At 57.9% G+C, this 50,583-nt stretch carries 37 protein-coding genes, 1 tRNA gene and 4 pseudogenes (1 of these 42 cut by a window edge); 21 read left to right on the top strand and 21 right to left on the bottom strand.

Annotated features, from left to right (window positions below; translation table 11 throughout):
* Window positions 1-150 (top strand): annotated as a pseudogene (locus B7444_RS16310) (IS481 family transposase); the annotation flags it as partial.
* 133 nt (window positions 151-283) lie between these two features.
* Here B7444_RS16310 and B7444_RS03185 read toward each other — a convergent pair.
* Both B7444_RS03185 and B7444_RS03180 read right to left on the bottom strand, forming a co-directional pair.
* Window positions 284-1,054 (bottom strand): annotated as a pseudogene (locus B7444_RS03185) (transposase); the annotation flags it as partial.
* A gap of 16 nt (window positions 1,055-1,070) precedes the next feature.
* Window positions 1,071-1,842, bottom strand: a pseudogene (locus B7444_RS03180) (IS5 family transposase).
* A gap of 313 nt (window positions 1,843-2,155) precedes the next feature.
* Here B7444_RS03180 and B7444_RS03175 point away from each other — a divergent pair.
* On the top strand, window positions 2,156-3,865 hold the full coding sequence (locus B7444_RS03175) for a hypothetical protein (RefSeq protein WP_007283397.1): 1,710 nt from the start codon (window positions 2,156-2,158) through the stop codon (window positions 3,863-3,865).
* Between the two features lie 12 nt (window positions 3,866-3,877).
* A complete protein-coding gene (locus tag B7444_RS03170) occupies window positions 3,878-4,156 on the top strand; it encodes a hypothetical protein (RefSeq protein WP_007283398.1) in 279 nt (92 codons plus the stop codon).
* Here the strand turns inward: B7444_RS03170 and B7444_RS16720 are convergent.
* The 3 genes and pseudogenes from B7444_RS16720 to dksA form a co-directional block, all read right to left on the bottom strand.
* Window positions 4,146-4,605, bottom strand: a pseudogene (locus tag B7444_RS16720) (transposase). The gene B7444_RS03170 and the pseudogene B7444_RS16720 sit on opposite strands and share 11 nt — an antisense overlap.
* A 706-nt stretch (window positions 4,606-5,311) precedes the next feature.
* Window positions 5,312-5,386: transfer RNA gene (locus tag B7444_RS03165), tRNA-Thr, on the bottom strand.
* 54 nt (window positions 5,387-5,440) lie between these two features.
* A complete protein-coding gene (dksA, locus tag B7444_RS03160) occupies window positions 5,441-5,854 on the bottom strand; it encodes an RNA polymerase-binding protein DksA (protein ID WP_029495790.1) in 414 nt (137 codons plus the stop codon).
* Between the two features lie 230 nt (window positions 5,855-6,084).
* Here dksA and B7444_RS03155 point away from each other — a divergent pair, with 230 nt between their 5' ends.
* The 3 genes from B7444_RS03155 to B7444_RS03145 are packed head-to-tail and all read left to right on the top strand — an operon-like array spanning window position 6,085 to window position 7,915.
* Entirely contained in the window at window positions 6,085-7,215 is a 1,131-nt protein-coding gene (locus B7444_RS03155) for a flagellar basal body P-ring protein FlgI (RefSeq protein WP_007283400.1), read from the top strand.
* Window positions 7,215-7,514: a rod-binding protein gene (locus B7444_RS03150; protein WP_016738166.1), complete on the top strand. Its 300-nt coding sequence runs from the start codon at window positions 7,215-7,217 to the stop codon at window positions 7,512-7,514. Before B7444_RS03155 ends, B7444_RS03150 begins: the two co-directional genes overlap by 1 nt.
* Window positions 7,511-7,915 carry a flagellar protein FlgN gene (locus B7444_RS03145; RefSeq protein WP_007283402.1) on the top strand — a complete coding sequence of 135 codons (405 nt, stop codon included), beginning with the start codon at window positions 7,511-7,513 and terminating at the stop codon, window positions 7,913-7,915. The genes B7444_RS03150 and B7444_RS03145 overlap by 4 nt, the downstream gene beginning before the upstream one ends.
* A gap of 12 nt (window positions 7,916-7,927) precedes the next feature.
* Here the strand turns inward: B7444_RS03145 and B7444_RS03140 are convergent, their stop codons facing one another.
* Complete coding sequence (locus B7444_RS03140) at window positions 7,928-9,220, bottom strand: hemolysin family protein (RefSeq protein ID WP_007283403.1); 1,293 nt, start codon at window positions 9,218-9,220, stop codon at window positions 7,928-7,930.
* Window positions 9,221-9,362: 142 nt separating this feature from the next.
* Window positions 9,363-10,559: an adenosyl-hopene transferase HpnH gene (gene hpnH, locus B7444_RS03135; protein WP_035729350.1), complete on the bottom strand. Its 1,197-nt coding sequence runs from the start codon at window positions 10,557-10,559 to the stop codon at window positions 9,363-9,365.
* 303 nt (window positions 10,560-10,862) lie between these two features.
* Between hpnH and B7444_RS03130 the strand changes: the two genes are divergently transcribed.
* From B7444_RS03130 to B7444_RS03110, 5 genes are all read left to right on the top strand, one after another.
* Window positions 10,863-11,516: an ABC transporter substrate-binding protein gene (locus B7444_RS03130; protein WP_007283406.1), complete on the top strand. Its 654-nt coding sequence runs from the start codon at window positions 10,863-10,865 to the stop codon at window positions 11,514-11,516.
* A 58-nt stretch (window positions 11,517-11,574) separates the two neighbouring features.
* Window positions 11,575-12,789, top strand: coding sequence for a bacteriohopanetetrol glucosamine biosynthesis glycosyltransferase HpnI (hpnI, locus tag B7444_RS03125; RefSeq protein ID WP_007283407.1), 1,215 nt, complete (start codon window positions 11,575-11,577; stop codon window positions 12,787-12,789).
* A complete protein-coding gene (gene hpnJ / locus B7444_RS03120; RefSeq protein ID WP_007283408.1) occupies window positions 12,786-14,210 on the top strand; it encodes a hopanoid biosynthesis associated radical SAM protein HpnJ in 1,425 nt (474 codons plus the stop codon). Before hpnI ends, hpnJ begins: the two co-directional genes overlap by 4 nt.
* Window positions 14,211-14,306: 96 nt before the next feature.
* Complete coding sequence (gene hpnK / locus B7444_RS03115) at window positions 14,307-15,131, top strand: hopanoid biosynthesis-associated protein HpnK (RefSeq protein ID WP_007283409.1); 825 nt, start codon at window positions 14,307-14,309, stop codon at window positions 15,129-15,131.
* A 100-nt stretch (window positions 15,132-15,231) separates the two neighbouring features.
* Window positions 15,232-16,044, top strand: coding sequence for a c-type cytochrome (locus tag B7444_RS03110; RefSeq protein WP_007283410.1), 813 nt, complete (start codon window positions 15,232-15,234; stop codon window positions 16,042-16,044).
* A gap of 54 nt (window positions 16,045-16,098) precedes the next feature.
* Here the strand turns inward: B7444_RS03110 and B7444_RS03105 are convergent, their stop codons facing one another.
* Window positions 16,099-17,079: an adenosine kinase gene (locus tag B7444_RS03105; protein ID WP_007283411.1), complete on the bottom strand. Its 981-nt coding sequence runs from the start codon at window positions 17,077-17,079 to the stop codon at window positions 16,099-16,101.
* Window positions 17,080-17,373: 294 nt separating this feature from the next.
* Here B7444_RS03105 and B7444_RS03095 point away from each other — a divergent pair, with 294 nt between their 5' ends.
* From B7444_RS03095 to B7444_RS17420, 5 genes are all read left to right on the top strand, one after another.
* On the top strand, window positions 17,374-18,057 hold the full coding sequence (locus tag B7444_RS03095; RefSeq protein ID WP_224777863.1) for a bactofilin family protein: 684 nt from the start codon (window positions 17,374-17,376) through the stop codon (window positions 18,055-18,057).
* Between the two features lie 304 nt (window positions 18,058-18,361).
* A complete protein-coding gene (locus B7444_RS03090) occupies window positions 18,362-21,535 on the top strand; it encodes an efflux RND transporter permease subunit (RefSeq protein ID WP_007283414.1) in 3,174 nt (1,057 codons plus the stop codon).
* Window positions 21,535-22,713 carry an efflux RND transporter periplasmic adaptor subunit gene (locus B7444_RS03085; protein WP_007283415.1) on the top strand — a complete coding sequence of 393 codons (1,179 nt, stop codon included), beginning with the start codon at window positions 21,535-21,537 and terminating at the stop codon, window positions 22,711-22,713. Before B7444_RS03090 ends, B7444_RS03085 begins: the two co-directional genes overlap by 1 nt.
* On the top strand, window positions 22,713-24,344 hold the full coding sequence (locus tag B7444_RS03080; RefSeq protein ID WP_007283416.1) for an efflux transporter outer membrane subunit: 1,632 nt from the start codon (window positions 22,713-22,715) through the stop codon (window positions 24,342-24,344). The genes B7444_RS03085 and B7444_RS03080 overlap by 1 nt, the downstream gene beginning before the upstream one ends.
* Before the next feature lie 215 nt (window positions 24,345-24,559).
* Window positions 24,560-24,901 carry an energy transducer TonB gene (locus B7444_RS17420; protein ID WP_081603779.1) on the top strand — a complete coding sequence of 114 codons (342 nt, stop codon included), beginning with the start codon at window positions 24,560-24,562 and terminating at the stop codon, window positions 24,899-24,901.
* Window positions 24,902-24,959: 58 nt separating this feature from the next.
* Here the strand turns inward: B7444_RS17420 and B7444_RS03070 are convergent, their stop codons facing one another.
* From B7444_RS03070 to tsaE, 6 genes are all read right to left on the bottom strand, one after another.
* Window positions 24,960-25,604 (bottom strand): GcrA family cell cycle regulator, encoded by a 645-nt coding sequence (locus B7444_RS03070; protein WP_186810569.1) that lies wholly within the window; start codon window positions 25,602-25,604, stop codon window positions 24,960-24,962.
* A gap of 135 nt (window positions 25,605-25,739) precedes the next feature.
* Window positions 25,740-26,942 (bottom strand): ribonuclease D, encoded by a 1,203-nt coding sequence (gene rnd / locus B7444_RS03065; protein ID WP_007283420.1) that lies wholly within the window; start codon window positions 26,940-26,942, stop codon window positions 25,740-25,742.
* Between the two features lie 86 nt (window positions 26,943-27,028).
* On the bottom strand, window positions 27,029-27,355 hold the full coding sequence (gene trxA, locus B7444_RS03060; RefSeq protein ID WP_007283421.1) for a thioredoxin TrxA: 327 nt from the start codon (window positions 27,353-27,355) through the stop codon (window positions 27,029-27,031).
* Window positions 27,356-27,438: 83 nt separating this feature from the next.
* Window positions 27,439-30,996 carry a double-strand break repair helicase AddA gene (gene addA, locus B7444_RS03055; protein ID WP_007283422.1) on the bottom strand — a complete coding sequence of 1,186 codons (3,558 nt, stop codon included), beginning with the start codon at window positions 30,994-30,996 and terminating at the stop codon, window positions 27,439-27,441.
* Window positions 30,993-34,028, bottom strand: a complete 3,036-nt coding sequence (gene addB, locus B7444_RS03050) for a double-strand break repair protein AddB (RefSeq protein ID WP_007283423.1) — start codon at window positions 34,026-34,028, stop codon at window positions 30,993-30,995. Before addB ends, addA begins: the two co-directional genes overlap by 4 nt.
* Window positions 34,025-34,474: a tRNA (adenosine(37)-N6)-threonylcarbamoyltransferase complex ATPase subunit type 1 TsaE gene (gene tsaE / locus B7444_RS03045; RefSeq protein ID WP_007283424.1), complete on the bottom strand. Its 450-nt coding sequence runs from the start codon at window positions 34,472-34,474 to the stop codon at window positions 34,025-34,027. Before tsaE ends, addB begins: the two co-directional genes overlap by 4 nt.
* A gap of 241 nt (window positions 34,475-34,715) precedes the next feature.
* On the opposite strand from tsaE, the gene B7444_RS03040 reads away from it, so the two are divergent.
* Window positions 34,716-39,965, top strand: coding sequence for a Hint domain-containing protein (locus tag B7444_RS03040; protein ID WP_035729355.1), 5,250 nt, complete (start codon window positions 34,716-34,718; stop codon window positions 39,963-39,965).
* Here the strand turns inward: B7444_RS03040 and B7444_RS03035 are convergent.
* Window positions 39,962-41,038, bottom strand: a complete 1,077-nt coding sequence (locus B7444_RS03035; RefSeq protein ID WP_007283427.1) for a glycosyltransferase family 4 protein — start codon at window positions 41,036-41,038, stop codon at window positions 39,962-39,964. The two genes, B7444_RS03040 and B7444_RS03035, sit on opposite strands and share 4 nt — an antisense overlap.
* A 46-nt stretch (window positions 41,039-41,084) precedes the next feature.
* Between B7444_RS03035 and B7444_RS03030 the strand changes: the two genes are divergently transcribed.
* Window positions 41,085-42,107 (top strand): NAD(P)/FAD-dependent oxidoreductase, encoded by a 1,023-nt coding sequence (locus tag B7444_RS03030; RefSeq protein WP_007283428.1) that lies wholly within the window; start codon window positions 41,085-41,087, stop codon window positions 42,105-42,107.
* Between the two features lie 96 nt (window positions 42,108-42,203).
* Window positions 42,204-43,457: a D-amino acid dehydrogenase gene (locus B7444_RS03025; RefSeq protein WP_007283429.1), complete on the top strand. Its 1,254-nt coding sequence runs from the start codon at window positions 42,204-42,206 to the stop codon at window positions 43,455-43,457.
* Window positions 43,458-43,846: 389 nt separating this feature from the next.
* Here the strand turns inward: B7444_RS03025 and B7444_RS03020 are convergent, their stop codons facing one another.
* Both B7444_RS03020 and typA read right to left on the bottom strand, forming a co-directional pair.
* Entirely contained in the window at window positions 43,847-44,122 is a 276-nt protein-coding gene (locus B7444_RS03020; protein WP_029495789.1) for a hypothetical protein, read from the bottom strand.
* A gap of 277 nt (window positions 44,123-44,399) precedes the next feature.
* Complete coding sequence (gene typA / locus B7444_RS03015; RefSeq protein ID WP_029495788.1) at window positions 44,400-46,220, bottom strand: translational GTPase TypA; 1,821 nt, start codon at window positions 46,218-46,220, stop codon at window positions 44,400-44,402.
* 170 nt (window positions 46,221-46,390) lie between these two features.
* Between typA and queF the strand changes: the two genes are divergently transcribed.
* Together queF and B7444_RS03005 are read left to right on the top strand one after the other, a co-directional pair.
* Window positions 46,391-46,879, top strand: a complete 489-nt coding sequence (gene queF, locus B7444_RS03010) for a preQ(1) synthase (RefSeq protein ID WP_007283432.1) — start codon at window positions 46,391-46,393, stop codon at window positions 46,877-46,879.
* 3 nt (window positions 46,880-46,882) lie between these two features.
* Window positions 46,883-47,698: an aminoglycoside N(3)-acetyltransferase gene (locus B7444_RS03005; RefSeq protein WP_007283433.1), complete on the top strand. Its 816-nt coding sequence runs from the start codon at window positions 46,883-46,885 to the stop codon at window positions 47,696-47,698.
* Here the strand turns inward: B7444_RS03005 and B7444_RS03000 are convergent.
* The 4 genes in view from B7444_RS03000 to B7444_RS02985 are tightly spaced (at most 10 nt apart) and all read right to left on the bottom strand, a layout consistent with a single transcriptional unit that may run on beyond the window.
* Window positions 47,688-49,244 carry a PepSY-associated TM helix domain-containing protein gene (locus B7444_RS03000; RefSeq protein WP_007283434.1) on the bottom strand — a complete coding sequence of 519 codons (1,557 nt, stop codon included), beginning with the start codon at window positions 49,242-49,244 and terminating at the stop codon, window positions 47,688-47,690. The genes B7444_RS03005 and B7444_RS03000 overlap by 11 nt on opposite strands.
* Window positions 49,241-49,549, bottom strand: a complete 309-nt coding sequence (locus B7444_RS02995) for a hypothetical protein (RefSeq protein ID WP_007283435.1) — start codon at window positions 49,547-49,549, stop codon at window positions 49,241-49,243. Before B7444_RS02995 ends, B7444_RS03000 begins: the two co-directional genes overlap by 4 nt.
* Window positions 49,546-49,815: a hypothetical protein gene (locus tag B7444_RS02990; protein ID WP_035729358.1), complete on the bottom strand. Its 270-nt coding sequence runs from the start codon at window positions 49,813-49,815 to the stop codon at window positions 49,546-49,548. The genes B7444_RS02995 and B7444_RS02990 overlap by 4 nt, the downstream gene beginning before the upstream one ends.
* A 10-nt stretch (window positions 49,816-49,825) precedes the next feature.
* Window positions 49,826-50,583, bottom strand: partial view of a TonB-dependent siderophore receptor gene (locus B7444_RS02985; protein WP_231502805.1) — the 3' portion only. Its footprint extends 1,459 nt past the window's final position; only the last 758 of its 2,217 coding nucleotides appear in the window; its start codon lies beyond the right edge, outside the window; the stop codon is at window positions 49,826-49,828.

The raw sequence follows: 50,583 nt of genomic DNA, 5'->3' as shown, positions 1-50,583 counted from the left end.
CTGTCACCTGTCGATACTGTCCGCCAGAGGCTTGAACACAACGGCGGTTTGGCAAACCCCCGCTACAAACCTGCTGACAACAACGAATTGCTGCCTAAAGTCGACGAAATCCTCCATTATGCCAATGAGGTCTCACAACCAGACAGTTAGAAGTGCTTCACGTGAAGGGATCGAAGAACCATTGATTGATATTCCTTGCTCCAGATTTTGAGCCTTTGGCGTGCTGATTGATGGTTGTTGTGATGATGGCGTTCGCTATGCGTTTGATCGCAGATCTGGAGCTCTCATCCGCAAGATTGCTGCGGTCGAGCAGCCCTTCTCTCAATCGCGCACTGTCGCTGGCGGCGGCATCCGTCGTCTTCCATTTCCGGATCAGCCTGAACTTCCGGTCGATGGAAATATGGGATTTGTAGCCAAAGAGCGGGATGGCGAGATCCGTCGTGGGGATCGTTCCGTCATCCTGACGCTTTGCCTTCGTAAACTTCAGTGTCCAGCATGCATGACGGTCATTGTGGAACCGTTCGGACGGTTTGTATTGCCAGTCCTGCGGGATCCGTCCCTCTCGAAGATCCGCTTTCTTGGCGTTGGTATTACGCTGCTTTGGAGCAGCCACCAGTGTAGCGTCCAGGATCTGGCCTGACATCGGCAGATAACCGGCGTTCCGCAGGATCGCGTCAAAGCAATTGAACAGACCATCAATCGTACCAGCCTGGGTCAGGCGTTCACGGAACAGCCACACCGTTTTGGCATCTGGTACACGGTCAGAAAGACCCAGACCAAGGAAACGCATAAAAGACAGGCGATCGTTGATCAGGCACTCCGTCCGTTCGTCGGACAGATTATTCAGCGTCTGGATCACCAGGATCCTGAACATCAACACCGGATCAAACGGGGGACGACCGCCTTTGCTGCCGTCTGAATAGGCTAGTGCCTTGTCCTGATCAGGGCGGAACACCTCAAAATCCACAGTCCGGGAAAACGCCTCAAGTTGATCGCCAAGCCCGCTCAGGCGAGCCAGACGCTCTTCAACATCAAAGAAACCCGGCTGCTTCATGACCCATTAGGGCCTGTTAGGCCTTGAAATAGTCTGCAGCAGCAGCGATGAGAAGGAAGGACGCAGCCGTCTTCTCATATCGGGTTGCGACAGTCCGCCATTCCTTGAGCCTTGCCCACAGGTTTTCGACCAGATGCCGGTGTCTGTAAGCCCAATGTGGACAGGCGACTTCTGGATCATTCTTCCTTGGTAGAATGACAGGGCGAGATCCGCGGTTCCAGAGATCTTCACGGAATTTGTGCGAGGCATATCCGCGATCACAGACGACGTAGGTCGGTGGGTGTGGCAGCGCGTCGAGCACAGGCCATAGGCACACGGCAGTTCATGTGCCTGACCGGGCGACAGCGTGAAGGACAGTGCCCGCCATGACTACCCGCAGCTACGCAGACCCTGGTGCCAGGTCCTCCACGTGAGCGGCCAAGCGCCTCACGATCCCTGAGGCATCCTCTGTATCCCCCTTTTTTAGCTGCCCCGGCCGCCTTGTGATAGGCACGGATCGTCGTGCCATCGAGAAAGACCATGCCGAGAGCCTGATCCCTGCCTTTGGCCTTTTCAAAGAGGCGCTGCCACACACCGAGTTTCGACCAGCGAATGAACAACTGTGCGGCAATCCACCAGGGGCCAAACTCCGGTGGCAGGGCGCGCCATTTCGCGTCGTTCTGATGGCGCCAGAAAATCGCGGAGATCGTCCGTCGAAGGTTCTTCAATGGGGTTTTCCCCTTCGGACGGACTTCCTCGATCAAAGGCTCCCATACAGACCAGGCCTGATCAGAAAAGACAGACTGCATCATGCTCATCATAAACAGCTATGCAGTCCGTTCTGTCATTCAAGACCTAACAGGGACTAGAATAAAATTCAGGAACATTTTTTTGGGAGGGGAGCGACTGGACCTATACATGGCAGGTTAACAATTCCGGCCTTCACAGTCTTTCAACACAAATTCGGGGAGCCCTTTGCGAACTGGGGCGCGACAGTCATTCAATGCGAACTTCTGTCCCGCAAGCCCGCTCATACAATACTGACATTCAATTACGGTTCGAGAAGCGGGACCGGTATTTTGGGAGGCTTCATCCTTGGTGTCGATGCAATTAGTTAAGAGAATGCCGTGGCTTTTCTTCGGACTCATCATTTTCAGTTTTACCTGCGCATTGCTGCGGACTGCCCATGCACAGAGCACGGTCGTTAATTTTGCCGATGGTAAAACGCTTTCTGCTTCCCAGCTCAACGCCCTCCAGCTGGCTAAAATCGATGCAGCCAATGGAAAGGGCAGGAATCTGGCTCTGACGGGCGCGACGCTGGACGGAACGTCCATGATTGTCGATCAGACGGCATCAGCTGTTGTGACGGCCATCAAGTCGCTTAATACGGCGATGGGTGTTCCGGCGAATAACCTGTCCACGCTGAGGCCGGAATATGGCGCTGTCACACGCTCCCAGCAGGAGCGTAACCAGGACACGTTCAGCCTGCTGGATTTCTGCTCGATCATGAATGTGAACGGTTCGACCGATAATACAGCCTGTTACCAGAATGCCATTTATGCGGTGTGCGATGGCGCGGCAGGTGCTGCCCCGTTCCGCTCTGGCGGAGAACTGTTTGTTCCTGCCGGGGCGATCGTGCTCTCCCAGGTGAACATCCCCTGCAATGGCGTCCATATCCGCAACGCTGGCAATGGTAACGTCAACTCAGGCAATCTCGACTATCGAGGAACCGTGTATGTCTCGACACCGGGCAATACGGGCACGATGTTCAAATACACTTCTGCCAGCGCTGATTATGGGACCGGGTTCAGCTTCGACCATGCGGGCATTGATGCGTCGAACATGGCGGCTGGTGGCACGATCTTCGATATCTCCTGGACCCAGCATTCGATGATCGGGGACGTCTCCATCCTCAACCCGTACAATATCTTCAAGGAAGAGGGAGGAGCGGCCAACCTGGTCGAAGACATGGTCGTTCTGGGCTTGCGGGGAACCGGCTTCGAGTTCTGGGGGGATGCTTCAAACTGCGGGACAAACAATCCTTCAGTTTCCCTCGCGTCCTGCAATAAGCGGGCGGATCTCCTGCGGTTGAGCCGCGTGAACATGAATGGCGCAGCGGGTCATGTGGCACGTTGTGTCTGGTGGCACGACTTTGCCCAAAGTCTCCAGCTGTCGAATACAATCTGCGAGAGCGCGGCGATCGGCCTTCAGGTCGATTGTGCCAAATCACAGGGCAATAACGGTGAGGCATGCCCGGCTTTCGGGCGGTTCTACGATCCCGAGTTCGAGGACTGCATGCTATGCATGAAGATTTCTGACGCACAGGATCTGGAAGGCCATGGCGGCTACATGCTGGGTCAGGGCACCGCTTCGACCAACGTGGTGCAGGTGGTCAATACGAATTTTGGCGCTCCCGCCACGGCTTCAGCCAAGGGGTCCTATGCAGAAGCGTTCCGTTGGATCGGGGGACGCTTCGGCAACTCTGGTGGGCCTGTCATGTCCATCGGGGTTTCAGAATTTGTCCTCACAGGAGGCCACTATTTCAGTGCCAGTCTGTCCGCGAAAGATGCTGCATCTGCGCTTCCCACCATTGATGTGACGGGAGTTGGCAGCACGGTAACGCCTCTTCGTGGAATTATTTCGGACAGCATCCTGTGTGTGGCGTCAGGCCAGCAGCCACTGTCGATCTATCAGGGTGGCATTAGGCTGGGGAGCGGCGTTGGGCATGTGCATGTCCATGACAACGAAACATCCAGTTGCCTGATGTCTGTCCTGGATCAGTCCGTCGCCAGTGGTGGGACGTCCACCAATTCGCTTCACGATAACGGTTGAGGTTTTTACTCGATGCAGCTGATTATTGCTGACGGCACCGTCGCGAAAGCCAATCGCGACATAATGCCCGCCACAGGAACTCCTGGGTGGGCGACTGACGGAAACCCCGCTGCGGGGGTTCCGGCGACAGACAACAACGCCTGTCATTACAATATGATGATGGCTGAGATTGTGCAGGTTATCACCGATGCAGGGATAGCCCTTGATGCTTCGGATTGGACCCAGTTGTCTCAGGCCATTCGCAATTCCCCTACATTCAACCAATCTCTAGGCTCAGAGCTCATTTTTTGAGGTAGAAGATGAAGCATGCGGCGATGTGGATTGCAGCCATGAAGGTGTGAGCGCACCGGTCGTATGTGGTCACAACACGTCGCCAGTCTTTTCAGCTTTGCAAACATGTTTTCGATCAGACAGCGCTTCTTATACAGATACCAGTTGTAAGACAGCTTTGATCCCCGGTTTTTGTTCGGAGGAATACAGGCTGCGATGTCGCGTTCTGCAAGCAACAACCTGATCCGGTCAAAGACGCCCGGACGACTTCACCGAATAAAGCGGTTGTATAAGGTCTCGTGCGGATCATACGCTTTCGAGGCATCTTTCCACTAAACCCGTTACGGATCACACAAACAATTCCACTCAGAACCCGTCTGTCGTCTAGATGTGATACACCATGTGTCAGAAGAAAATACGGGCCTGATCGGATCGATCTGGCGCTCAGAAAGCAAAAGCACGTTATGCAAAGGCTCACCCTTCATGGATAACCTTGTCAATCACAACGCAGCGCTCAGTTCAATAAGTTAATAGGCCCTGAACCTAAGACAGCCCGTCACGATTCAATGTCGCAGGAGTCGGACACACTCGCTTCTTGTCTGTGATAAGGGAAGTGACGGTCTTTACACTTCGTTCATAGGTGACGAATTGAACGTCCCTGCCTGGTCCTGTGACCCAGTAATCTGAACGCCGTGAGAGATAGGCATCCATTGTCCTGCTGGAAATGAAGTTTGGATTGTGAGCGCAAAGAACGCATCAACATATCATGTGAGGATAGCTGTGGTCTGTGTTGCTAAACTTTTTAGGCATTATGCCTTGAGCGACATACGCTTCCATATGAAGAATGTAGTCTTGGATGATACGTGAGAGAGGTTTCACCCGAACGTTCAGACCACTCTCAGCTTTCAGAAGGAATTCATAATAGAATCTCTAAGCAAGCTTTCCCGCTTCCTGCCGATCTCTCGTACCTAAAGATGTTCAGATTTGTCCCTAATCGGGAATCGAACTGACCAGTTAGCAGAGCAATTCTATTTGAACATATTATTATGTGTGCAGAAATTACGCTAGAAATATGCTTATCCAAGCGGAAAAGCCTTGTTTTCTGCCCCTATTCTAGCACTAAGTTAGGGGTAAGTGAGATAAGCTAAATCTTAAGTCTCTAAAAAAAAGGAAAAATGGTGCTGCTGGCGAGGATTGAACTCGCGACCTCTCCCTTACCAAGGGAGTGCTCTACCACTGAGCTACAGCAGCATTCCGTTGCCTTGGCGCGCTTCGTATCCTCTAAGCGCGCCAAGTGCAACCCCCTTAATCGTCGCGATGTACCTTTTCCATGCGCTCATGGCGTTCCTGCGCATCGATGGAAAGCGTGGCAATCGGGCGTGCTTCCAGACGCTTGAGACCGATAGGCTCACCCGTTTCTTCGCAGAAACCGTAGCTTCCGTCCTCAACGCGCTGAAGAGCCATATTGATCTTGGCGATCAGCTTGCGGGCGCGGTCACGGGTTCGCAGCTCGAAAGCGCGATCCGTTTCGACACTCGCGCGGTCGGTAATGTCAGATTCATGAATACCACCTTCTGAAAGGCTGGCGAGCGTGCCGTCGGCCTCTTTCAGCAGGTCAGCACGCCAGCGCAGAAGCTTCTGCCTGAAGTACTCCACCTGGAGGGGGTTCATGAATTCTTCTTCGTCGGAAGGGGTATAATCCGGCGGCAGCGTAATCATGCGCATCCAATCCCTGCTAGTCCGCCAACGTCCGATCGATAGCCGCAGGCGATAACGCGCGGCTTATAGCCATCACAAGCCGTTTCGCCAACCCCGAAGATCCTTTTCGAATTCTGCGCCAAGGGCAGAATTCCGCGCCTGTGTTAGGTGTTTCTTTACGATAGCGCGTCATCCTGAGCGGCGAAGGCTCTTTGTTACAGCCCTACCCGTCAGGATTTCACTGAATTTTCATGTCTGTCCTACCGCTTCGTTTCCCCCATCTTTGGCGCCCGACTGCGCTTTTTTGCGCGTTGATCCTGTTCGTACCCACCCTGACGCTGGCCGCAACGGTCCGCATCAAGGACATTACGGACATGGAAGGCGTACGAACCAATCAGCTGATTGGTTATGGCCTGGTAGTCGGTCTCAACGGCACTGGAGACAGGCTGACAAATTCGATTTTCACACGAGAGACTCTGATTTCCATGCTCAACCGTCTGGGCGTGAACATCCGGGATCAGGAGACCCAGCTCCAGACTCATGACGTGGCAGCGGTCATGGTGACAGCGGATCTGCCTGCTTTTGCGCATGGCGGAAACCGTATTGACGTTACGGTGTCCGCAGCCGGCGATTCCTCTTCCCTAACGGGCGGCACCCTTCTCGTGACCCCTCTCATGGCGGCAGATGGAGAAGTTTACGCGGTTGCACAGGGCAGTCTGGCCACCAATGCTTTCAGTACACGGGGAGCAGCAGCCTCCATCACACGCAATGTCCCGACTAGCGGCCACATTGCCAATGGTGCTGTTGTGGAACGCGAAGTGCCGTTCGACCTCAGCCATCGACACAACCTTCATCTCAGTCTGCGCAATCCTGACCTGACGACTGCCAGCAGAATGGCCGCTGTAATCAATCGTACGCTGGGACCAATTGCGGTCGTGCAGGATCCGCGAACCGTACTTCTGGATCTTAGTACGCAAGACCCTGTTCCGACGCTTTCACGCATTGGGGACCTCCTGGTAACGCCGGACAACCCTGCAAAAGTCATTGTGGATGAGGCGAGTGGAACCATCATCATGGGAGCGGACGTGCGCATCAGCACCGTCGCCGTGGCACAGGGTAATCTGACCGTTCAAATCACGGAGACGCCTCAGGTTTCACAACCCGGACCGTTCTCCAATGGGCAGACCGCCGTGGTTCCACGAACGAACGTGAAGGTTGATACGGGAAAGAATAATCACCTGGCTGTCATGGCCGGAGGAACCACCTTGAGAGAACTGGTCTCAGGCCTGAATGCTCTGGGGGTCGGGCCACGTGACATGATCAGCATTCTGCAGGCCATCAAGGCTGATGGCGCCCTGCAGGCAGAACTGGAAATGCGCTGATGACCGCTTCATCTATCAATGCCGCCCCACAAGGCTACGCTTTACACAACAAGGCACCTGACGCCGCAAAAACAATGAAAGCGGCCCAGGACTTCGAATCCATGACCATCAATCAGATGCTCCAGCCCATGTTCCAGACAGACGATGACAGTCAGGACATGTTCAGCGGAGGAGCCGGCGAAAAACAGTTCCGCCCCATGATGGTGGAGCAGATTGCCAAGCAGATGGAAAACAACGGAGGTATTGGCCTGACGGACGCCATCAATCGTCAGATGCTGGCCATGCAGGAGCAGAAATGACCATGCTCATCATTTCGGCAATGGAGAACCTTGTTGCCATTCTGAAGATGGAAAACGCAGCCCTGTCACAAGGCCGTATCCCTGAAGCGCTATCCCTCACACCAGACAAACAGACTGCGGCTTCGGAATTGGAAAAAGCTATTGAAGCTGCTTCCACTCAGGACATGTGCGTGTTTGCAGATACGTCCATTTCTCCCGAACACCGCACTCTTCTGGAAACGATGCTGGACCTCAGCAAACAGAATGGTGAGCTGCTACAGCGCGCTATCAAGACACAGAAGCGTCTCATTGAGCTTCTGACAGATCCGCTGCCATCCGAAGCGCCGCAAAGTTACGGCAGCTTGGGAGGCTATGCGGAGGATACCAGCAAACGTCAGGCGCTCTTCGTCAGTCGCGCCTGACAACAGGGGAAATCAGTCTTCTGCAAGAACCTGACGACTGACCTTGACCTTCGCGACACGGCGCCGTTCCATGTCCATGACTTCAAACAGCCATCCTTCAAAGGCCACCTTGTCGCCTCTGGCTGGAACACGCCTCAGCAGTGCAAGGATCACACCGCCAAGGGTATGGTAACTGCCGCCGCCCGGAAGTTCCGGCAGGTCCAGCCGGGATCGCAGTTCATCGGCTGGCATGAAGCCGTCAAACACATATTCATCGCTGCCTTCAGCTGCCTGAAGTTCAAATGAACTGGATTCCGTCTTTTCCTCACCGACGATGGCTTCGAACACGTCTGACGGGGTGACGATGCCCTCGAAAGATCCATATTCGTCCAGGACGAACGTAATGCCAAGGTTTACGCCCCGCATGCGTTCAATCATGTCCTGAGCGCTCAGACTGTCGGGAATGACCGGAGGCTCGCGCAACGCGGCTTCGATGGATACGGGCATACCCAGAAGCAGGCGATCCATGATGTCCTTGGCAAGGATGACACCTACAGGATGATCGACATCCCCTTCACACACCACGATCCGGGCATAGGAGGACTGCCTGAGCTTACGCACCAGTGTTTCCTGATCGGCATGGCGATCAACCCAGAACAGTTCGTTGCGAGGCGTCATGATGGCGCGAACGGGACGGTCAGCCAGCCGGAGCAGGCGCTCGATCATGGCCTGCTCGTCTGTTTCCAGCACGCCTGCACGGGCACCTTCCGCCAGAACGGCACGCAGTTCTTCTTCTGTCACGGCAGCGCGCGTCAGAGGGCCAACGCGCAAAAAGCGCAAAACCAGCGAGGAGGTGCCGCTCAGCAACCAGACAACGGGCTGGGCCACACGCGCCACCACAACCAGAAGCCATGACAGACGAGAAGCGATCAATTCGGGCTGCTGAAGAGCAATCTGCTTCGGGACAAGTTCGCCGAAGACCAGCATGGCAAACGTAATAGTCGCCACAACCAGCACGATCGACAGTTCACCCGCAAAAGGGTGGAGGGCGGGGACGGTTGCAATCCATTCCCGAATATTGGCTTCGATCTGGCTACCGCCGAATGTTCCTTCCAAAATCGAGACCAGCGTCATGCCAATCTGAACCGTTGGAAGGAAAGCATGCGGATCATCCGCAAGCCGTAAGGCCGCTGGCGCGCCGCGCACGCCCTGTTTGGCAAGGACTTCCAGCCGAGGGCGCTTGGCTGAAATAAGCGCCAGCTCACCCATGGCAAAAACAGCGTTCAGGAGAATAAGCAGGCAAATAACAAAAATCGGGGTCAACATGGTCCGGCCAGAGTAATGAGAGCCTGATGATAGTCAGGACTGACGCCGGACACCATGATATTCACGCCGCCAGAGGACGAGATGTAAAAAAACCGGCCTTAAAGGCCGGTTTCTCTGTCTGTCTCAATCAGAAAACGCTGATTTAGTCAGCGGCATCTGCAGCGACTGGAACCGAATTGGCTGCTGCACGACCATTAACGCGCACACGCGGTCCACGGGCGGGTTTGCCACTCGTCGAGATCTTTTCCATCTGCTGAGCCACCTGCGCTTCATAGCCGTATTCGGCAGGACGCTGATTGGCGAGCGAGATTTCCGAGACCATCGGCTTTTCGGTTTCCGGTCCGAACAGCGCAACCTTGGCGATGTGCCAAGGACGACGAACGGCATCCATCACGGCAGTGGATTCGTAACCGGAGTGAACCATGCAGTCAGCGCATTTCTCATATGCGCCAGTGCCATACTTTTCCCACTCGGTATCGTCCATCAGCTCCTTGAAGGTCTTGGCATAGCCTTCACCCAGCAGATAGCAGGGACGCTGCCAGCCAAACACCGTACGGAGGGGCTTACCCCAAGGCGTGCAGTGATAGTTCTCGTTACCGGCCAGGAAGTTCAGGAAAAGCGGCGACTGCGTGAAGCGCCACTTCTTGCCCTTACCGAGACGGAAGACGTCACGGAAAAGCTGCTTGGTTTTCTGACGGTTCAGGAAGTGAGCCTGATCCGGAGCACGCTCGTAAGCATAGCCCGGAGCCGTCATGATGCCGTCGACGCCCAGCGCCATGACTTCATCAAAGAACGCAGCCAGACGCTCAGGCACCGCGCCGTCAAAGACGGTGCAGTTGATGGAAACGCGGAAGCCACGGGCCTTGGCAGCCCGGATTGCTGCCGTCGCCTTCTCGAACACGCCGTCCTGACAGACGGACGAGTCATGCATCAGTTTGTCGCCGTCCAGATGCACGTCCCAGGAGAAGAAGTGGGAGGGCTCGTAATCATCGAGCTTCTTCTCAAGGAGAAGGCCATTTGTGCAGAGATAGACGTACTTCTTCCGCGCAATCAGACCCTTGATGATCTGCGGCATTTCCTTGTGCAGAAGGGGCTCACCGCCTGCCACGGCAATGACTGGAGCACCGGCTTCCGTATCGGCATCCAGGCATTCCTGGAGGCTCATGCGCTGGTTCAGGATCTGTGCCGGGTAGTCGATCTTACCGCAGCCGGCGCACGCAAGGTTGCAGCGGAACAGCGGTTCGAGCATCAGGACCAGCGGATATCGCTTGCGGCCCGTGAGGTGCTGCTTGACAACGTACCGTCCGACTCGGACAGCCTGCATCAAAGGAACGGCCATTATAATCCTCTGGTTCTGGCCTCCGGGATAATGCGCCATGACGGCGCGCCGGGGGCCTTACACATCTGAATGAGGCCCGTGCGGCCTTGGCAATGTCGGTCTGGGGTAACCGGCACCGGAAGGGCGCGTCGGACTCTTGGTTGACTGGCTATAGCCTCATTGCCATGTGGGCCTCAATGTCATTGGTTGCAATTGTATGTAGTGATGTGGCCATTCGACCACAGAACGATCTATGCATCTGGCTGTTGTTACCGTGCAGCAGGAGCATGACCTCTTGCACAAAACGTCTCAGAGGACGAAAGCATGACCATGAATTCCCGATTTGCCCAGACAGCGACTCTGTCACTTCTCACGGCCTGCCTGCTTGCAGGCGCCCCTGTGACAGCAGCCCACGCTCAGACTGCCGCGGCAGAAGCCCAGAACTCCGCTTCTTCCATTGCTCCAATCCAGGGTCTTTATGACGCGCTGAAATCTGCTCAGACGAGCGGGAAAACAGCTCAGCAACGTGCAACAATGATCGCGCCAGCCGTTGATCGTGCGTTTGACCTTGAGGCAATTCTACGTCGCTCGGTAGGCGTTCGCTACAACAGTCTGAGCCCGGATGACCGTACCCGCCTTCTTGGCTCCTTCCGGCAGTTCACAATTGCGCGATATGCTTCTTCGTTCAAACCAGGCAGCAACGCCGTCTTCACGATCAAGCCTCAGACACGCACGAACCCGACGGGTGGTCAGATTGTAGATACGACCATTGGCGGCGGCGCAGATAGTGGCACACCCATTGACTACATCATGACAAACGGCGCATCCGGCTGGCGCATTACCGACATCCTGCTCGACGCTCATATCAGTCAGGTTGCGGCCCAGCGCGCAGATTTCGGCGGTGCACTCTCCAAGGGCGGTGCAAGCGGTCTTGCGGATCTGCTCGACCGGAAAACGACACAGTTCCTGCATGATTGAGCCCTGTGCGGCAGGAACACTCTTCCTTCCTGACGTGAAGGGGAGATAAAAGACCGCCGTGCCTTCTCCTCTCTCCATTGCCGCCGGCTTCTGTAGCCTTGTTTCAATAGCCGGCAACATACAGGCCCTGACAGGCGCAATGCTCCTTGCGCGTTTCCGTAACCGGGAGCGCCGGGAGGACGAGGCTGTCCGCCTGTCTGACAGGCGCTGGCCCTCGGTCACGGTTCTTAAACCCCTCCATGGTAACGAACCGCTGCTGAAAGAGGCTCTGGAGAGCGTCTTTCAGCAGGATTATCCGAATTTCCAGATTGTTTTCGGGGTTCATGATGCGGCAGACACGGCGCTTACCGTCGTAAAGAGCCTGCATCAGCGCTACCCGCATGTTCCAGTCAGTATCATCATCAACGCTGCGGAACATGGGCCAAACCGAAAAATCAGCAATCTCATCAATATGTACGATGAAGCGCAGCATGATGTTCTGGTCATTTCAGACTCTGACATTCATTGCGCTCCGACGTATCTGAAGCACGTTGTCACCAGCCTTGAGGCGCCGGAAACGGGTCTTGTGACGACTCTTTATGCTGGGCGCACGGCAGGAGGAACACTGGTTCAGCAACTCGGCGCCTGCCAGATCAATCACAATTTCCTGCCGGGTGTGATGATGTCACGCCTGTTGGGCCGTCAGGATTGCCTTGGTGCCACCATGGCCCTGACACGTGAGACCCTGACCGAAATTGGCGGCTTTGAAGCTCTGGTCGATCACGTGGCGGACGATGCCGAACTTGGTCAGCTTGTCCGTCAACGCGGCCAGGGCATCGCCATTGCTCCATCCCTCACCCATACAACCGTTGGCGAACACACCCTCAGCGAGTTGCTCTCCCACGAGTTGCGCTGGGGCAGAACCGTCAAGAATGTTGAACCCGTCGGCTATGGCCTGTCTTCTATTCAGCTTCCGCTGTTCTGGGCCGTCACAGCCGTACTCTTTCGTCCCAATACATGGTGGACCTGGCTACTGCTTGGACTGACATGGGTTATTCGGGCCCTTGGCAGCCGTATTATCGACCGCGCGACGGAGTGTCCTTTACCCGCCGCAATCCCTCTTCTGGTGCTCCGTGACTGGCTTTCCGCAGCCATCATGGTGGGCAGTGCAAGAGGGTCACGCGTTGCATGGCGCGGCAGAACGGTCCATATCGCCCGTAGAAAACGTAAATCTACGGCGTGCGCCGCAGCGTTCCAGTCTGGCGCCACCACCCACAGGAGTGTCCGATCATGATGAGAACCCTTTTTCTCCAGCCTCCTTCCTTCGACGGCTTCGATGGTGGTGCTGGCTCCCGTTATCAGGCCAAGCGTGAAATCAAGTCTTTCTGGTTTCCGACCTGGCTGGCCCAGCCGGCAGCTCTGGTGCCCGGCTCCCGCCTGATTGACGCCCCGCCGGCCAAGATGGGCATGGACCCGATCCTGGAGGATGTGAAGAATCGTGACCTCGTGGTCATGCACACCTCCACGCCGTCCTTCGCATCGGACGTCCGCGTCGCGCAGATGATCAAGGATGCCAACCCGAAGATCATGATCGGCATGGTCGGCGCCAAGGTCGCCGTGCAGCCGGAAGAGAGCATGAAGCAGGGTGGCCCGATCGACTTCGTCGCCCGCAATGAGTTCGATTTCACGATCAAGGAAATCGCTGAAGGCAAGCCGCTTGCAGAAGTGGACGGCATCACCTGGCGCAACGCTGAGGGTGAGATCATCGCGAACAAGGACCGCGCGATGATCGAGGACATGGACAGCCTTCCGTTCGTAACGGAAGTCTACAAGCGTGACCTGAACATCAACGACTACTTCATTGGCTACCTGAAGCACCCGTACATTTCCATCTACACGGGCCGTGGCTGCAAATCCCGCTGCACGTTCTGCCTGTGGCCGCAGACGGTTGGCGGCCATCGCTACCGCACGCGCAGCCCGGAGCATGTTGCTGCCGAGATCCGTCTCGCCAAGCAATACTTCCCGGAAGTGCAGGAATTCATGTTCGATGATGACACCTTCACGGACGACCTGCCCCGCGCCGAAGCCATTGCCCGTGAGATGGGCAAGCTGGGCGTCACCTGGTCCTGCAATGCCAAGGCGAACGTTCCTTACGAGACCCTGAAGGTCATGAAGGAAAACGGCCTGCGTCTGCTTCTCGTGGGCTATGAGAGTGGCAATCAGCAGATCCTTCACAACATCAAGAAGGGCATGCGCGTCGAAGTCGCCAAGGAATTCACGAAGAACTGCCACAAGCTGGGCATCAAGATCCACGGCACGTTCATTGTTGGTCTGCCGGGCGAGACGAAGGAAACCATTCAGGAGACCATCGCCTTCGCCAAGGAAATCAACCCGCACACGCTACAGGTTTCCCTGGCGGCTCCGTATCCCGGCACTGCGCTGCACAAGCAGGCAACCGAGAATGGCTGGCTGAACGTCGATGCAGCCGAGCTGATTGACGAGAACGGTGTGCAGATCGCTCCCCTGCACTACCCGCATCTGTCGCACACGGAAATCTTCGAGAGCGTCGAGGAGTTCTACCGGAAGTTCTATTTCCGCGGCTCCAAGATCGCTTCCATTCTGAACGAGATGATCCGCAGCCCGCAGATGATGAAGCGCCGTCTGCGCGAGGGCGTGGAATTCTTCCAGTTCCTCAAGGACCGTCACGCGGCCTGAGACCGTCCCTGACGGCCTCGTCTTCTCGAAAGGGGCATGGCTTGACGGCCATGCCCCTTTTTTCATGATCTTTGCCCCCTGTTTCGGAACTTCATCATGATCCGTCGCGCCATTATTTCCGCCGATGATTTCGGCATGAGCCTGGAAGTCAACGAAGCTATCGAGGCCGCCCATCGCAAGGGTATTCTTTCAACGGCAAGCCTGATGGTGGCCGGAGATGCAGCGGCGGATGCTATTCGACGCGCGAAAAACATGCCTGATCTGCGGGTGGGGCTGCATGTTGTGGCAATCGAAGGAAAGTCCGTACTCGACCTTCCGGCCATCACGGATGAACAGGGCTGGTTTGGCCGCAACCAGCTTCGGCTGGGCGTTGAATATTTCTTCAGCCCTCATGCCCGAAGCGCCATCCGCCGTGAAATTGAAGCGCAGTACCGCGTCTTTGCTCGTACAGGCCTTCTGCTGGATCATGCAAATGCCCACAAGCATATGCATCTCCACCCCACTGTAGGGCGCTTCCTGATCGAGTCAGGCCTGTGTCACGGCCTTAAAGCCATCCGCTCACCTTTTGAACCTCCTGAACCTGTGGATGCAAAAGACAGCTTCGGTGATCGTGCCCTGCGTCGCTGGATCGGGGTCCTTCGTCATCAGATTCACAAAGCAGGCCTCAAAACCAATGACTGGTGCTTCGGACTGCGGTGGTCTGGCCATATGACTCCTGATCGTATCCGTTCCCTGATTCCGAAACTGCCGGATGGGGTTAGCGAGATCTATTTCCATCCCGCCACAGCCCAAAACGCCATGATGCACCGCTTTATGCCGACCTATGATCAGGAGGGAGAACTGGCAGCCCTCCTTGATTCTGGGGTTCGCGATGCTTTCACACGCGAAAACATCAGCCGGATCGGCTGGTCGGATCTTTAAGGCGTCGGACTGCACTCTTTTTTGCTGTTTACGCGTCACGTTGCGGTATCATTATGATAACAGCGAGATAAACCTCTGAACGGGCGGGAGATTTTGAAGCGTGAAGGCAAAAATGAACGGACGACAGCGTTTCGGCCGGCTGCTTGTTCTCGCAGGTCTGATGGCTTCACCCGCTTTGGCTGATCCAACCCTGGTCCTTAGCGTCAAGGATGGCGACACCGTTCACAAGTTCAGCGTCGAAGAGCTTCTGCACCGTCCTGAAATCCAGAGGCTCGACCTCTCACACATCAAGCAGCCTCTCGGGCCGGACGTCCCCGCGATACCGCTTTCAGCCCTGATCCATCAGGATGATGCGCTGGCTTTTCAGGCCACAGATCTCTTTACGGCGGAAATTCCCCGAAGTGTTTTTGAGCAGGCCCGCAAGCATCACGTCACGGCATGGATCGCAATTGAAGACAAGGAATGGCCAAAACGCCATCCGCACGGGCACGATCTTGGACCTTTTGCATTGGTCTGGACGGGAGACGACGTCGGCATCATCAAACAGGAACAATGGGTTGACCAGCTTGCCGCCATTTCCCCGTCATCCAGCAATGAACTGCCCGTCGGGACCAGTTCCGCCGCGGCACAGGGGCAGGTTGTCTTCGCAGAAAACTGCCTGCCCTGCCATCAGTTGATGGGCGTCGGTGAAGGCACAATGGGGCCGGATCTTGGCCGCCCGATTCCGGTCACGGAGTATATTACGCCCAAGGGATTACGCGCCATTGTTCGCAACCCAAAGCAGGTGCGGAAATGGCCGAGCGAACATATGGAAGCGTTTCCGGAAAGCGCAATTTCGGAAACCGAGCTGGATGCGCTCTGGACTTATCTTCAGGAAGTCGGCCAATCAGAATTGGCCCAGAAACATCTCTGAAGCGCAGGGCTATGAGATGATCCGGGAAAGTTAGTTCCCGGATCCAGCTCCGCTTCAGGCGCGCAGAGCGAAGTCTTCCTGCGGACGGGCACCGAAATGGGTGATGATAGCACCAGCTGCCTGATTACCAAGCTTTGCGCACGTCACAAGGTCATGCTTCTTGCTCAGACCCGCGAGAAAGCCAGCCGCGAAGGCATCGCCCGCGCCGGTCGAATCCACTACCTTGACCGGGGTTGTCGGGACATCGTGACGCTCGCCCTTGCTGATGACGACAGCGCCCTTTTCGCTGCGCGTGACGACAGCGAGCTGGGTTTCTGCAGAAACCTGACGCAGGGCTTCTTCGAAATCCGTCGTTTCATACAGAGCCAGCAATTCGGCTTCGTTGGCAAAAAGAATGTCGACGTGACCGGCAACGAGACCACGGAAAGCGGCATGATGGCGCCCAACGCAGAACGTGTCTGACAGGGTCAGAGCCACCTGACGGCCTGCTTTGCGTGCCAGTGTGGCAGCATGTTCGAAAGCAGCCTGGGCGTGTGGCTTGTCGTACAGATAGCCTTCCATGTACGTGATGGCGGCGTCCGTCACCGTGTCTTCGTGAACGTCTGCCGGTGTGAATTCCGTGCATGCCCCGAGATAGGTGAACATGGTGCGCTGCCCGTCAGGCGTTACGAGCACAATACACCGCGCTGTCGGGATCTCTTCGGACGCAGCCAGTGGCTGGGACGGGAATGTCAGCCCCTGATCGCGAATATCCTGGGCAAAATGCGTTCCGGCCTGATCTTCGGCAACCTTGCCGAGATAAGACACCTTTGCGCCCATACGCGCGGCAACCACGGCGGTATTGGCACCAGAACCACCACCGGCCACGCGTTCGACGGCAATACGGTTTTCAATGTCCTGCGCCGTTGCCGCATCAATGAGGATCATGCTGCCGGGGGTGGCGCCAAGATCGGCAATGACAGACGGGTCAACGGAGGCAAGAACATCGACAATCGCGTTGCCGATGCAGAGTAGATCGTGCTTGGGGGCGGACATTAAGGCTCCAGAGTTCACAAAAAGGCAGAAAATCGTTCAAGACGCCATCTGCGCCATTAAATCAACACGATCATAGGGGCCCTCTTAGGGCACGCCAACACCCCGGACGGACTCCCTCTGCTGTTGAGCCCATGTCAGATTATGACATTTAGCCGAAAGCGCGGGTTGTCCGTCCGGGGCGTGACCGTGTAAGCCTTGTCAGAGGCCGCGCCTGACCGCATCTGCTTCTGCAGGGCTGCCAGCGGGCGACCGAGACAGAGTCATTGTTCTTTCCAGATCCGTAGCGGGGTTTCCTTGTTCAGAAGACGCAAACCGGAAGAAGACGCAAAGCCTGCCGAGACCAATAAGCTCGCCGGGCAGCCCATCTTTCCCAGCCGGCCGGATGCTTCCAGCCAGACCACTCCTGCGTCCGGATCCGGAACCGCCAGCTCCCAGCCCAACCAGCAGAAGGACCCCGCATCTATGGGTCGTACCCCTTTCCCGGCGCCGCCATCCCCGAACAATCTGCCGGGCGCAACGCCGGCAATTGCGCCCCGTCCGGGTGCAGCAGGTGTGCCAGGTGCTCCGCGCCAGACGGGGCCGGATCGTCGCACGCTGGTCGTTGGCCGTGGCATCAGCGTTCAGGGTTCGGTTCAGGATGCCGAGCGTCTGGTCGTTGAAGGGACTGTCGAGTCCAGCATGATCCAGGCGGCTGAAGTCGTCGTTGCACAGGGCGGTGTTTTCCGCGGTGCGATCGAAGTCGAAGATGCGGAAGTGGCGGGTACGATTGACGGCACCCTGACCGTCAATGGCAGTCTCACGATCCGTGGCAGCGGCCGTCTTATCGGCAAGGCCAAGTGCCGTCGCCTGCAGGTTGAAGACGGTGGCCAGATCACCGGTCAGCTCGAAATGATCACGGACGGTGTTGCACCGCGTTCCCCTATTGTGGAACCGGCAAAGACGGCTCCGGAAGTGACAGAGGAAAAGGCTGAAGGCTGATCCTTCTTCCGCTTTTTTCTGACAGTTCTGAAAACCCGCTCCTCTTCACCGAGGGGCGGGTTTTTTTTCATAATAGATGCGATGAAAATCAGTACAAATCCGATGGAACCAGATTGAGATTATAATAAATTCCATTTTATTAAATATAAATTCATTACAATATGCATAGAATTTACCAGAACAAACAACAGATTAAATCTTCATTTAATTAAATGTCTGTATTAAATGAGAGTTTAAATCCAGCTCTGCAACATAGTGTGTATATCGGCGCATCTACCTAAACCGCATTAGGACGCGCCAACCAATGAATGCCATTGTTGTCACCGCGCTAAGACGACCTTTAACGTTCGTCGTCCTGTCGATTCTGATTGTGATGCTTGGCATCCTCTCAATCCTCAGGACGCCAACAGACGTATTCCCCAACATCAAAATTCCGGTCGTCGCAGCGGTCTGGACCTATCCAGGTCTTCTGCCACAGGAATTTGCTGGTCGTATTACTTACAATTTCGAACTGGCCGTCACAACGACAGTCCAGAACATCGAGCATATGGAGTCCAACTCCTATTATGGTCGTTCGATTGTAGATATTTACTTCCAGCCCGGCACGCCCATCGGGGACGCCGAAGCGGAAGTGACAGCAATTTCCCAGACGGTGCTCCTTGGCATGCCACCGATGGTGCCAGCGCCTATGATTATGGCTCTGAACCCGTCCCAGGTGCCGGTCATTGCCCTTCAGATCACATCTGAAAAACAGACTCCTTCAGATCTGTTCAAACTCGGCGTGATTACGGTGCGTCCATTGCTCGCAACGGTTCCGGGCGCCGTCGTGGCTCACCCGAATGGCGGCATGGACAGCTTTGTCATGGTGTCCATGAACCAGGCGGAACTGCGGGCTCATCATCTTGCCGCGGCGGACGTTCAGGCTGCCCTGCGCAAACAGAACATCGTTCTACCCGCTGGTGACCAGAAGATTGATGCGACCGACTGGATGGTGCAGACCAACGCCGCCCCCCAGAGCATGGAAGACATCGCCAATATCCCCGTCAAACGGGTTGGCAATGCGGTCATCTATGTGCGGGACGTCGCGGACGTCTATCGTGGTGGTCACCCTCAGACGAACCTGGTGCTGGTGAAGGGCCGTCAGGCCGTGGAAGTCATTACCCAGAAGGGAGGCACGGCCTCCACTCTGGATGTTGTGGCCGCGACCAAGGCGCTCCTCCCGCGCCTGCGCAAGATCCTGCCTCCTGATGTGCATGTCTCGATCCTCGAAGACGCCTCCGTGATGGTGAAAGACCAGATCAAGGACGTCGTGCAGGAAATGATCACCGCCGCGTTCCTGACAGGTATCGTAGTCCTGCTGTTCCTTGGCTCCTGGCGCTCGACCGTCATTATCGCCACCTCCATCCCACTGGCCATTCTCTGCGCGCTGATCGGGCTAGGATGGGCGGGTCAGTCCATCAACGTGATGACGCTGGGTGGCCTCGCACTTGCTGTCGGTATTCTTGTGGATGACGCCACCGTCATGATCGAGAACATCGATACCCATCTTGAAATGGGCAAGGATCTGGAACTCGCCATCATTGATGCGGCTAACCAGATCGTCATCCCGACCTTCGTTTCCACAACCTGCATCTGCATTGTCTGGCTGCCGCTCTTCGAGCTGGACGGCGTATCGGGCTACCTGTTTATGCCCATGGCAGAAGCCATCATTTTCGCGATGATCGCGTCCTTCATCCTGTCCCGTACGCTCGTGCCGACCATGGCCAAGTATCTTCTGGCAGGGCAGGTTCATCATGGCGCGCATGGTGAGACCGATCATGGTCATCCGGAACCCAAAGGCTTCTTCGGACGGTTTCAGGCAGGTTTCGAAGCCCGCTTCAATCGCTTCCGTGATGGCTATGGCACGCTTCTGGAACGCTGCATCGGTCGCCGTACGGCATTCGTTGGCGTCTTCCTGCTGATTTCGATTGCCTCAACCGGGCTGTATGCCTTCGCGGGCCGGGACTTCTTCCCTGAAGTCAAATCCGGAACCCTTCAGATGCACATGCGTGCCCCTCTGGGCACGCGTATCGAAGTAGCCGGCCGTATTGCAGCCCTTGTAGATGATCGCATCCACGAGGACCTGCCCGGCAAGGTTGAAAGCATCATTTCTGATTGCGGGCTGCCGGAAGGTCCCCATAACCAGGCATTCATGCCGACACCAAGCGTCGGCACGCAGGACTGCGATCTGACGATTGCCCTGAAGAATGACGCCTCCCCTGTCTGGGACTACCGCAAGCTGCTCCGCAAGGATCTGTCACAGCGTTTCCCCGGAACGGTCTTCACATTCCAGCCTGCTGACCTGACCCAGAAAATTCTGAGCTTCGGGTCTTCCGCCCCGATCGACGTTCAGATCTCTGGTCCGGACGCCATGCAGAACTACGACTATGCGCGCCACGTCATCAGCAAGATCCGTCAGGTTCCGGGTGCTGCGGATGTGACCATCCAGCAGACCATGTCCACGCCAACACTGATGGTGAACGGTAATCGTACCTTCGGTCAGGCGACGGGCGTGACGGAACAGGACATCGCCCAGAACGAACTTTACACTCTGTCAGGCTCAGCCGTTGTTGATCCGCAGTTCTGGCTGGACCCGGAAGACAACGTCACCTTCCCACTGAACCTCTACACCTCACAGGATCAGATGACGCATCTGAGCGATCTGCTGACCATTCCTGTCGACAAGGGTGAAGGTAATCCCGAAAACATCGACCCCCAGCTTCTCGGCGCTGTCGCAGACGTGGTGGCTGCTGGCACACCGGGCGAAGTGTCTCACTACAACTCCATGTCCGAGATGGACATCTATGTGAACGTCGAAGGCACGGACATGGGCTCCGTTCTGGATGGCGTGAAAAAAGTTCTGGCTGACGACGCACACAACGTTCCGCGCTCGGCTGAAATCGACGTCCACGGGCAGGCCACCACCATGCATGGTGCCTATTCGCAGCTGGTCTTCGGCCTCTGCGTCTCCGTGGTGCTGATCTATCTTCTGATCGTCGTGAACTTTCAGTCCTGGCTTGATCCGTTCATCATCATCACGGCTCTGCCGGGTGCTCTGGGCGGTATTGCCTGGGCACTGTTCCTGACGGGCACGCGCCTGTCGGTTCCGGCCCTCACGGGCGCCATCATGTGTATGGGGACGGCCACCGCCAACTCCATCCTCGTGGTCTCGTTCGCCCGCGAACGTCTCGAAATCCATGGTGATGCCCTCAAGGCAGCGCTGGAAGCTGGCTTTGGCCGTATCCGTCCAGTGCTCATGACGGCCCTCGCCATGATTGTCGGCATGATCCCGATGGCGGTCTCGAACTCCACGAACGCACCGCTTGGCAAAGCCGTCATCGGCGGCCTGCTGGTCGCAACGATCTCGACCCTCCTCTTTGTCCCCTGCGTTTACGCCATCCTCCACAACCGTTCCTCGCGTCAGAAGGAAACTGTCTAATGGCCAGCTCTCCGAAAATCTTCGCCATTGCGGGAAGCTGCGTTCTCGCGCTTTACGTGGGCTTCATCGTTGTTGAAAAAACCCATGCGGCAACGGAACTGAAAGCGGACACCGAAGCCGGCGCGATCCCGAATGTTGCAGTCATCACTCCCAAGCAGTCTCCGGAAAAGGTTGCCCTGACGCTGCCCGGAACGATTGACGCCTGGTATCAGGCGCCGATCTACCCGCAGGTCTCCGGCTACGTGAAAATGTGGTACAAGGACTACGGCGCGCATGTGAAAGCCGGTGACGCTCTGGCCGAGATCAATGCCCCCGCCCTTGATGCACAGTATGCGCAGGCCAAGGCCGATCTGGACTCCGTGATGGCGAAGTATCACCTCGCCACCGTCACGGCAGAGCGCTGGCGCGCCATGGGACGGTCCCAGTCTGTCTCGGGGCAGTCCGTCTCGGTTTCCAATGCAAACGAACAGTCTGCGCATGCAGAAGTGGATGCCGCACAGCGTAACGTCGATCACTTTGAAGCTCTTGAGAAGTTCAAGACCATCGTTGCACCGTTCGATGGCGTCGTAACGGCCCGTAACATTAACGTCGGCGATTACGTCAACAACGGTGGTGGCGGACTGAACTCGACGGGTAGTGCTTCCGAACTCTTCACCGTCGCGGATGTGCAGAAGCTGCGACTGTTCGTCTCCGTGCCGGAAACCTTCTCCTATGTTCTGCAACCTGATCTGACGGCGACCATTAGCGTCCCGCAGTATCGTGGCCGCACGTTCGAAGCCAAGTATCTGACCACGTCCCGCGGGTTCGACCCCAACACCCGTACAGCCGTTGCCGAGTTCACGCTTGAGAACAAGGATGAGGTCCTGTGGCCCGGTACCTTCGCCTCCGCAGCCCTGAAATCTCACAACGAAGACGCACATCTGTACGAGATCCCGACCAGTGCGCTCGTTTTCCAGGAAAAGGGCATGCAGGTCGCTGTCGTGGATGAGAGCAGCCGTGTGCATTACCGGAACGTGACGGTCGGCCGCATGGCAGACACCTCGACCGAAATCCAGACAGGCATTTCCCCAACCGACCGCATCATCTCCAACCCGCCAGCCGACGTGCTGGAAGGCGATAAGGTGAGTGTCGTGGACGGTCAGCGCGGCTACAACCAGTCCGGCTTTGGAAAAGACTGATGATGAACCCTATTCTTCGTCGCGTCTCGCTTGCTTGCGGTTCAGCCCTGTCTCTGCTGGGGCTCTCCGCCTGCGATCTGGCACCGACTTACAAGGCTCCCAACTTTGTTGTTCCGGCAAGCTGGCAGGGTCAGGCCCCGTTCGCTGTCGCAACGCCCGCTGACACAGTTCTCCCGGAAAACTGGTGGACCATGCTGCATGACCCACTTCTGAATGAACTGGAAGACCGGGCGACAGCAGACAACGGCGACATTCAGGCTGCGGCCGAACGCTTCATTCAGGCACGGTCGCTCGTTGCGGCCGCACGCTCCGAGTTGCTTCCGCACGCCAGCATGGAAGCAGGTGCATCAGACAACAAGCAGTCCGCTGACCGCCTGTTTCGCAATGGTGCCACCCTCACCCAGACCGAAGAGGACTACGGCGGGTTAGTCTCATGGGAGCCGGATTTCTGGTCGTCCATCCGGAACCGCGTGCGGTCCCAGAAGCAGTTTGCCCAGCAGCGTGCAGCGGACTTCGCCATGGCACGCCTGAGCACACAGGCCGAACTGGCGCGCGATTATATTGAATTGCGCGGTTATGACGCACAGGACGCGATCTACGAGCAGTCCATTTCCTTCTACAAACGCGCCGTCACCATTACGGAAAATCAGGTTCAGAATCAGGCCGCACCCCGTCTGGATCTGGCCCGAGCACAGGCGCAGCTTTACACGACACAGGCCGCACAGCTGGATATTCAGGCGGCCCGTCAGGTCACGGAACACGCGATTGCGGTTCTGACCAACTCGTCTCCGTCTGCGTTCCATATTCCACAGGTTCAGACATTCAGCTTCATCCAGCCCAGCATTCCGGCTTCTGTTCCGTCTGAGCTGCTCCAGCGTCGCCCGGATATTGCCTCGGCTGAACGTGAAATGGCGCAGGCCAACCGGGAAATTGGCATCGCGCGGGCGGCTTTCTATCCACATATTGCTCTGAAGCTGGGAGGCGGTTTCGCAGCGAACGGCTTTGATCTTGCCAATCTGGCCAACTCGCTCTGGACCTATGGCGCAAGTCTGGACATGCCTCTCTTTGATGGCGGCCTGCGTCGCGCCGAGCTTCAGCGCACATGGTCGGCTTATCGTGAAACGCGGGACGAATACCGCATGAAGGTTCTGTCGGCATTCCGCGAAGTGGAAGACGGACTGTCCCGCACGGAGCGTCTGTCCAAGGAAAATGCGGCTCTTGAGCAAGCCGTCAAAGCCAATCTGGACACCCAGAACATGACCATGACGCTCTATCAGGGAGGTGTTGGCACCTATCTGGAGGCTATTTTCAGTCAGGAAAACACGCTGGAAAGCCGGATTCATCAGGTTGAAATCGCAACGCGTCTCTACAAGGCGGATGTTGATCTGATCCGCAGTCTTGGTGGCGGATGGTCAACACTCAACCTTCCGACGATGGATCAAACCCTGTCGGTTGAGCCGCTGCAATATGACAATCTTCACCATCCCAAGCCGGTTGGCGACGTCAATGCGTCCCAGCATCCAGAGCAATTCGAAAACCTGAACATCTCTGCGCCGGATACCCCTGCGCTGGGTCACGGTAACACGCTCCCGGCATTGCCCATGGGAAGTCTTTCCAACACTTCTCACTAGTCCCTGCAAAGGCCGGCTCTTCAGAAGCCGGTCTTTTTTATGGGTATGTAATCCCAGAGCACAAAAAGCTTTTTATTTAGTAACATTAAGTCACATTTAGGCCCAATACATGCGAAGTGTGAGGGGAAATGGATCTACCGCTACAGAAGCCTGATACAGAACCTGCACCTCTTCCCAAGGAAGAGGCCAGCAATTCAGGCTAACTTGGTCCACTCCTGTTCTGCATCTGCCTGATACAGTGTCTCAGCCTCGCCTGGTATCTTCCAGACAGGTCGCATCAGACCCGGCCCGCTTCCGTAAATCATTTCCTGACGTCCAATCCGCAATACCCTGCCCGTCTTCTGAAACAACAGCTTGAGGATAACGTTTCAGTTCACTGCGACATTGATGCTGAGGGACATGCACACAGTTGCCATGTCACGCAGGGACATTACATGGAGTTTAATCAGACGGCCCTGCTGTATGCGGAACGCGACATTTATCATCCCGCTCTGCAGAACGGTAAAGCCGTACCCAGCCCAGATTTTAGATTGCACATCAATTTCATAATAGAGTGATCAGGAATACCCTCCTGATTCATAAAAAAAGCCGCCCTGACCGGGCGGCTTTTTTTGTTCAATCCCGGCGATCCCGGATCTTCACGTAAGCAATGGCGGCATGTTCCGCACAATAGGGTTTTCCGGGCAGCGGTGTTGCCCCACAGAAATGGAATCCCGGTGTTCCCGGATCACCGATCGGCCAGCAGCAGGATGGACCACGACGGGCGGGACGATCGATGCTGGCTGTAAACCGTGGTGGGGGAGCAGGACGAACCGGCGGTGGAACGCGAGGCTCTGGAGCAACAGGCGCCACACGCGCAGGAGAGTCCACTTTTGCAGCGACTGGACGTGGCGGCGGAGACGCCATGATACTTTCCAGAGCGGGCGACGGCTTGGCTGGTGCAGGCTTTGGGGCGTCAGTCTTGGCTGCAGCGGGCTTTGCTTCAGTCTTTTCAGCCAGAAGATCTGCAGAGGCCTCGGCCTTGGGCGCCGCGGGCTTGCGGGTTGGGGGCTTGCGACGGGGCGTTTCCGTAGAAGGTGTTTCTCCGTCCTTCACCTTGCGGTTGCGGATCGGAGACGGGCGCGGCGGCAGTCCCAGACGATGGGCTTTGCCAACAACAGCATTCTTCGTGATGGAAAGCTGGCGGCCGATTTCAGCGGTCGAAAGTCCCTGACTCCACAGCTCCCGAAGTCTGGCGATCGTCTCGTCCGTCCAGTCCATATACCGGTTCCTCTGTCCCGCATCCGGGCCTGTCTGGCCCACTATCCTGTTGCCCTGCCCGCCCCTGATCACAGGGTCGGGATAATCTGGGTGACGTTCCTTACCAGAAAGTCATTCAAACGTCGAAGGCGCTTATTATGCTTCGACGGGCTCACCTTCTGGTGCAACCCGCTGAAGTTCAACACAGCCTTTTACAACGGCCAGTGCAATCTCACCACGGACCAGCGCCTGCGCATCCAGCCCGAAAACTTCCCGACGCCACCCTTTGAGCGCACCGACTTCCGTTTCACCCAGTGCAATCCGGTCCAGGTCATCGGAGGATGCCACGAGGCGGGGTGCCACCTTGTGCTGTTCACACTTGGCCGTTTGAAGAACCCGGAGCAGTGCCACCAATGCAGCAGAAGGGCGTCCCTTGTCTGATTTGGAAGGTGGTTTTGGCAGGTCTGCGTCCGGGAGGCTCTCGCCGATACGGACGGCTTCCAGAAGACCCTGCCCCATCTTGCCTTCCGCAAAACCGCGGGTCACGCCCCGAACGCGGGCCAGCGCCTCGATGCTGTTCGGCTTGATGGCAGCAATTTCGAGCAGACTTTCGTCCCGAATCACGCGCTGACGGGGAATATCGGCGTTCTGTGCTTCCTGCTCACGCCATGCCACGATCTCCCGCAGGATACCAAGCATCCTGCGATTATTCGTGCGGGCCTTGAGCTTTTCCCAGAGGCGGCGCGGGTCAGGGCGGAAAGTCTCTTCAGATGTCAGAACAGCCTGCTCTGCGTCAGCCCAGCGCAGACGACCTTCGTCCTCAAGCTGCTGGCGAAGAGCAAGATAGACCGTCCGCAGATGCGTCACGTCTGCTGCTGCGTAGGCAATCTGCGCCTTCGTCAGAGGACGGGCTGACCAGTCACTGAAACGATGGGCCTTGTCGATAGCCTGCCCCGTGATGGCACCTACCAGACTGTCATAGCCGACCTGATCGCCAAATCCGGCCACCATCGCTGCAACCTGCGTATCGAACAGGGACTGCGGAAGCCGGTCGAAAATATGAAGGAAGATTTCAAGGTCCTGCCGTGCGGCATGGAACACCTTGATGCATCCGGGCTCATCGAGAAGTTCGCCCAATGGAGCCAGATCAATGCCCGGCGCCAGCGTATCAATCACGGCGACGTCTTCTTCGCCAGCAAGCTGTACGAGGCAGAGTTCGGGCCAATAAGTCTTTTCCCGAACGAATTCCGTATCGATGGTAACGAACGGCTCCTGCTTCAACTTATTGCAAAGCCGTGCAACCTCCTCGCTGGAGGTCACGATGACGGGGGACGGGAAATCAGAGGCTTTCGGACGCATGGCCCGATCCTACACAAAGGAATCGCCTCTGACCACGCCCCCACTGCCCTCGAATGCAGGGCAGTGGGTAGCGCGTAGCCGTCAGATCAGATGGATTTTTCGATCCAGGCCTTGAGCTGGCTCTTCGGCATCGCACCCATCTGCTGCGCAACCGGCTTGCCGTCCTTGAAGACGATCAGCGTCGGGATGCTGCGGACGCCATACTGCGTCGGGGCTTCCGGGTTGGAGTCGATGTTGACCTTGGCGACCTTCAGGCGGCCCTGATACTCAGCGCCAATTTCCTCGAGCGCCGGAGCAATCATCTTGCACGGACCGCACCATTCTGCCCAGAAATCGACCAGAACCGGGCCGTCAGACTTCAGGACGTCTGTTTCAAAGCTGCTATCCGTAACGGCAACCGTATTTGCGCTCATGGACGTGTTCCTTGTGATGAAACGTGTTTCTGTAAACCGATATCGGCTTCTCTGCTCAGGACTGCAAGAGCCTGCCCGTTAAATCAAGACTCCTGCAGTACGCGATCCAGAAGCCCATCCGGAAGAACCATAACGGACGGTCCCTCCGTCCAGACCAGTGAACAGTGAATGGCAAAATCGGGATGCAGTTGCTGGAGAACGGCCCGATAAGCCGCCATCTGCCTCACATAGGCCACGGGCGTCCGCTCGACCCGAATCGGGGGAGTACGGTTCGTTTTGTAGTCGCAGATCCAGATTTCTCCGTCCCCGATCCACAGACGATCCACCTGCCCCAAGACCACGCGCCCGTCACTGATGCCGGAAATCGGCTGCTCTGCACGGCTGCCTGCCTGAAACAGGGGCGCGAGATCTGGATGGTGCAGGACGCCCATGACCTGATCCGTTAGACGCCCGACCTCGTTCTCTGTCAGCCCAAGTGCAGGTCTGGAAAGCCAGCGCGTTGCGAGCGCCAGCCGGTCTTCGGAGGGCGTTTCTGGCAGAAGCTGGAGTAGGCGATGGATCATCGTGCCTCGCCGCATGGCCTGTTCCCGGACGGGCTTTGGCCTGCCAGCCAGAAGTTCCAGCGGAGAGCGGGCTGCGGGCACTTCGCCAAACTCTGCGCCATCCGGCCGACTTGGGGCCAGAGGCCGGGTCATGGCGTCTTCTGTGGGTGCGACTTCCGCGCGCCAGTCAGGCGCACGTCCTAGCCAGACCGGCAAGTCCAGCATGGGCGCGACGATCTGCGGCGCGGCATCGGGCGCGGGGGCCACGCTCCGCTCTTCTTCCAGAACCAGACGGTCTCCGTCCCAACCAAGTCCCAGCGGTTCGGATCGCGTATTGACGAGCGTTTCGAACCCGGCCTGACACTGACGATACCAGCTTGTGTCTTCCGGCTGACGTTTCGTGGAGGCTCCGCAGATCACCAGCCAGTCACTGGCGCGCGTCAGGGCCACGTAGAGCAGACGGTTGTTTTCCGCCCGTGCCTTCTCCGCATCCCGGGCAGACAAAGCCGTCGTAACATCCGTGCCAGCATCTTTCTTCGGCACCCAGATCGGAAGATCCAGCCCGGCGGCTTCTTCCCACAGGAAGTCTCCACTGGCTGGCGCACGGGACAACGTATCCGGCATCACGACCAGACGAGCCTGCAAACCCTTGGACCCATGCACGGTCATGACGCGGACAGCCCCGGTTTCGCTTTCCGCTTCACGCTTACTGGTGATTTCGCTGGCTTCCAGCCAATGCAGAAAACCCTGAAGCGAAGGGGGGTGCAGTCCTTCGTAGCGCAAGGCTGCGGTCAGGAGTTCGTCCACTGGTTCAGCCGCTTCCGGCCCGAGACGACGCAGAAGTCGTGTGCGCCCACCATACGGGCCAAGAGCTTCGGCCAGCAGGCGGTACGGCGTGGCATAATCCACCCGTGCATAAAGCGCAGACAGCATGGTCCATGCCGCCTGCCATTCCGCACGCTCCCGATGACGTTCCCGCAGGACAGTCCAGAGCGGCTGACCTTTCGGGCCAAGGGCGTGGGCGCGACCATCTTTTGTCGCCAGCGCCATCAGGGAAACATCGCTTAGCCCACCGAGGGGTGAGGTCAGAACTGCCGCCAGCGTCAGATCGTCCTGTGGCAAAAGCAGTGCGGCACAGAGCGTCATGAGGTCGCGCACGGCCACCTGCTGCGTCAGACCAACACGCACCAGTGTCGCCACCGGCACATTCCGCGATTTCAGGGCCCGGATCAAAGACCGCAGGAAGGATGAACGGCGCGGCACGAGAATCAGAACATCGCCCGCTTTCAACGGCGCCTGCCCCGGTTGCGGCGAACGACCAATCTGCTGATCGATCCACCCGGCGAGCGCCTCCGCCAGACGCTGCGGCGCACTGCGCTGGCCGGTATTGGTTTTCGGAGCCTGCCAGGGCGTCAGACCTTCATCATCGTCCTCGCCTTCCAGCACCGGAACGAGCGGCCAGAGTTCAACGCGCCCACCCTGCCCCGGACGCGCGGACACATGGGGAAGAAGTGTCTCCTGCCCCTGCTCCAGCAGGCCATGTGCGGCATTTGGCTGGGAAAAGACCGCATCTACGAAAGACAGAACGGGTGTGACGGAGCGGAACGAAACGTTCAGATCCGGGTCACGCCACGGCAGGCCCGCATTCTGAACGCGGCGCGCAAACTCGGCTCTCCAGCTATGAAACTGTTCAGGATCAGCACCCTGAAATCCGTAAATGGACTGTTTGTAGTCGCCGACCGCGAACACGGTGCGGGGTCTCGGTCCCTGCTCCCATGCGCCCTCACCGGAAAAGAACTCGGATGTCAGAGCCCCGGCGATTTCCCACTGAAGACCGGAATTGTCCTGCACCTCATCCAGCAGCAGATGGTCGATACCGCCATCCAGTTTATAGAGCACCCACGCTGCCCCCGGATCTTCCAGCAGGTTCCGCGTTTCCTGAATGAGATCATTGTAATCCACCAGTCCACGCGCGGCCTTGCCCTCGCGGAAGCTGGACAGCATCGGTGCAGCAAGAGACAAAAGCGCGCGATTCAGTAAGAGAAGCACGGCGCGCTTGATGCTCTCTGTCAGATCGAGAAGGCGCTGGCCTTCCTCTTCCAGCAGCGGCACGATTTCAGGAACAGCGTCCTGTGCTTTCTTGCTGATGATGCGGTTCATCTGCCGCACGGTGCCCTTGTCCGTCAGCAGACATTTGCTCCAGACGGGGGCCGAACGGTCTTCAATCTGTGTCCCGAGCCACAGAAGCATCTGCTCCACAGTTGGTTTCGCAGCGGCCGTGACAACGCCGAGCGCCGCCTGAAGTCCGGCCCGCAATTCCGCTTCCTTGCGAGGCTGACAGACCAACCCTTCCAGATCAGACGCCGCCTCCTGCCCGGCTTTCAGGGCTGCCTGATAGGCGCTCAGCACAGCGTCCGGCAGGATCTGCCAACGATCCAGCAGGGGACGGACGCGACTTTCTTCCATATTCAGAGCGCGGATCCGCTGGAAGAACCTGTCGATCCCGATGGTCCCCGCCACTTCCGCCACGATTTTCGGAGCCTTGGCGAGTTCATCTTCCATGGCTTCCCGCAAAGCCAGCGTCGTGTCCGTGTCTTCCATCAAGGTGAAATGCGGATCGACCGAGGCTTCAAGTGGAAAACGCCGCAGTAGAGACTGACAGAATGCGTGAATCGTCTCGATCCGCAGACCGCCCGGCAGGTCCAGAACCTTCAGGAACAGCGCACGGGCCGCACGGCGTGTCTCATCCGTATTGGGGACACGTAATTTCTCAAGTTCTCGGCCCAGACGCTCATCCGGGAGCGACACCCATTCGCCAAGCCGGGCCTGGAGACGATTGGCCATCTCGGCGGCGGCGGCCTTAGTGTAGGTCAGGCACAGGATGCGGGAGGGGTTTGCCCCTTCGGCCAACATAATCGACCCATCATCCGCTTCCACTTCAAGCGGCAGCATCAAACGCAGAAGGCGATCAATCAGCAGCTTCGTCTTGCCCGATCCTGCGGACGCAGACACGAACACGGACGCCATCGGATCAGAGGCAGCAAGCTGCGTGCGATCGGCTTCAGCAATAACGTCAGCGCGGTTGCGGGTCTCGCTCATGAGTCGTCTCCTTCCGCATAGGCCGCGCGCCATTCATCCACCCGTGCCAATTGGGCGTAGTCCGTGTAGCGTGGCACATGCCCGGCCCAGGGCTGGGAGCGATAAGGCTGCTCGGGCTGGTCATACTCATCAATGAGGCCACGCAGTTTTTCCATGGCCTCACCAATCAGGGCAGCCGCATCAAGGCTGGACTTCCGGCTTGGGACTTCGCTTTCTTTCCCCGGATCATCGCCGCCTGTCAGATGCCAGTACAGAAGCTGTTTCGTCTCAGCCGCCGGAACGCCTTCGAAAGCGCCCTTAGCCAGCAGTGCCCCTTCCAGAACAAGCTGAATGGACCACCCACCTTCCACCGCCTTGCCGGTGGGCGGGGAGCCGGTTTTGTAATCGAAGATCGTCGCCTTGCCGTCTTCATCAACATCAATGCGGTCCGCCCTACCGCGCAGTTCGAACGGTGCACGTGCAGCTTCGATCCTGAAGGACGCAGACACTTCCATATGCCGCGCGATGGCGTGTTCCTGTTCCCGACGGCTCCGCTCCTGTATGGCGACCCAGTCTGCAATACGCTCCAGCCTTGGGCTCCACCAACTGACCAGCGCAGGTCGCATATTGGCCTTGGCCAGTTCTTCCGCGAAGGCGCGCTTCAGGGATGCGGCCACATTCTGCGGCCAGCGATCCGGATAGTCTTTGAGAACCCGATCCATGGCCTCATGCACAATCATGCCGAAATCCGCGTGTTCTGCACCTTCTTCAAGCGGCTTAAGCGCCTTCAGCTTCAGAACATGCTTGGCGTAAATGGCATACGGGTCCTGCATCCACGTCTCGATCTCCGTGATGCTCAGACGACGCGGCCGGAGTGCCACAGGAGGCCTTGGCTCTGGGGGAGCCACGGTTTCTGCACCATCCAGCGGCTGATCCATGGCCTTTTGCCATTCGAGCGCGGGATGCACAGGTAGCTTCTGCCCGCGGCCACCCAGGAATGCTTCCATTCGCACCATCCAGCGGGCGGGCACACCCGGTGCACCATCCCGTCGAGCGGAACTGGAAAACACGACCTCCCCAGCGGCCAGAGCCGTTGAGACGAAATCATGAGCGCTGATGCCGATCTGCCGCTCAGGAGACGGCAGCCCAACACGCGTCCGCATTGGGCGGCTCAACCATGGCCCCGGATCAGTCGCAGGTGGCCAGACCGTTTCGTTTAATCCACCCAGAACAACCACATCGAACGCCAACAGACGCGCCTCGAGCACACCGAGAATGGTGACACGCGGATGGGCCAGTTCCACACCACCCCGATGCGCGCGCAGGCCCGTCAGCATCTGCCCGGCCATGGACGTATTCAAAAAAGAATCCAGATGCGCCAACCTTTGCGGTGGCAGGATGCCGGTATGCTGGATCAGGGCAGCCAGATGGCGGGACAGAGCTTCACCATCGTCCCCCATCCAGAGACGGCCGCCCGGATGCAGTCCTTCTTCGGGCTCTGCGGTCAGTTCTGTTTCGGTCGCGGCCAGGGCTTCGGCAGTATGGATCAGGGCTTCCAGCAATTCGGGGAGCGGAACCGCGCCGGAGAGGCTGAGCAGAGGAGCGAAAGCCGCTTCAATCCGGGCGATGAACGCTGCTGGGCCTTCCGGCTCATCAGGAGCATCCGCGCTGGCGCCATTGTCCGGATCACGCTGGTTCTGGATATACGTCTCAAGTGCCGCTTTGAGGCCCGCGATACCGGGTGCAGGAGCGGGTCCACGCAGCAACAAACGCTCCAGCCGACGGGCCGAGGCGTGACAGTTACCCGGTGTCCGACCAAGAGACGCCAAAGGGTGTTTCAGAACAGAAAGCAGAGCCACCGGTGAAAGCTGGGCCTCGGCCGCCGTGGCGATCAGACGTAGGAAGACGGCGGCTGGCGTCTGCGCCAGAGGCTCGCCGGCACTGTCATCAGCATAGATGCCGAACCGCAGAAGCTCGGTCCCGACACGCTGAGCAAGGCTACGATCTGGTGTCACAAGCGCACAGGTCTGCCCGGGCACGGACACCACATTTCTAAGGATCAGCGCGATGGACTGCGCTTCCTGCTGCTGATCCTGTGCGGGCAGCAGAGACAGGCCTGAAATATTACGCGGGTTCAGATCCCGCCCCCAGGCCGTAATCCCCTGTTCCGGCAGCATGACGCCACGCATCAGGCGCTCTCTGGCCCGATCCCTGCCGCCGTCCCAATCCGTCAGAGCGTTGCGTGTCAGGCCCAGATCTGTGAGAATTTCCTTGAGACCCGCCTGTGGATGCGACGAGGGCAGCGCGTCCCACATCGCCTGAGGTAAGTCCAGATCAACACCCGGCAGGATCACCAGCCCGGCCGGTAATGTCGCCACCGCCGCCAGCACATCTGAAACCGCTGCGGACCCATCGGCAAACCCGACCGCCCAAACGGGCGTATGAGGCGGAAGATGCCGCCACGCGTCCGCCTGCGCTTTCAGACGCGCAACCTGACGGGCAACGGGGTTCGACAAGCCTTCTTCTTCCAGCCATTTCGGCCAGATTGTCGTGACAATTTCCAGAAATTTCAGCGTCTGCTGCCAGTGTTCTGAAAAGCGTTCTTCCACGGCTTCTGGCAAACTTGCCGCCAGATCGACCCCGCTCCGCTCGGCCTCATCCATCAGGTCCGCCAGCGCCTTGGCGAGAGGCCAGGCCCGATCAATGCCCTTGGTTTTGTCCACCCCGACACTGACAATGGGCGTTTGCAGAATCAGCATGGACAGCACGGCAAGCCGTCTCTGTGGCTCAACAGCAGGAGGCAACGAGACATCAATCCCGATGGACGCCAGCGCCTCTTCATCCACGTCATTGATTGCCACGATGCGCGGCAGGAGGGACGCCTGCCCGTCCAGTACCCGCAGGAAGGCTTCCATCAACGCACGGCCGGCACGACGGCTCGGCACGAGCAGCAGCCCTGGGCCATCTGTTCCGGCAGCGGGGTCCTGCTTCAGCCATTCATGAGCAACCCGATCCAGAAACGGCTCGGTACCCGCGATCGTAACAACCGTCATAGCGCAATCCCGCTCAGACGTTCGTCCGGCCAGCCGGTCAGCTCTGCAAACCGTTCGTCTTCTGTCGCGCCGGCAGTCAGCGTCAGATGCAGGGCATTGGCAGGGAGCAGATCTTCAGCGCGCTCTGGCCACTCCACCAGCATGATGCCTTCACAGGCTTCATCCCAGGCCAGTTCATACAGCGCATCCGGCCCATCCAGCCGCCATAGATCATAGTGGAAAACTGGCCCGGCGGAGGTGTCGTAAGGCTGAACCAGCGCAAAACTCGGGCTTGGAACCTCCATCTGTGGGTCACGGGCCAGAACCCGCAGAAACGCACGCGCGAAGGTGCTTTTCCCAGCCCCCAGACCACCTGACAAGGCAATGCAATCGCCCGGAGCGCAAAGCCCGGCGATTCGGGCCGCAAGATGTTCGGTCGAGGACTGATCGGGAAGACGTATCTGCATCCACGCAATGTGACGCCGCACGCGCCATCCATCAAGCGGGGGAATGTTCTGGTTTCTGGCAACAGGATATTGCCCACTACAAGCATAGAATATGACACAAAACGAAATAAAATGAATGTTTTGTGATTCTTTGCAAAATCAAAACAATCCTTATTGACTCTTTATTACATACAAAGAGAAATGGTTTTTAACTTTTCAGTAACCATTCTGAATAAAACCATTCCTGTCAGGGTATTGACCGATGGCATCCAAGATTATGATCAATGAATTCATGTTCAATCCAAGTCCTTCCGGTGATCCGAACGAATTTATTGAAGTCAAAGGGGATGCCGACACAGATTACAGCGAATGGTCACTGCTCGTCGTCGATGGTGACGGCAGCGTTGCGGGTAAGATTGACAACGTTTTTCAGCTTGGAACGACCAACAGCGCTGGTTACTGGGTCACGCCATACCAGACGAATGCTTTGCAGAACGGCACGCAAACTGTCCTTTTGGTCAAGAATTTCACCGGCAAGGCTGGCGATGATCTCGACACCGCCAACGCAGGCACCTTCACCTCCACACCATGGTCTGAAATCGGGGACACCATTGCCGTTTCGGACGGTGGCAGCAGCGATCCGACCTATGCTGGCGCTCCGGTCCTGACGGGCAAACTGATTGCCGGCGCCTCGCGCATTCCTGACGGTACCGACACGGACAGCACCTCAGACTGGGCCATTGACGACCCATCCCTTGCCGGGATTTCAGGCTATGGAACGACGGCAGCAGCAGGAACCGTTCTTGTGACGCCGGGGGCCGCAAACGATGGTACCGGCAGCAGTGCTGGATCTGATACCGGTGGTTCTTCCGGATCTGACACTGGTTCCTCGGGTTCAGATACAGGAACAGGCTCTGGCTCGGATACGGGAACGGGCGACAGTACCGGCACCACAACTCCGACAGCCCTGACGATCCAGCAAATCAATGGCGTCGGCTATTACAGCCCTTATGCCGGTGTCAGCGTTACAACCACCGGCGTCGTAACCGCCGTTGATACGAATGGCAGCATCGGCTTCTGGGTTCAGCAAGCGGATAAAGACCAGAACATCGTCGGCAGCACAGGCATCTTTGTCTATGCGGGCAAGACAGCCACCCTTCCGACCGTGGGTGAGACTGTGACCGTTACCGGAACGGTCACAAACTACTCCGGTACGTCGTGGAGCAAGTCCCTCACGCTGCCGGAAATCAATCTGGTCTCTTATACCGATACGGGTGCTGCCTACGCAGAAATTGCCCCAACGGTCATTGGTCAGGGTGGCCTGACGGTTCCAGCCGCGTCTTACCTCGGGGACCTTGAGCAGGCGATTGATCTTAACAAGAGCACGGCGTCTCTGAGCCCCGACACGAATGCCCTTGATTTCTATCGTAACCTCATCGGTCAGGTCATTACCCTGCATGATGTCGTAGCCACCGGTGCCACAGCCTCCAACGCCACATGGGTCGTGCCTGACAACGGCAATGGTTTGCTGACGCCTACCGGTGCGCTTCAGAGCACCGAGAGCAGCATCAACACCCAGCGCGTCGAGATCTATTACGACAGCGGTGTCACTCCAGGCTCTGCCATCAGCGCCGAAGTGGGCGACAAGCTCGGCGATATCACAGGCGTTCTGACTTATTACAACGGCGTTTATGAGCTAATCCCGACCACGCAGGTCACGGTCATTCACACGGAAACCCCTGCTCCGGTCACAACATTCCACAAGGACGAGCAGAATCTTCTCGTCAGTGACTATAACATCGAGAACTTCAACGCCCTTGACCCGGCGAATGCTGACCGCCTCGCGCAGGTTGCCAAGATCATCGTGCAGAATCTTGATAGCCCGGACGTTCTGGCTGTTCAGGAAATCCAGGATGACAGCGGTGTCACCAATGATGGCACCGTCAGCGCGGAGCAGAACCTTGCTGCTCTGGTCAAGGCCATCGCCGCTGCGGGCGGCCCGACCTACTCCTGGGCACAGGTTGATCCGGCGAACGGAACGCAGGGTGGTGTTTCCGGCGGCAACATCCGCAGCGTGTTCCTCTACAACGCAGACCGCGTCACGCTGAAAGAACCCGTCACCACGATCGGCAGCGAAGAACTGAGCGGCACGTTCAAGAACACCCGCCTGCCACTGGTTGGAACGTTCGAATTCAACGGCAAGGACGTCACGCTCATCAACGTGCACCTGTCCTCACAGGCGGGAAGCTCGGAACTCTATGGGGCGACCCAGCCGCCCGTGAACCATGGCGGCACGACCAGTACGGTCAACAACCGGATCGCGCAGGCCCAGTACATCACGAACTACGTCCAGAACCAGCTTTCAAGCGATCCGACTGCGAAGATCGGCATCCTTGGAGACTTCAACGATGTGGCGTGGAGCGACGCCAATCAGGTCTACGCCAATGCTGGCCTGACAGACATGGAGACCAAGGAAGACGCGAGCAACCGCTACACCTATATCTATGAAGGCAACGCCCAGTCCCTCGATCATACTGTTGGCACGGACGGATTTGCGAACGCGGGCCAGTTCCAGACCCTGCACGTCAATACGGGACAACTGGATGCGGAGTCCGACCATGACCCGTCCCTGACCCTGCTGGAAATGACGGATTACAGCGCTACGAATGGTGCCGCCCTGTCTGATGTCACCCTGACGGACAGCCAGACCGCCGCCGTCCACAGCGGCAGTACGGCTTCGAACGTCAGCGTTGGGAATGGCAGCCGTCTTGCGCTTTATGCCGGCAGCACGACCCAGAACATCCGTCTGGCGAGCGGCGCAAAGGTGGACCTGCCGGAACTCGCCTGGTCCGACAGTGCCACGGCAACCCTGACCGATCCGTCCACGCTGGAAGTATCCAACGGCACCGATACCTACACAATTGCCCTCGATAGCGCTTACGACGCCGACTTCTTCACGCTTCAGTCCGACAGCACGGGCGGTACGATGCTTCTGGCGGAAGGCACGCCCTGCTACTGTCGCGGTACGCTGATCCGCACCGAACGCGGCGACGTTCCGGTCGAGCAGCTTGAAGTTGGCGATTTGATCCAGACGCGCTTGAACGGCCTGCGCCCCATTCACTGGATCGGCCGTCGCAGCTATTCGGGCTCATTTGCCAATGGCAACCAAGATGTCCTGCCCGTCACGTTCCGCAAAGGATCACTGGGCAACGGCCTGCCCCAGCACGATCTGTCGGTTTCCCCGCTGCACGCCATGTATCTGGACGGCGTACTGATCCCGGCCCTGTCGCTCGTGAACGGCACCACCATCCTGCAAGCCGAGCGCATGGATGAAGTCGCGTATTTCCACATTGAACTGGAAAGCCATGACGTCATTTTCGCGAACGGCGCGGAATCCGAAACCTTCGTGGACGACAGCTCTCGCGGCATGTTCCACAACGCCGCCGACTACAGCGTGCTCTACCCGAATGCAGAACAGGTTCCAGCCCAGTATTGCGCCCCGCGCGTTGAGGAAGGCGCTCTTCTGGCTGCCGTCCGCACACGCCTGAACGCGCTGTCGTCCGACATCCACATGGCCTCAGAGACGCTGGAAGGTTATGTGGACATCGTAACCCATAACCGCATCGAGGGATGGGCACGCGTTCAGGACAGTATAAAAGCTGTCCGGCTTCAGATCATTGATAACGGTGTTGTTCTGGGCGAAGTTCTGGCCGACAAAGTTCGCCCGGATGTTGGCTCTGCCTGTGGTTTCCGGTTTGATATTCCGGGTGGTCTGTCTCCGCTGGAGCGACATATTCTGGAAGTCCGCAGCATCAAGGATGGTGCTGCCCTCGGCAATACGCCCTGGATGATGGACCAGAAGGCGCAGAAAGCTCCCAAGGTTGTCGTGGCTTCCGTACCGGTCGAGCCTCTGGACGGCTGCATCGACATCGCCACCCGCAATCGCATCTCCGGCTGGGTCACAAACCCGACGGCCCCTGAAGAGGCCGTAACGCTTCAGATCGTGGATAACGGTGTGGTTCTGGCATCCGTTATGGCCAATGGCCGCCGTCCGGATGTTGCAAAGACGGGCCGTCCGCTGCTCTGCGGGTTTGACGTCATCCTGCCAGGGGGCCTCTCCCCTCTGACGCGTCATGTTCTGGAAGTGCGCCGTGAAAGCGATGGCGCTCTGGTCAGCGCACCGCAGGTTCTGGAAGCCGTCGGCATGTTCGACACAGACATGGAGCAGACCGTCGCCCGCGCTGTCGCGGCGGCGGCTGATGAGCAGGCGGGCGATCAGGTTCTGTCCTTCCTGCTGGGGCAGGTCGAAAAGCTTCGCCAGACCCGCGCACAGGCCCTCAGCGGCCTCACGGATCAGGCGCTCAACGCCAGCCGTCGCCGCCGTGGCATGAAAGCTGCCAGCGCACCGCAGCGCAAACGCGCTCTGGTGATCGACAGCCTGCGTCCCGATGCGAAACGGGACGCAGGATCACAGGCCATCCTGTCCCACATGGTCGCGCTGGAAGGCCTGGGATACGACGTCTGCTTCATTGCGGCGGACCAGATGACCATCACCACGCGTCTGGAAACGCTCCCGACCGTGACAGTTCAGGGCGCACCGGTCTTCGCGTCCGTCGAAGATGCGCTGTCCCGCCAGAAAGACAGCTTTGACGTTGTGTATCTGCACCGGGAAGACGTCGCCACGCGCTACATGGCACTTGTCCGTCGCAACCAGACCAAAGCCCGCGTGCTGTATAGCGTAGCAGACCTGCACTTCCTGCGTCTGGCCCGTCAGGCTGCCATTCAGGGACGACCGGAACTGATGGCCAAGGCCAATCAGATTCGGGTGGCGGAATATCGTGCCGCTCTCCAGGCCGATGCCGTACTGACGCACTCCCAGACCGAAGCCGCCCAGCTTCGCAAAGATCTGCCTCAGGCGAATGTGCATGTCGTACCGTGGGCTGTGTCTCAGACTGCTTCTGAGACCACAAACCGCAATGGCGTGCTGTTCGTCGGCAACTACGCCCATGCCCCGAACGGAGATGCCGCCCGCTGGCTGGTTCAGGACATTATGCCGGCCGTCTGGGCCATGGACCCGACCATCACCTGCACACTCGTTGGTGCAGACATGCCGGACAGCATCCACGCGCTGGCCAGCGATCGTATCCGCGTTCTGGGGCACGTGCAGGATCTGGGCAGCGTTCTCGGTCAGGCACGCCTGAGCATTGCGCCGCTGCGTTTCGGTGCAGGCATCAAGGGCAAGGTTCTGGAAAGCCTGTCCGCAGGTGTGCCCTGCATCATGACACCCGTTGCAGCTGAAGGCCTGAACCTTCCAAAGAGCCTTCAGTCACTCGTGGAGGCAACAGCGGAGGATCTGGCTCACCAGATCGTCACACTCCACAAGGCCGAAGACCTGTCAGACATCATTCAGGCAGGGCACGCCTATACACAGGCGAAGTTCTCCGAAGATGCCGTCATGGCAGCACTGAACAGCGCGCTGGACCAGAAAGCTGCCCTTCGCGCAGCAGGCTAAACACCACGAGGAAGAGACAGCAGGTCCATCCATCGGGCCATGACTGTCTCTTCCTGAAACTCCAATGCTTTACGGCGGCCCATGGCAGACATGGTCCGCCTTTTTTCTGTCTGCGCCATTAAAGACAGAAGCGCTTCGGCCAGTTCTGGAATATCGCCCGGCTGAACCAGCACTCCATTTACACCGTCCTCCACGATTTCCGCAGGGCCGGTTTCACAGGCGAAAGATACAATCGGCAGCCCGGCCGACGAGGCTTCCAGCAGAACCATGGGAAGTCCTTCATAGCGGGAAGAACAAACATACAGTCCAGCCCCTCGATACTCTGCTTCAATCTGGTGTGTTGCGGGAGCCAGCGTGACATGCGAGAGGCCGTTTATGGCCTGATGCAAAAGATCCCACTCAGGCCCATCGCCACGGATCAGCAGAGACCACCCTGTTCCACGCGCGTCAGATTCCACCTTCTGCCATGCCTCCAACAGGAGGTCGTGCCCCTTCTGTGTCGTCAGTCGGCCTATCGTCAGAACGGTTCGTGAAGTGTCATCATAGGGCGTCTTCCAGACAGGAGGTGCCATGTTGGGAATAACTGTCAGAGACGCCCGCACCTCCCGTCCTGCCTGCCAGAGCGCCTTGTCCCGAGCCGTCAGAACAACAACGTCGTCAGCCCATCTGGCCGCAATCTGTCGCCCCCAGACCCTTTTGCGACGCTCCAGCGTAATGTTGAAATTGAAGTGTTCCCATACGATGCAGCGACTCCCGGCCAGACGGGCCGCGGCCACGCCATACAGGGCGTGTGTGGCTTCCACGACAACAAGCGTGTCGATGCGGTGACGCTTCAGATAGCGCACCAATCGTCCGACAATTCGCAGCCAGGAATTGAAAATTTTTACCGGCTTTTCAAACAGGGATTTTACGGGAATTCTGTCATCCAGCGGAAAAACGGGTGGGCCATTTCCCACAAGTTCCAGCAGATGAACCGTCACATCCCGCTGAACAAGCCCGTTCATCACCGCACAGGCAGAGCGCTCGGTTCCGCCTGTTGCATTAATATGTTGGATGACAAAGGCGCACCGCATGCGGGATGGTCTACCCCATTCAACTCAAAACGCCTAAGAAACAGATATGACGATTTCACCTCAAACCCTCTCCACCGACGTCGCAATTGTTGGCGCCGGCCCGACCGCCCTCTTCGCAGCTTTTGAATGCGGAATGCTCAAACTGAGCTGCGTCCTGATTGACGCGCTCGACAGCATTGGCGGCCAGTGTGCGGCGCTGTATCCAGAAAAGCCGATCTACGACATTCCGGCTCACCCTTCCATTGAAGGTGGCGCACTGATCGAGGCGCTGGACAAGCAGATTGCTCCGTTCGACGTTCCACGTCTGCTCGGCTCCCGCGTGGAAACCCTGACGGGCCATCGTGGGGACTTTACGCTGACAACAGCACGTGGCGATACCGTGAAAGCCAAGGCTGTCATCATCGCCGCAGGTGCCGGTGCGTTCGGCCCGAACCGTCCACCGCTGGAGGGACTGGAAGCTTACGAGCGGACGGGTGCTGTTCAGTATTACGTCAAGAAGCGTGCTGATTTTGCGGGCAAGACAATCGTCGTCGCCGGTGGTGGCGATTCTGCTCTCGACTGGGCCCTGTCCCTCTCTGAAGTCGCCGAAAAGATCTACCTGCTCCATCGTCGTGACCGCTTCCGTGGCGCACCGGAAACGCTGTCCCGTATTGAAGAGCAGATTACCGCCGGACGCATTGAGAAGGTCGTTCCCTACCAGCTTCATGCACTGCATGGCACGGATGGTCAGCTGTCCGCGGTGGAAGTCACCACGCTGGCTGGCGACTCCCGCCATCTGGAAGCCGATACGCTCCTGCCGTTCTATGGTCTGTCCACCGATCTCGGCCCGATCGCCCTGTGGGGACTGGATACGCATCGCAACACGGTGCCTGTCACGCCAGCCACACTGGAGAGCAGCACGCCAGGCATTTTTGCCGTCGGCGACGTGGCCACATATCCCGGCAAGCTTAAATTAATTCTTCAGGGATTTTCGGAAGGCGCAATGGCAGTTCATGCGATCCACGCCATAGTTCATCCGGATACAGCCCTACACTTCGAATATTCCACCAGCAAGGGCGTTCCGGGCTGAAAACCGGGGGTAGACAACCGTTTCCGCTGGTGCTGATCTGATCGGTACCAAATCGAAAAAACGGTTTTCTACCAATCGGAAAGCAGCAGAACTGTCATGAAAATCATCGTCATGGGCGCCGGTGTCATCGGTGTCACAACCGCCTGGTACCTTGCTCAGGAAGGCCATGAGGTTGAAGTCATTGACCGGCAGCCAGGCGTAGGTCTCGAAACATCCTTCGCCAATGCCGGTCAGGTGTCCCCCGGTTATTCGACGCCATGGGCCATGCCAGGTCTGCCGTTCAAGGTCGCCAAATGGATGACCAGCAAACACAGCCCACTGGTCGTCCGCCCGCGCTTTGACACTGCCATGTTCCGCTTCATGGGCGAGCTGCTCGCGAACTGTTCCGAAAAAGCCTACGACATCAACAAGAGCCGGATGCTCCGGATTGCGGAATATGCCCGCGACAAGATCGACGCCCTGCGCGACGAAACCGGCATTACGTATGATGGCGACCAGAAAGGTCTGATCCAGCTTTTCCGGACAGACGCACAGGTCGAACACGCTGCAGAAGATATGCGCCTTCTGGCAGAAAGCGGCGTGGATCATCAGCTTCTGAACGTTGATGAAATCATCGCTCATGAGCCGGGTCTGGCCCATGCGCGCCACCGTCTTCGGGGTGGCCTGCGTCTGCCGGGTGATCAGACGGGTGATGCCCATCTCTTCACGCGTCGCCTTGCTGCCATGGCCGAGCAAAAAGGCGTGAAATTCCGCCTGGGCACGAACATTGAAGCCATTGAGGCCACCAGCGATTCCATCCTGAGCATCCGCACAAGTGCCGGGCGCCTCAAGGCAGACGCTTATGTTCTCGCGCTGGGAAGCTACTCGCCGCGTCTGATGAAGCCGCTTGAGCTGCGTCTGCCCATCTATCCGGTGAAGGGGTACTCCCTCACCATGCCGATTACGGACGAGAGCCGTGCACCGGTTTCGACGGTCAATGACGAAACCTACAAGGTTGCCATCACGCGCCTCGGGGACCGTATCCGGATTGGCGGCACAGCTGAACTGACGGGCTTTAGCCTGCGTCTCAGCCCGGATCGCCGCGAGACACTGGAACTGTCCTTCAACGAAATGTACGGCGGCGGCGACCTTTCTGCGGCACGTTACTGGACCGGCCTGCGCCCCTGCACGCCGGACGGCACGCCCATCGTCGGCCCATCCCCACGCTACGAGAACCTGTGGCTCAATACAGGCCATGGAACACTGGGTTGGACCATGGCTGCCGGGTCCGGCCAGATCGTGGCAGACCAGATTTCCGGCCGCCAGACAGCTATCCCGTCACTGGACCTGTCTCTCGACCGTTACCTGTAAAGACATTTCCCCGGCAAGGTCGTCATTACCCTTGCCGGGAAACACTGAATGCACAGTCGCACCGGCTCTGACGGCAACTGCTGAATAGTTGCAGTATAGCCAGGACAGACAAACCAAAAACGTCCTCTCTTCTCACAGCCGGAAGAGCGCTCTGAAGCTCCTGATGGCCTGCATCCTCATGCCGAGGCATTGCCAGGTACTTTTGCCGGATAGAGCGTGCCTCTACCAACCAGCCATTCCCCGCAAAATAGACTGCCAAGCTCATGCCTGTCGGCCATGAGCCGCACTGTGATCGCGCGGCAGCCTTCAGACAATAAAAAACGGGGCCAGCCCTAAGGCCGACCCCGTTTCATCATCACAGGCCCGTCAAGCCGGCGCCCATTCTGAAATCAGTTGGACGGAGCAGCTGCATCGTCGGCCGGAGCGGAAGTCGCAGCAGCGGCCTTCTTGTGCTTCTTGTGATGCTTCTTCTTGTTGTGGTGGTGCTTCTTCTTGGTCGTCGTGTCCGTGGAAGTCGCAGAATCCGTCGCGGCAGGCGCAGCCGGTGCAGCAGCCGTCGGTGCGGTTGTGGTTTCTGCCGGTGCAGCAGGATCAGCAAAAGCCGGAGCAGCCGTCAGGGCCAGTGCAGAAACGGCAGCGATAAGGGAACGATTGAAAAGGCGCATCTGAGAACGAAGCTCCAGAAAACTGAAAAAACGGACCACATTTCAGAAAACCAAAGTGGCCATACTTTGAAACTAGCACCAGCCAGCACTTTCGTCGTGCATTAACTTTTTGAAATTTCAGGGGGATAGAGGCGTGTCTTCGCAAATACGCCTCAATTCTGCCAAAGTCCCGACGGGGACTTCCTGAATTCTTCCCCTCGACTCTCAGGCACAAAAAAAAACGCGCACCGGACATCCGGTGCGCGTTCTTCAGGATCTGTTCCCTTATGGGAAAAGATCAGCTTTCGCGGCTCTTGGAAGCGCGCTTACGCTCGTTCGGATCCAGATAACGCTTACGGATACGAATGGCAGATGGCGTTACTTCAACCAGTTCATCGTCTTCGATGTAGGCGATGGCCTGCTCAAGGCTCATGCGGCGCGGCGGCGTCAGAAGCAGGGCTTCATCCTTGCCGGATGCACGCATGTTGGTGAGCTTCTTTTCACGGACCGCATTGATGTCCAGATCGTTCTCGCGGGAATGCTCACCCAGGATCATGCCTGTGTAGATCTTTTCGCCAGCGTCAACGAACATCGTGCCACGATCCTGAAGGGCGAACAGCGCATACTGCGTCGTCTGACCATCTTCAGCAGAGATCAGGGAGCCGTTGCGACGGCCTTCGATCGTGCCAACATATGGCAGATAGCCGTGGAACAGACGGTTCATGAGGCCCGTACCGCGCGTGTCGGTCAGGAACTCGCCATGATAGCCGATCAGGCCACGCGACGGGATCAGGAACGTCAGACGGACCTTACCACCACCGGACGGACGCATATCCTGCATCACGCCCTTACGCAGGGACATCTTCTCAACAACGACGCCGGAATACGGCTCGTCCACGTCGACCAGAACTTCTTCGAACGGCTCTTCACGCTCGCCGGTCTCTTCGTTTTCACGGAAGAGCACGCGCGGACGACCGATCGTCAGCTCGAAGCCTTCACGACGCATCGTTTCAATCAGAACGCCCAGCTGAAGTTCGCCACGGCCGGCAACTTCAAACGCTTCGCTTTCCGGGCTTTCCGTCACCTTGATGGCCACGTTGCCTTCGGTTTCCTTGAAGAGACGGTCACGGATCTGACGGGACGTGACCTTCTTGCCTTCACGGCCACCCAGCGGACCATCGTTGATACGGAAGGTCATGGACAGGGTCGGCGGATCAACCGGGCGGGACGGGAGCGGCTCGGTGATGGACGGATCAGCGATCGTGTCAGGAATCGTTGCTTCGGACAGACCTGCAACGGCCACGATGTCACCGGCTTCGGCTTCATCCACCGGCACGCGATCCAGACCGCGGAAAGACAACAGCTTCGTCAGACGGCCGCTTTCGACAACGGAACCATCCGGACGCAGAACGCGAACCGGCATGTTCACCTTCGCACGACCCTGATCGATACGACCCGTCAGGATACGGCCAAGGAAGTTGTCGCTCTCAAGGATGGTTGCAACCATGCCGAAAGGCGCGTCCTTGTCGACGTTTGGCGTCGGGACGTGGCGCAGAACCAGATCGAACAGCGGGGACAGGTCCTTCTTCGGTCCGTCCAGCTCAAGATCAGCCCAGCCCTGACGGCCGGAAGCGTACAGCATCGGGAAGTCGAGCTGGTGCTCGTCAGCGCCGAGGGACGCAAACAGATCGAAGATTTCTTCGTGCACTTCGTCCGGACGCGCATCGCTACGGTCGATCTTGTTCACGACCACGATCGGACGGATACCACGGGCCAGAGCCTTGCCCAGAACGAACTTCGTCTGCGGAAGAGCGCCTTCAGCGGCGTCCACAAGGATGATCGCGCCATCCACCATGCTCAGGATACGCTCGACTTCGCCACCGAAGTCAGCATGGCCCGGCGTATCAATGATGTTGATACGCGAGTCTTTCCAGACAACGGACGTGCACTTGGCGAGAATGGTGATGCCACGCTCGCGTTCGAGATCATTGCTGTCCATCGCGCGATCAGCAACGTGCTGGTTCTCGCGGAAAGAGCCGGACTGCTTGAGGAGCGCGTCAACCAGCGTGGTTTTGCCATGATCGACGTGCGCGATGATGGCGATGTTACGGATTTCCATGTGGTCTTCCAGACGGTGCATCGAAGATAAGAATTTGCGCCGTCTTCTGCACCGAATCCCGCGAATATGCAAACTCTGTCGCAGTCTTTTCGCATAAATCACGACTTGAGCGTGGACTGAAGCTGGTCCAAATCATCAGAAAACATAGTCTTTTGCGAGTAGAATCCATCATGTCCGACACCACCCCGACCGGGCCTTCAGCGCCAGGAACAGACGCCCTGAGCCAGCTTGGCCGCAATACGCCTGCAGCAAGCTGCCCCGAAGAAGCCGTTCTGGAACGCGTCCCCTCTCCGCATCAGGGCCGCAAATACGTTGTCCGTTTCACGGCACCGGAATTCACGTCCCTCTGCCCGGTCACAGGCCAGCCGGACTTTGCGCATCTCGTGATTGACTACATCCCGAGCCAATGGATCGTGGAAAGCAAGTCTCTCAAGCTGTATCTCACCAGCTTCCGTAATCATGGCGCGTTCCATGAAGACTGCTCGGTCGCCATCGCAAAGCGTCTGGTCGAACTGCTTGATCCGGAATGGCTGCGGATCGGGGCCTACTGGTATCCGCGCGGCGGCATCCCGATCGACGTGTTCTGGCAGACGGGCGAGCCGCCTGCAGGCGTATGGATTCCGTCACAGGATGTTCCGGGCTACCGGGGTCGCGGCTGAGGCATGACGGAAGCGGCTGCCATTGCCCGTTCGGGCGGACCTGTCACACAGGCACGCCTCATGGTCGATTTCAGACGGCTGGGCGTTGAACCCGGGATGACCGTTCTGGTCCATACCGCCATGAGCCGGATCGGCTGGGTGTGTGGTGGGCCCAGAAGCGTTATCGAGGCTCTGCTTCAGGTTGTGGGACCGGAAGGTACGATTGTTATGCCGGCCCAGTCCTCGGAACTCAGTGATCCCTCCGGCTGGTGCGAACCTCCCGTTCCGGAGAGCTGGTGGGATACCATCCGGGCCAGCATGCCCGCTTTCAATCCGCACCTGACACCCACACGCGGTGTGGGGACTGTGGCAGAAGTTTTCCGTACCTGGCCGGGGACACGCCGAAGTCTCCATCCGCAGGTCTCCTTTACGGCCCACGGCCCTCGGGCGGTTGAAATCCTGTCCAGCCAGCCTCTTGAAGATCCGTTTGGAGCCGTCTCGCCGCTCGCAGTCCTGAACGGGATCGGTGCACATGTCCTGATGATTGGGACAGGTTGGGAAACCTGCACGACGCTTCATCTGGCGGAACGTTTATCCAATCCGCAAGGCCCCACTTTTGAAGACGGGACTGCCATTCGGGTCGATGATGAACGTCGCTGGGTCCGGTTTCGCATGCCACAGACGGACGTGGACCGTTTCCCGGCCGTCGGGGCAAAGCTGGACGGGCATGCCATACTGAAACATGGCCATGTCGGCTCGGCGCCGTCACGTCTGTTCCCGGTGGCTCAGGCCGTCAGTATGGCAGTGGAGGCATGGAGCCTTCCCGCCTTTATGGCGTGACAGCAACGCCTGCTGCAGGCGTCTGACGCTGGCCTTTTCTCAAGGCCAGCATCACAAGAACTACACCATAAACGAGCGCCACACCGTCCACACTTAAAGCCAGAGATGTGACGGCGCCCGATGCCAGACATCTCATCATGTCCGTCAATGGGATCAGAAGGGTCAGCACTCCTGCCACAGCCAGAAGCGGGCGCAGGCTTCTGGCTCCCCCCAGACAGACCGCGACCATGACGCAACTGAAGAAAACCGCATAAAACAGCGCCTCGACCGTCTGGTAGTGCCCCCCTTCAGGAAGCAGCGGCGTAGCAGCCAGAACAGCAGAGACACCGCTGATGCAACCGATCATGCAGCCCGTTGTCAGAATGGAAAGGAAGCGCGTCCCGAAGCTGTCTTCCGTCAGACCTGCCGATCGCTCACGACGCCTGCGCGATGAGAGCCAGAGCTGGTTTCCCGAATAAAAGAGAAACGCTCCGCCAAAGCCCAGAACGGCATACCCCCACCGGATCAGCAATCCACCGAATGTTCCGAAGTGAAGAGCGTAAATCACTGTCAGAACCTGAAATGCTGGCGTCTGATGACCGGGCAGAAAATCAGTCGAGGTCAGACGCCCGGTATAGGGATTCACCTCACCATACCCGCCATCAGGCCGACGGGCGACTTCAGCCGTGTCGTGGACCATCACATGCAGAGACAGTTTCCCCCCTCGACTGGAATAGGCCAGGGCATCCGGCTCAAGGCCAGGAACCTGTGTGCGGAAAGCATCCACAATCGCCATCGGTTCAAGGAGTGCCTGCGGGTTTTGACCGTGGTGAGGTTTATCCTTCTGAGCCAGATGTGTTGGCGCAGCTGGGAAAAACAGGTTTTTTTCCAGCGCCATGATGGGCTGATGAAATGCGAACCCAGCGGCTGTTGCGGCCATCACAATGTGAAATGGCAGAGAACAGAAACCCAGTAGCGTATGAAAATCCAGCCAGACGCGGCGCAGATTTTCCGTCAACCTTAAGGCAAAGAGGTTACGGATCAGGGACGGAAGCAGAACAATCGTGCCTGATACGAGGGCCACGGCATATAGAAGGGCCACGATCCCCATAATGAGGCGCCCATATTCCCGGTTCAGGGGAAGGCCAATTCTCTGGTGCAGGATATTCAGGAAATATCCCACCTGAGACGGTGTTCTCGTCTGGGTAACAAGCGCGCCATCAGCGGCCAGCCCTGCATATACCGTGCGAGCGGGCCCATGATCCCTGTCTGCCGAGACAGTCCACATAAGGCTGGAGGGGCTCGTCTCATTGGGGTGCAGAACCACGGTATGGTTGGTCGCCACCGTCGGATCAGCCGCCTGCGCCTTCTGCACCAGTTCGGACAAACGTTCGGCCGGAACCGGCGCTGGCAGAGCGGACGTGCGGGACGCCCAGTTTCCCAGTGGCAGTTCGAACATCGTCATGCCACCAGCATAAAAGGCGATGAACAGAAAAAGTCCTGCCGTAATGCCAGCCCAGCTATGAACGTTCCGATAAAGCCGAACAATATCGCCGCGAATCTTCATGCCATGATGCCATGCAGAAGGAAAAACAGCGCCCACACCACACCGTTGATGACAGCGAGTGCCAGCCACGCCTGCCGGGAGGTATGAAACAGGAATGAAAATGCCACGATGAGGCCCCAGACCGGTCCGGGAAACCAGCGCAGGATCTGGGACGTGGCTGTCTTGAGTTGGGCGTCGGCATGAAACAGCAGGCCCAATATACCCATCAGCCCGATTGCCAGAACCGCACCAAGTATCAACCCGGCCAGCACCTTTCCGATCCAGCCGGTGCCATCAAGAGACTTGCCCGGTGCGACGTCACTCACGAGAGACGCCCCTGCGGCCTGACGAATGCCAGCATGAGAGGCAATAGAATGCAGGCCAGCATCAGCACCGTGCCCACAGCCATCAGTGAAGTCAGAAACTGCATTTTCAGACTCATGACTCCCACTGCAAACAGCAGGCAAAGCAGTCCCGGCAGCAAGCTTTTGCGTGGCGCAAGAGAGCGACGCAACAGACACTGGGATGGCACGGACAGATAGAACAGCCCGGCCGCCAGAACCGTCAGGAATACAGAAAAGAGCTCAAACACCACTGGCCACTTACCAACGATAAGAAAGGGTGAGGAAGACTGCCCGCCCCGGCGCCCAGGCACAAGCGACCGACCGCGTACAGGCGGCAACATAGCGGCGGTTTGTGATGTTGGTGCCGTTGAACTGAATTCCGAAGCGCTCGTAATCCAGATGTGCCTGCAAATCCCAGACAAGCTGGCTTGGAACCGTAAAGGTTGCTGGAAGTGCCCCTGCCGTGTTGCCTGTGTAGCGCACGCCGCCGCCCAGACCCGTCACCCAGTTTCTGGTGAGATGGAAATCCCGCTTCAGGAACAGGGACGCCATATGGGACGGGATCACAACCGGGCGCTGGTTTTTCTGAGCCGCAACGGTCGTCTTCGTAATCCGGGGATCCTGAGATGTGAAAGACGCCAGAATATCGATCCTGTAAGGCAGTCGCCCGACCGCTTCAGCCTCAAACCCGCGCGTTCTCTGCTCGCCCGTCTGGATATCATAGGTGGAATCCGTGGGGTCTGTGGTCAGAACGTTGGTTTCGACCAGATTGAAGACATCAGCCGTCAGCATGAAGTCTTCACCCCAGGGCGTGCCATGCGGGGGCTTGTATTTCAGACCTGCCTCGATCTGTCGTCCCCGCGTTGGTACGAACGCTGCGTTCTCACGCGTCGTACCAACCTGCGGCTGGAAGGACGTTGCGTAAGACACATAAGGAGCCAGACCGATGGAGGATTTGTAAAGCAGCCCGACACGCCCCGTGAATGCATTGTTGTGCTGCGGCGTCTGCTCCCCCG

It is taken from the genome of Gluconobacter thailandicus F149-1 = NBRC 100600, from assembly GCF_000964465.1.
Lineage (GTDB): Bacteria > Pseudomonadota > Alphaproteobacteria > Acetobacterales > Acetobacteraceae > Gluconobacter > Gluconobacter thailandicus.
Note: the sequence above shows the minus strand (reverse complement) of the source record. Positions and strands in the feature narration are given on the sequence as shown.

Bases quoted from the DNA above. Each gene is read 5' to 3' on its own strand.
- B7444_RS03175 (WP_007283397.1), top strand. From the start codon at position 2,156: ATGCCGTGGCTTTTCTTCGGACTCATCATTTTCAGTTTTACCTGCGCA.
- B7444_RS03170 (WP_007283398.1), top strand. From the start codon at position 3,878: ATGCAGCTGATTATTGCTGACGGCACCGTCGCGAAAGCCAATCGCGAC.
- dksA (WP_029495790.1), bottom strand. From the start codon at position 5,854: ATGATTACGCTGCCGCCGGATTATACCCCTTCCGACGAAGAAGAATTC.
- B7444_RS03155 (WP_007283400.1), top strand. From the start codon at position 6,085: ATGTCTGTCCTACCGCTTCGTTTCCCCCATCTTTGGCGCCCGACTGCG.
- B7444_RS03150 (WP_016738166.1), top strand. From the start codon at position 7,215: ATGACCGCTTCATCTATCAATGCCGCCCCACAAGGCTACGCTTTACAC.
- B7444_RS03145 (WP_007283402.1), top strand. From the start codon at position 7,511: ATGACCATGCTCATCATTTCGGCAATGGAGAACCTTGTTGCCATTCTG.
- B7444_RS03140 (WP_007283403.1), bottom strand. From the start codon at position 9,220: ATGTTGACCCCGATTTTTGTTATTTGCCTGCTTATTCTCCTGAACGCT.
- hpnH (WP_035729350.1), bottom strand. From the start codon at position 10,559: ATGGCCGTTCCTTTGATGCAGGCTGTCCGAGTCGGACGGTACGTTGTC.
- B7444_RS03130 (WP_007283406.1), top strand. From the start codon at position 10,863: ATGACCATGAATTCCCGATTTGCCCAGACAGCGACTCTGTCACTTCTC.
- hpnJ (WP_007283408.1), top strand. From the start codon at position 12,786: ATGATGAGAACCCTTTTTCTCCAGCCTCCTTCCTTCGACGGCTTCGAT.
- hpnK (WP_007283409.1), top strand. From the start codon at position 14,307: ATGATCCGTCGCGCCATTATTTCCGCCGATGATTTCGGCATGAGCCTG.
- B7444_RS03105 (WP_007283411.1), bottom strand. From the start codon at position 17,079: ATGTCCGCCCCCAAGCACGATCTACTCTGCATCGGCAACGCGATTGTC.
- B7444_RS03090 (WP_007283414.1), top strand. From the start codon at position 18,362: ATGAATGCCATTGTTGTCACCGCGCTAAGACGACCTTTAACGTTCGTC.
- B7444_RS03085 (WP_007283415.1), top strand. From the start codon at position 21,535: ATGGCCAGCTCTCCGAAAATCTTCGCCATTGCGGGAAGCTGCGTTCTC.
- B7444_RS03080 (WP_007283416.1), top strand. From the start codon at position 22,713: ATGATGAACCCTATTCTTCGTCGCGTCTCGCTTGCTTGCGGTTCAGCC.
- B7444_RS03070 (WP_186810569.1), bottom strand. From the start codon at position 25,604: ATGGACTGGACGGACGAGACGATCGCCAGACTTCGGGAGCTGTGGAGT.
- rnd (WP_007283420.1), bottom strand. From the start codon at position 26,942: ATGCGTCCGAAAGCCTCTGATTTCCCGTCCCCCGTCATCGTGACCTCC.
- trxA (WP_007283421.1), bottom strand. From the start codon at position 27,355: ATGAGCGCAAATACGGTTGCCGTTACGGATAGCAGCTTTGAAACAGAC.
- addA (WP_007283422.1), bottom strand. From the start codon at position 30,996: ATGAGCGAGACCCGCAACCGCGCTGACGTTATTGCTGAAGCCGATCGC.
- addB (WP_007283423.1), bottom strand. From the start codon at position 34,028: ATGACGGTTGTTACGATCGCGGGTACCGAGCCGTTTCTGGATCGGGTT.
- tsaE (WP_007283424.1), bottom strand. From the start codon at position 34,474: ATGCAGATACGTCTTCCCGATCAGTCCTCGACCGAACATCTTGCGGCC.
- B7444_RS03040 (WP_035729355.1), top strand. From the start codon at position 34,716: ATGGCATCCAAGATTATGATCAATGAATTCATGTTCAATCCAAGTCCT.
- B7444_RS03035 (WP_007283427.1), bottom strand. From the start codon at position 41,038: ATGCGGTGCGCCTTTGTCATCCAACATATTAATGCAACAGGCGGAACC.
- B7444_RS03030 (WP_007283428.1), top strand. From the start codon at position 41,085: ATGACGATTTCACCTCAAACCCTCTCCACCGACGTCGCAATTGTTGGC.
- B7444_RS03025 (WP_007283429.1), top strand. From the start codon at position 42,204: ATGAAAATCATCGTCATGGGCGCCGGTGTCATCGGTGTCACAACCGCC.
- B7444_RS03020 (WP_029495789.1), bottom strand. From the start codon at position 44,122: ATGCGCCTTTTCAATCGTTCCCTTATCGCTGCCGTTTCTGCACTGGCC.
- typA (WP_029495788.1), bottom strand. From the start codon at position 46,220: ATGGAAATCCGTAACATCGCCATCATCGCGCACGTCGATCATGGCAAA.
- queF (WP_007283432.1), top strand. From the start codon at position 46,391: ATGTCCGACACCACCCCGACCGGGCCTTCAGCGCCAGGAACAGACGCC.
- B7444_RS03005 (WP_007283433.1), top strand. From the start codon at position 46,883: ATGACGGAAGCGGCTGCCATTGCCCGTTCGGGCGGACCTGTCACACAG.
- B7444_RS03000 (WP_007283434.1), bottom strand. From the start codon at position 49,244: ATGAAGATTCGCGGCGATATTGTTCGGCTTTATCGGAACGTTCATAGC.